The sequence below is a fragment of the Streptomyces pyxinae genome (assembly GCF_024756275.1).
In the GTDB taxonomy this organism is placed as follows: Bacteria; Actinomycetota; Actinomycetes; order Streptomycetales; family Streptomycetaceae; genus Streptomyces; species Streptomyces pyxinae.
Window position 1 is genome coordinate 57,672 of sequence record NZ_JANUGQ010000021.1, and the last position, 56,673, is coordinate 114,344.

50 protein-coding genes, 1 tRNA gene and 1 pseudogene (2 of these 52 running past the window's edge) are annotated in these 56,673 nt (G+C 74.1%); 35 read left to right on the forward strand and 17 right to left on the reverse strand.

The annotated features are described in order from the left end of the window. A protein-coding gene (locus NX801_RS22270) for a S1 family peptidase (RefSeq protein WP_258789670.1) crosses the window boundary here: on the forward strand, window positions 1-22 show its 3' end. It extends 1,064 nt beyond the left edge of the window; the window shows 22 of its 1,086 coding nt (coding positions 1,065-1,086); the start codon falls outside the window, past its left edge; its stop codon occupies window positions 20-22. A gap of 189 nt (window positions 23-211) precedes the next feature. Here NX801_RS22270 and NX801_RS22275 read toward each other — a convergent pair whose 3' ends face one another. Together NX801_RS22275 and NX801_RS22280 are read right to left on the reverse strand one after the other, a co-directional pair. After that, a complete protein-coding gene (locus tag NX801_RS22275; RefSeq protein WP_258789601.1) occupies window positions 212-1,084 on the reverse strand; it encodes a DUF1906 domain-containing protein in 873 nt (290 codons plus the stop codon). Between the two features lie 96 nt (window positions 1,085-1,180). Next, the gene (locus NX801_RS22280; RefSeq protein WP_258789602.1) at window positions 1,181-2,236 is read right to left on the reverse strand and encodes an ABC transporter permease; all 1,056 of its coding nucleotides are present in this window, start codon (window positions 2,234-2,236) and stop codon (window positions 1,181-1,183) included. Window positions 2,237-2,546: 310 nt separating this feature from the next. On the opposite strand from NX801_RS22280, the gene NX801_RS22285 reads away from it, so the two are divergent. Further along, the gene (locus NX801_RS22285) at window positions 2,547-6,434 is read left to right on the forward strand and encodes a DNA polymerase III subunit alpha (RefSeq protein WP_258789603.1); all 3,888 of its coding nucleotides are present in this window, start codon (window positions 2,547-2,549) and stop codon (window positions 6,432-6,434) included. Next, window positions 6,431-7,480, forward strand: coding sequence for a DNA polymerase Y family protein (locus NX801_RS22290; protein WP_258789604.1), 1,050 nt, complete (start codon window positions 6,431-6,433; stop codon window positions 7,478-7,480). Before NX801_RS22285 ends, NX801_RS22290 begins: the two co-directional genes overlap by 4 nt. Before the next feature lie 90 nt (window positions 7,481-7,570). Here NX801_RS22290 and NX801_RS22295 read toward each other — a convergent pair whose 3' ends face one another. Then, entirely contained in the window at window positions 7,571-8,101 is a 531-nt protein-coding gene (locus tag NX801_RS22295) for a DUF3291 domain-containing protein (protein ID WP_258789606.1), read from the reverse strand. Window positions 8,102-8,542: 441 nt separating this feature from the next. Next, window positions 8,543-9,748, reverse strand: coding sequence for an FAD-dependent monooxygenase (locus tag NX801_RS22300; protein ID WP_258789608.1), 1,206 nt, complete (start codon window positions 9,746-9,748; stop codon window positions 8,543-8,545). Between the two features lie 159 nt (window positions 9,749-9,907). Between NX801_RS22300 and NX801_RS22305 the strand changes: the two genes are divergently transcribed. Then, on the forward strand, window positions 9,908-10,459 hold the full coding sequence (locus NX801_RS22305) for a MarR family winged helix-turn-helix transcriptional regulator (RefSeq protein WP_428986200.1): 552 nt from the start codon (window positions 9,908-9,910) through the stop codon (window positions 10,457-10,459). 75 nt (window positions 10,460-10,534) lie between these two features. On the opposite strand, the gene fxsT is transcribed toward NX801_RS22305, so the two are convergent. From fxsT to NX801_RS22320, 3 genes are all read right to left on the reverse strand, one after another. Continuing rightward, entirely contained in the window at window positions 10,535-12,982 is a 2,448-nt protein-coding gene (fxsT, locus tag NX801_RS22310; protein ID WP_258789609.1) for an FxSxx-COOH system tetratricopeptide repeat protein, read from the reverse strand. A 172-nt stretch (window positions 12,983-13,154) separates the two neighbouring features. Further along, window positions 13,155-13,688, reverse strand: coding sequence for a hypothetical protein (locus NX801_RS22315; RefSeq protein WP_258789610.1), 534 nt, complete (start codon window positions 13,686-13,688; stop codon window positions 13,155-13,157). Further along, window positions 13,685-14,131 carry an ATP-binding protein gene (locus tag NX801_RS22320; protein WP_258789611.1) on the reverse strand — a complete coding sequence of 149 codons (447 nt, stop codon included), beginning with the start codon at window positions 14,129-14,131 and terminating at the stop codon, window positions 13,685-13,687. The genes NX801_RS22315 and NX801_RS22320 overlap by 4 nt, the downstream gene beginning before the upstream one ends. A gap of 307 nt (window positions 14,132-14,438) precedes the next feature. On the opposite strand from NX801_RS22320, the gene NX801_RS22325 reads away from it, so the two are divergent. Together NX801_RS22325 and NX801_RS22330 are read left to right on the forward strand one after the other, a co-directional pair. After that, on the forward strand, window positions 14,439-15,320 hold the full coding sequence (locus NX801_RS22325) for a helix-turn-helix domain-containing protein (protein WP_258789612.1): 882 nt from the start codon (window positions 14,439-14,441) through the stop codon (window positions 15,318-15,320). Continuing rightward, complete coding sequence (locus NX801_RS22330; protein WP_258789613.1) at window positions 15,320-15,541, forward strand: DUF397 domain-containing protein; 222 nt, start codon at window positions 15,320-15,322, stop codon at window positions 15,539-15,541. Before NX801_RS22325 ends, NX801_RS22330 begins: the two co-directional genes overlap by 1 nt. A 58-nt stretch (window positions 15,542-15,599) precedes the next feature. Here the strand turns inward: NX801_RS22330 and NX801_RS22335 are convergent, their stop codons facing one another. Further along, window positions 15,600-16,340, reverse strand: a complete 741-nt coding sequence (locus tag NX801_RS22335; RefSeq protein WP_258789614.1) for an SDR family oxidoreductase — start codon at window positions 16,338-16,340, stop codon at window positions 15,600-15,602. Window positions 16,341-16,437: 97 nt separating this feature from the next. Between NX801_RS22335 and NX801_RS22340 the strand changes: the two genes are divergently transcribed. Together NX801_RS22340 and NX801_RS22345 are read left to right on the forward strand one after the other, a co-directional pair. Then, entirely contained in the window at window positions 16,438-17,007 is a 570-nt protein-coding gene (locus tag NX801_RS22340) for a TetR/AcrR family transcriptional regulator (protein WP_258789615.1), read from the forward strand. Between the two features lie 142 nt (window positions 17,008-17,149). Further along, a complete protein-coding gene (locus NX801_RS22345; RefSeq protein WP_258789616.1) occupies window positions 17,150-17,356 on the forward strand; it encodes a DUF397 domain-containing protein in 207 nt (68 codons plus the stop codon). A 36-nt stretch (window positions 17,357-17,392) separates the two neighbouring features. On the opposite strand, the gene NX801_RS22350 is transcribed toward NX801_RS22345, so the two are convergent. Both NX801_RS22350 and NX801_RS22355 read right to left on the reverse strand, forming a co-directional pair. After that, window positions 17,393-18,202 carry a protein kinase gene (locus tag NX801_RS22350; protein ID WP_258789618.1) on the reverse strand — a complete coding sequence of 270 codons (810 nt, stop codon included), beginning with the start codon at window positions 18,200-18,202 and terminating at the stop codon, window positions 17,393-17,395. A gap of 134 nt (window positions 18,203-18,336) precedes the next feature. Next, window positions 18,337-18,576 carry a hypothetical protein gene (locus tag NX801_RS22355; RefSeq protein ID WP_258789620.1) on the reverse strand — a complete coding sequence of 80 codons (240 nt, stop codon included), beginning with the start codon at window positions 18,574-18,576 and terminating at the stop codon, window positions 18,337-18,339. 163 nt (window positions 18,577-18,739) lie between these two features. On the opposite strand from NX801_RS22355, the gene NX801_RS22360 reads away from it, so the two are divergent. Next, complete coding sequence (locus tag NX801_RS22360; protein ID WP_258789621.1) at window positions 18,740-19,255, forward strand: hypothetical protein; 516 nt, start codon at window positions 18,740-18,742, stop codon at window positions 19,253-19,255. A 532-nt stretch (window positions 19,256-19,787) separates the two neighbouring features. After that, window positions 19,788-21,341: pseudogene (locus tag NX801_RS22365) on the forward strand (MFS transporter); the annotation flags it as partial. A gap of 66 nt (window positions 21,342-21,407) precedes the next feature. Here NX801_RS22365 and NX801_RS22370 read toward each other — a convergent pair. Further along, complete coding sequence (locus tag NX801_RS22370) at window positions 21,408-22,445, reverse strand: hypothetical protein (RefSeq protein ID WP_258789622.1); 1,038 nt, start codon at window positions 22,443-22,445, stop codon at window positions 21,408-21,410. 297 nt (window positions 22,446-22,742) lie between these two features. On the opposite strand from NX801_RS22370, the gene NX801_RS22375 reads away from it, so the two are divergent. Continuing rightward, window positions 22,743-25,850, forward strand: a complete 3,108-nt coding sequence (locus NX801_RS22375) for a LuxR C-terminal-related transcriptional regulator (RefSeq protein ID WP_258789623.1) — start codon at window positions 22,743-22,745, stop codon at window positions 25,848-25,850. Between the two features lie 45 nt (window positions 25,851-25,895). Here the strand turns inward: NX801_RS22375 and NX801_RS22380 are convergent, their stop codons facing one another. Further along, on the reverse strand, window positions 25,896-26,603 hold the full coding sequence (locus tag NX801_RS22380) for a DUF4232 domain-containing protein (RefSeq protein ID WP_258789624.1): 708 nt from the start codon (window positions 26,601-26,603) through the stop codon (window positions 25,896-25,898). A gap of 321 nt (window positions 26,604-26,924) precedes the next feature. On the opposite strand from NX801_RS22380, the gene NX801_RS22385 reads away from it, so the two are divergent. From NX801_RS22385 to NX801_RS22405, 5 genes are all read left to right on the forward strand, one after another. Continuing rightward, on the forward strand, window positions 26,925-27,308 hold the full coding sequence (locus NX801_RS22385; RefSeq protein ID WP_258789672.1) for a winged helix-turn-helix transcriptional regulator: 384 nt from the start codon (window positions 26,925-26,927) through the stop codon (window positions 27,306-27,308). Between the two features lie 217 nt (window positions 27,309-27,525). Then, on the forward strand, window positions 27,526-27,696 hold the full coding sequence (locus NX801_RS22390) for a hypothetical protein (RefSeq protein ID WP_258789625.1): 171 nt from the start codon (window positions 27,526-27,528) through the stop codon (window positions 27,694-27,696). Between the two features lie 92 nt (window positions 27,697-27,788). After that, window positions 27,789-29,012 (forward strand): cupin domain-containing protein, encoded by a 1,224-nt coding sequence (locus NX801_RS22395; protein WP_258789626.1) that lies wholly within the window; start codon window positions 27,789-27,791, stop codon window positions 29,010-29,012. Continuing rightward, on the forward strand, window positions 28,976-29,788 hold the full coding sequence (locus NX801_RS22400; RefSeq protein ID WP_258789627.1) for an aldo/keto reductase: 813 nt from the start codon (window positions 28,976-28,978) through the stop codon (window positions 29,786-29,788). The genes NX801_RS22395 and NX801_RS22400 overlap by 37 nt, the downstream gene beginning before the upstream one ends. Further along, window positions 29,763-30,602 (forward strand): aminoglycoside phosphotransferase, encoded by an 840-nt coding sequence (locus NX801_RS22405; protein ID WP_258789628.1) that lies wholly within the window; start codon window positions 29,763-29,765, stop codon window positions 30,600-30,602. Before NX801_RS22400 ends, NX801_RS22405 begins: the two co-directional genes overlap by 26 nt. Window positions 30,603-31,225: 623 nt before the next feature. On the opposite strand, the gene NX801_RS22410 is transcribed toward NX801_RS22405, so the two are convergent. Continuing rightward, window positions 31,226-32,248, reverse strand: a complete 1,023-nt coding sequence (locus tag NX801_RS22410; RefSeq protein ID WP_258789629.1) for a bifunctional lysylphosphatidylglycerol flippase/synthetase MprF — start codon at window positions 32,246-32,248, stop codon at window positions 31,226-31,228. Between the two features lie 237 nt (window positions 32,249-32,485). Here NX801_RS22410 and NX801_RS22415 point away from each other — a divergent pair, with 237 nt between their 5' ends. The 8 genes from NX801_RS22415 (at window position 32,486) to NX801_RS22450 (ending at window position 40,171) form a co-directional block, all read left to right on the forward strand. Then, on the forward strand, window positions 32,486-34,183 hold the full coding sequence (locus tag NX801_RS22415) for an aldehyde dehydrogenase family protein (protein WP_309505874.1): 1,698 nt from the start codon (window positions 32,486-32,488) through the stop codon (window positions 34,181-34,183). 133 nt (window positions 34,184-34,316) lie between these two features. Further along, window positions 34,317-35,450, forward strand: a complete 1,134-nt coding sequence (locus NX801_RS22420) for an acyl-CoA dehydrogenase family protein (protein WP_258789630.1) — start codon at window positions 34,317-34,319, stop codon at window positions 35,448-35,450. 148 nt (window positions 35,451-35,598) lie between these two features. Beyond that, a complete protein-coding gene (locus NX801_RS22425) occupies window positions 35,599-36,825 on the forward strand; it encodes an aspartate aminotransferase family protein (RefSeq protein WP_258789674.1) in 1,227 nt (408 codons plus the stop codon). A gap of 175 nt (window positions 36,826-37,000) precedes the next feature. Beyond that, window positions 37,001-37,510: a type II toxin-antitoxin system RatA family toxin gene (locus NX801_RS22430; protein WP_258789631.1), complete on the forward strand. Its 510-nt coding sequence runs from the start codon at window positions 37,001-37,003 to the stop codon at window positions 37,508-37,510. Then, on the forward strand, window positions 37,510-38,085 hold the full coding sequence (locus NX801_RS22435; protein ID WP_258789632.1) for a hypothetical protein: 576 nt from the start codon (window positions 37,510-37,512) through the stop codon (window positions 38,083-38,085). Before NX801_RS22430 ends, NX801_RS22435 begins: the two co-directional genes overlap by 1 nt. Beyond that, window positions 38,082-38,321, forward strand: a complete 240-nt coding sequence (locus NX801_RS22440) for an acyl carrier protein (RefSeq protein ID WP_258789633.1) — start codon at window positions 38,082-38,084, stop codon at window positions 38,319-38,321. The genes NX801_RS22435 and NX801_RS22440 overlap by 4 nt, the downstream gene beginning before the upstream one ends. Window positions 38,322-38,404: 83 nt before the next feature. Next, a complete protein-coding gene (locus NX801_RS22445; protein ID WP_258789675.1) occupies window positions 38,405-39,595 on the forward strand; it encodes a beta-ketoacyl-[acyl-carrier-protein] synthase family protein in 1,191 nt (396 codons plus the stop codon). Between the two features lie 87 nt (window positions 39,596-39,682). After that, entirely contained in the window at window positions 39,683-40,171 is a 489-nt protein-coding gene (locus tag NX801_RS22450; protein WP_258789634.1) for an SRPBCC family protein, read from the forward strand. A gap of 370 nt (window positions 40,172-40,541) precedes the next feature. Here NX801_RS22450 and NX801_RS22455 read toward each other — a convergent pair whose 3' ends face one another. Next, a complete protein-coding gene (locus tag NX801_RS22455) occupies window positions 40,542-41,270 on the reverse strand; it encodes an SGNH/GDSL hydrolase family protein (RefSeq protein ID WP_258789635.1) in 729 nt (242 codons plus the stop codon). Window positions 41,271-41,619: 349 nt separating this feature from the next. Here NX801_RS22455 and NX801_RS22460 point away from each other — a divergent pair. The 8 genes from NX801_RS22460 (at window position 41,620) to NX801_RS22495 (ending at window position 50,721) form a co-directional block, all read left to right on the forward strand. After that, window positions 41,620-41,706 (forward strand) — tRNA-OTHER (locus NX801_RS22460). A gap of 299 nt (window positions 41,707-42,005) precedes the next feature. Next, a complete protein-coding gene (locus NX801_RS22465; protein ID WP_258789636.1) occupies window positions 42,006-42,686 on the forward strand; it encodes a class I SAM-dependent methyltransferase in 681 nt (226 codons plus the stop codon). 20 nt (window positions 42,687-42,706) lie between these two features. Further along, on the forward strand, window positions 42,707-44,206 hold the full coding sequence (locus NX801_RS22470) for a cytochrome P450 (protein ID WP_258789637.1): 1,500 nt from the start codon (window positions 42,707-42,709) through the stop codon (window positions 44,204-44,206). Between the two features lie 235 nt (window positions 44,207-44,441). Further along, on the forward strand, window positions 44,442-45,461 hold the full coding sequence (locus NX801_RS22475; RefSeq protein WP_258789638.1) for a hypothetical protein: 1,020 nt from the start codon (window positions 44,442-44,444) through the stop codon (window positions 45,459-45,461). Beyond that, entirely contained in the window at window positions 45,458-47,980 is a 2,523-nt protein-coding gene (locus tag NX801_RS22480) for an MMPL family transporter (protein WP_258789639.1), read from the forward strand. The genes NX801_RS22475 and NX801_RS22480 overlap by 4 nt, the downstream gene beginning before the upstream one ends. 151 nt (window positions 47,981-48,131) lie before the next feature. Further along, complete coding sequence (locus tag NX801_RS22485; RefSeq protein ID WP_258789640.1) at window positions 48,132-48,623, forward strand: SRPBCC family protein; 492 nt, start codon at window positions 48,132-48,134, stop codon at window positions 48,621-48,623. Between the two features lie 98 nt (window positions 48,624-48,721). Continuing rightward, entirely contained in the window at window positions 48,722-49,390 is a 669-nt protein-coding gene (locus NX801_RS22490; protein ID WP_258789641.1) for a flavin reductase family protein, read from the forward strand. After that, window positions 49,387-50,721 (forward strand): NAD(P)/FAD-dependent oxidoreductase, encoded by a 1,335-nt coding sequence (locus tag NX801_RS22495; protein ID WP_258789642.1) that lies wholly within the window; start codon window positions 49,387-49,389, stop codon window positions 50,719-50,721. Before NX801_RS22490 ends, NX801_RS22495 begins: the two co-directional genes overlap by 4 nt. A 280-nt stretch (window positions 50,722-51,001) precedes the next feature. Here the strand turns inward: NX801_RS22495 and NX801_RS22500 are convergent, their stop codons facing one another. Continuing rightward, window positions 51,002-51,391: a hypothetical protein gene (locus NX801_RS22500; RefSeq protein ID WP_258789643.1), complete on the reverse strand. Its 390-nt coding sequence runs from the start codon at window positions 51,389-51,391 to the stop codon at window positions 51,002-51,004. Window positions 51,392-51,699: 308 nt separating this feature from the next. Between NX801_RS22500 and NX801_RS22505 the strand changes: the two genes are divergently transcribed. From NX801_RS22505 to NX801_RS22515, 3 genes are all read left to right on the forward strand, one after another. Continuing rightward, window positions 51,700-52,416 carry a helix-turn-helix domain-containing protein gene (locus NX801_RS22505; RefSeq protein ID WP_258789644.1) on the forward strand — a complete coding sequence of 239 codons (717 nt, stop codon included), beginning with the start codon at window positions 51,700-51,702 and terminating at the stop codon, window positions 52,414-52,416. A 379-nt stretch (window positions 52,417-52,795) separates the two neighbouring features. Continuing rightward, complete coding sequence (locus tag NX801_RS22510; RefSeq protein WP_258789645.1) at window positions 52,796-53,557, forward strand: AfsR/SARP family transcriptional regulator; 762 nt, start codon at window positions 52,796-52,798, stop codon at window positions 53,555-53,557. Window positions 53,558-53,876: 319 nt separating this feature from the next. Then, complete coding sequence (locus NX801_RS22515; RefSeq protein ID WP_258789646.1) at window positions 53,877-54,731, forward strand: AfsR/SARP family transcriptional regulator; 855 nt, start codon at window positions 53,877-53,879, stop codon at window positions 54,729-54,731. 193 nt (window positions 54,732-54,924) lie between these two features. Here NX801_RS22515 and NX801_RS22520 read toward each other — a convergent pair whose 3' ends face one another. Together NX801_RS22520 and NX801_RS22525 are read right to left on the reverse strand one after the other, a co-directional pair. After that, window positions 54,925-56,076: a lytic polysaccharide monooxygenase gene (locus tag NX801_RS22520; protein ID WP_258789647.1), complete on the reverse strand. Its 1,152-nt coding sequence runs from the start codon at window positions 56,074-56,076 to the stop codon at window positions 54,925-54,927. Between the two features lie 382 nt (window positions 56,077-56,458). Further along, window positions 56,459-56,673, reverse strand: partial view of a TetR/AcrR family transcriptional regulator gene (locus tag NX801_RS22525; protein WP_258789648.1) — the final stretch only. 448 nt of this gene lie beyond the right edge of the window; only the last 215 of its 663 coding nucleotides appear in the window; the start codon falls outside the window, past its right edge; the stop codon is at window positions 56,459-56,461.

Genomic DNA, 56,673 nt, shown 5'->3' on the forward strand with positions numbered 1-56,673 from the left:
CTTCGGCGCGGAGATCGGCTGACCGATCGACCCGACCGGCCCGACCGGTGAACCGGTATGACTGAACGGCGCTGAGCAGGCGGCGCCACCGTTTCCGGACGGTGGTGCCGCCTTCGTCGTACGCCCGCCCCCGAATCCCGTGGCCTCGTGGCCTCGTGGTCGTGTGGTCGTGTGGCCTCGTGGTCCTGTGACGGGCCGCGCGGGTTCCGGCTCAGGGGGTGACGACCGCGACCGGGGCGTCCCAGTCGTCGCGGTCGACGGTGAGGGTGACGCCCCCGTGGGTCTCCTTGCTGTTCGCCAGGTACTGGTGGGCGCGGCGGTGGCCGGTCCACAGCGACGGCTGCCAGGGCCAGTCCGCCGTGGTGGTCCGCTGCCCGTTCCAGAGCGCGTACCAGAAGGCGTCCGGCATGTCGGCCGGGTTCCTGGCGGTGGCGGTGGCGACGGCGGCGGCGCTGGTGGAGGCGAAGCCGTAGTAACCGGCCCAGTAGCCCTTGGCGCGCACGGCACGGTTCCAGGCGCGGACATAGCCGAGCACCGCGCTGTCGCAGGCGGTGTCCTTGATGTCGTACGGCTCCATGTCGAAGTAGAGCGCGCTGCCGGGCCTCATGCCGAGGGCCGCCGCCCTGGCCACCACGTCGGCGCCGTCGGCGGTGCCCTGCTCGGTCGCCCGCGCGGGGTCGATCCGGTGCTTGCTGCCGCTCTTCTGGCACGGCGGCTGGAGGCCCACGTACAGCGGGGCGACCTTCCAGCCGGACGCCGAGACCGACTTCACCCAGGAGGGGGTCAGCTCGGGCTGGGCGCAGCCGCGGTTCCGGCCGCCGATGTAGACCGCGACCCCGCCGTAGGCGCCGGCGCCCTTCCACGCCTTCATGGCGGAGAGCGAGGGGGCGGTGCAGGTGTCGAAGAGGTGCCCGGTGAAGACCGCCGGCGCCGGCCGCTGCTTCTGCGCCACCTTGGCCGCCGCCCGGGTGACGGTGGCGGGCGAGAGGGCGCTGGCGGTGAACGCCCCGCCCCCTGCCAGTACGGCGCCCGCGCCCGTCCAGACGAGCAGTCGGCCGCGCCTGGTCATACGGTGCTTGGCCACGACGTGATCCCCCCTGTTTTCCCTTGTTCGCGGGTTCTCGCGTTTGGCCGCGTTGCCCGCGTTCGCCCGGCGCTCCCGCCGGAGTCTGCCAGGAACCTATCCGCCGGAGCCCGCCGCCCGGTCGGCGGGGCCGGTCTCGGCGCCGACCGGGCCCTCGTCCCGCCGCCGGAGCGAGGAGAGCACCAGGGTCAGCACCGTGCCGACCAGTGCCCAGACGGCCAGCACCTGCATGGCGCCCGCGAGCGCGTTGCCCCGGAAGTACGCGATGGAGCGCGCCGCCCAGGTGCCCGCGCCCGGCGGCAGGGCGGGGCCGATCGCCCGCCAGAAGTCCGGCAGCATCGGGCCGGGGAAGGCGCCGCCCGCGCTCGGGTTGCCGGCGATCACGATCAGCAGTACGGCCAGCCCGATGCCGACGATCCCGGTGAGCGCCTGGAGCGCCAGGGTGACCGCGCCGACCGCGAAGACCACCAGCGCGCCCAGCCACCAGAGCGCCACCACGCTGCCGGGCAGGGCGCCCAGGACCGGGCCCACGATGATCGCGCCGCCCAGTCCGCCGGCGATCGCGGAGAGCGCCAGCACGGTGAGCCGGATGATCGCCCGCTGCGGATTGGCGGGCCGGGAACCGGCGCTGATCGCCAGGATGGAGGCGAGCAGATAGCCGCCCACGCACCAGCCGACCACCAGATAGAACGACGAGAGGCCGTTGAAGTCCTCGCCGGCGGCCGGGCTCACGTCCACGGTCCGCACCGTCCGCCGCTGGGCCGCCTCGGCCTCGCCGGTGATCGTCTTCAGGGCGGTGGCGAGCGCGGTGCCGCCGCCGGAGGCGACCAGCAGGGTGTCGGTGGTGGAGCGGGGGTCCACCACCAGGGCGCCGTAGATCTCCCGGTCCATGATCTGCTCGCGCGCCTCGGCCTCGTCCCGGAGCACCCGGGGGTCGAGCGGGCCGCCCGGCAGACCGGCCAGCTGCCCGGCGGCGCGGTCGGCCGCCGCCCGGTCGGGCGCGGCCACGCCGAAGGGCACATCCGTCGGCCTCGGGTGGTGCAGGGCGCCCACATAGGAGGCGATGAACAGCAGCTGGAGCACGACCACGCCGACGACCAGCAGCGCGGCCCGTGGCGTGACGGCGGACTTGACCTCGGCGGCGAGCTTCATGCCCCCACGCTCCCGGCGGCCCCCCGCCCGCGCAGGCGGGACGGGTCCGAATGGCGGAGCCGGGGAGCGCCCGGGAGCCGGGAAGGCCGGGCGGAGCCCGGGAGCACCGGGATCCGGGACCGGGAGTGCCGGGGCCCGGATCCGGGAGTGCCGGGGGCCCCGGGGCCGGCTGGTTCACCGGACCCGGGTCACCCCGCCTCCGCTTATCGTACGAATGTTCGAAACGTGGTCTATGGTGGAGAACGGGGGAGGTGAGAACGGGTGCGGCCGGGTGATGCCGGCCCAGGAATCGGAGTCCAGGAGGTGTGCGATGCCGGGATGGCCGGGCTTCACGCATCTGCGCACGGTCTCCGGGTTCTCCCTGCGGTACGGGGCCTCGCACCCGGAGCGGCTGGCCGAGCGGGCCGCGGAGCGGGAGATGGACGCCGTCGCCCTCACCGACCGGGACACCCTCGCCGGGGCCGTACGGTTCGCCAAGGCGTGCGCCCGGGAGGGGGTCCGCCCGGTCTTCGGGGTGGACCTGGCCCTCGGCGAGCGGCCCCCGGGGGCCCCGGAGCGACGGACCGCCGGAACAGGAACAGGGGCAGGAACCGGGCCCGGCGACGGGACCCGGCTCGGGGCCCGGCGCGGAACCGGCGGCGAAGGCCCGGCCGGGTCCGGAGGCGAAGGATCGCGAGGGGCCGGCGGCGCGGGATCCCGGGCGAGCGCGGGATCACGGGGGACCGGTGGTCCGGGGCTCGCCCCGGCCACCGAGCGGCGGCGTACCCCCGTACGGGGCGGGGCCTTCATCGACGAGTCCGCGCCCCGCGCCGTCTTCCTGGCCCGCTCCCGGCGCGGCTGGGCCGCCCTGTGCCGGCTGGTCACCGCCGCGCACGCCGCCGGGGACGGCACCCCGCTGCTGCCCTGGGTCGACAACCACGGCGACGAACTCACCGTGCTGCTCGGCCCCGACTCCGAGGTCGGCCGCGCCCTCGCCGCCGGCCGTCCGGACCGCGCCGCCCGGCTGCTCGCGCCCTGGCGGGAGGTGTACGGCGACGCCCTGCGGCTGGAGGTCGTCCACCACGGCCGCACCGGCGCCGGCCCCGGTTCGCTGCGGCACGCCGCCCGCACCCTGGGGCTCGCCGCCGAGCAGGGCGTCCGGCCGGTGCTGAGCAACGCCGTCCGGTACGCCGATCCCGGTCAGGGCCCGGTCGCGGACGTGCTCGACGCGGCCCGCCGGCTGGTCCCGGTCGACCCCCGCAAGACGCTGGACACCGGTGAGCGCTGGCTCAAGGACCCGGCCGCCATGGCCGCGACCGCCGAACGGGTGGCGGAGGCCGCCGGGATGGGGCCGGCCGCCGCCCGCCGGCTGCTCGCGCTCACCGAGGAGACCGCCGCCGGGTGCCTGGTGGACCCGGAGGACGACCTCGGCATCGGCAGCGTCCACTTCCCCGAGCCGTGGCTGGTGGGCGCCGGCCGGCGCACCGCCGACCGGGTGCTCCGTTCCCGGTGCGCGGCCGGGATGGTGCTGCGCCGCCACGACCGGAAGCGGAAGTACTGGGACCGGCTGGAGGACGAGTTGCGCACCATCGAGCGGCTGGGCTTCGCCTCGTACTTCCTCACCGTCGCCCAGGTCGTGGACGACACCCGGGACCTCGGCATCCGGGTCGCCGCGCGCGGCTCCGGGGCCGGCTCGCTCGTCAACCACCTGCTCGGCATCGCCCATGCCGACCCGGTGGAGCAGGACCTGCTGATGGAACGGTTCCTCTCGGTCCGCCGCCCCGCCCTGCCGGACATCGACATCGATGTGGAGTCCGCTCGCCGCCTGGAGGTCTACCGGGCGATCCTGGACCGCTTCGGCCCCGAGCGGGTGGCCGCCGTCGCCATGCCCGAGACCTACCGGGTCCGCCACGCGGTACGGGACGTGGGCGCCGCCCTCTCCATGGACCCGGCCGAGATCGACCGGGTGGCCAAGGCGTTCCCGCACATCCGCGCCAAGGACGCCCGGACCGCGCTGGACGAACTGCCCGAGCTGCGGGCGCTCTCCGCCGACCGGGAGAAGTACGGCAGGCTCTGGGAACTGGTCGAGGCGCTGGACGCGCTGCCGCGCGGGGTCGCCATGCACCCGTGCGGGGTGCTGCTCTCCGACGCCTCCCTCCGCTCCCGTACACCGGTGGTTCCGACCAGTGGCGAGAGCTTCCCGATGGCCCAGTTCGACAAGGAGGACGTGGAGGACCTGGGCCTGCTCAAGCTCGATGTGCTGGGGGTGCGGATGCAGTCCGCGATGGCCTACGCGGTCGGGGAGATCGAGCGGGCCACCGGCGAGCGGGTGGACCTGGACGACCCCGGGCACGTACGGCCCGGTGATCCCGCGACGTACCGGCTCATCCGGTCCGCCGAGACCCTGGGCTGCTTCCAGATCGAGTCGCCGGGCCAGCGCGATCTGGTCGGCCGGCTCCAGCCGGCCACCTTCCACGACCTGGTGGTGGACATCTCGCTCTTCCGGCCGGGCCCGGTCGCCGCCGACATGGTCCGCCCCTTCATCGAGGCCCGGCACGGCCGCGCCCCGGTCCGCTACCCGCATCCCCGCCTGGCGGACGCGCTGGCGGAGACGTACGGCGTCGTGGTCTTCCACGAACAGATCATCAAGATCATCGACGTGCTGACCGGCTGCGGGCGGGAGGAGGGCGACGCCGTCCGGCGCGGGCTCTCCCACCCCGAGTCCCAGGGCCGGATCAAGGTCTGGTTCGCCCGGCGGGCGGAGGAGCGGGGGTACGACCCCGGGACGATCGACCGCACCTGGAAGATCGTGGAGGCGTTCGGCTCGTACGGCTTCTGCAAGGCGCACGCGGTCTCCTTCGCCGTGCCCACCTACCAGTCGGCCTGGCTCAAGGCGCACCACCCGGCCGCCTTCTACGCCGGGCTGCTCACCCACGACCCGGGCATGTACCCCAAGCGGCTGCTGCTCGCGGACGCCCGGCGGCGCGGGGTGCCGGTGCTGCCGCTGGATGTGAACCGGTCGTCGGTGACCCACCGTATCGAACTGGTGTCCGGTTCTGCCGCTCCCGGTTCCTCTTCCGGCTCCTCTTCCGGATCCGCTCCCGGTTCCTCTTCCGGATCCGCTCCCGGCTCCGGTGAGTCCGTCTGGGGGCTCCGGCTCGCCCTCTCCGACGTCCATGGCATCAGCGAGGCCGAGGCCGCCAGGGCCGAGGCCGGCCGCCCCTACGTCTCCCTGCTCGACTTCTGGCAGCGGGCCCGCCCCAGCCACCCGGTCGCGGAACGGCTCGCCCGGGTCGGCGCGCTCGACGCGTTCGGCGCCAACCGCCGTGACCTGCTGCTCCATCTCGCCGAGCTCCACCGCTCCGGGCGCGGCCCCGGGGCCGGTGGCGACCAGCTCCCGCTGGCGGGCGGGCGCGAGGCCGCGCCCGTCGGCCTGCCCGACCTCAATGACACCGAGCGGCTCAGCGCCGAGCTGGGCGTGCTCTCCATGGACGTCTCCCGAAACCTGATGGACGATCACCATGCCTTCCTGGACGAGCTGGGCGTGCTCACCGCCCGCCGGCTGAACACCGCCCGGGACGGCCAGACCGTGCTGGTCGCGGGCTCCAAGGTGGCCACCCAGACCCCGCCGGTCCGCTCCGGCCGCCGGGTCGTCTTCACCACCCTGGACGACGGCACCGGCCTGGTGGACCTGGCCTTCTTCGAGGACAGCCACGAGGCGTGCGCCCACACCGTCTTCCACTCCTGGCTGCTGCTGGTGCGCGGCACCCTCCAGCGCCGGGGCCCGCGCAGCTTCAGCGTGGTCGGCGCCGTCGCCTGGAACCTCGCCGAGCTGATCGACCTCCGCCGCGAGGGCGGCCTGGACGCCGTGGCCGCCCGCCTCGCGGCCCCGGCGGTCCCGACGCCTTCCGTGTCTCCGGGGTCTCCGGGGCGCCCGGTCTCCGGTGGTTCTTCGGCCTCCCCCGGATCGCCGACCTCCCCCGGATCGCCGGCCTCTGGTGGTTCTTCGGCCCCGCCGCCCCCGTCCGGTACGCCCGACGGCCGCCCGGCCCCCACCGGTTCGGCCGCCGCCGACCCCCTGACGGTCGCCGCCCCCGGCCGCCGGATCACCCTGCCGACCGGTTACCAGCTGAACCCCTGGGCCGACCTCCGCCCGCCCGGCGAGGGCCCGGCCGGCCCCCGGAAGCTGTGGCACCAGAGCCCGGGGAGCGCCGGATGATCCTCTGCGTACGCCTGCTGCCCCCGCGCCCGGGCGCCGGTCCCACCTTTATGGGCGCCGGCCCCGGTTCCGGTGCTGTTTCCACGGATGCCGGTGCTGTTTCCGTTCCTGCGGGCGCCGGCCCGGACTCCCTCCTCCCCGACCTCGTCGGCCTGCTCACCGACATCACCCCGCAGGTGCGGGCCGTCCCGCCGGACACCGTGCTGGCGGACGTCCGGGGGGCCCTGCGCTACTTCGACCGCGACCCGGCCGGGCTGGCCGCGCTGATCCGGGTGCGGGCGCTCGCCCGGTACGGCACCGAGTGCGTCATCGGCGCCGGGCCGAACCCGATGCTCGCCCGGATGGCCGCCCGGGAGGCCGCGCCCGGCCGTACCCGGGTCGTCGACGACCCGGACGCCTTCCTGGCCGGCAAACCGGTCGCCGCGCTGTACGGAGTCGGCCCGGCCACCGCGCGGACCCTCTGCTCCTACGGCCTGGACTCGGCCGGCCGGGTCGCCGCCGCCCCGCTCGCCGTGCTCCAGCGCCTTCTGGGCTCCCGCACCGGCCGCGAGGTGTGGGAGCGGGCGCGGGGCACCGACCGGACGGCCGTCGTCCCGGACGCCCCCGCCCGCTCGGCCGCCGCCGAACGGAGCTTCCCCCGCGACGAGGTGGACCAGGACCGGCAGCGCCGCGCCCTGCTGTCGCTCACCGTCGAACTGGGCACCCGGATGCGGGCCGGGGGCCAGGTGTGCCGGGCGCTCACCCTGACCGTTCGGTACGCCGACCGCTCCACCACCACCCGCACCCGCACCCTGCCCGAGCCGACCGCCCACTCCGCCGCGCTCACCACCGGCGCCTACGCCCTGCACGACGCCCTCGCCCTCCAGCGCGCCCGGGTCCGCGCCCTCGCCCTGCGCGCCGAGGACCTGCTCCCCGCCGACCGCGCCGCCCGCCAGCTCTCCCTGGACCCCGCCGACGACCGCGCCCGCCGCCTCGAAGCCGCCGCCGACCGGGCCCGCGCCCGCTTCGGCCCCACCGCCGTCCTGCCGGGGACCCTGGCGGCGTGAGCGGGGCGCGAGGCCCCGCCCGCCGCGCAGCCGGTTCAGCGGACGCGCACCGTCACCACGTCGGAGGCGTGCAGGCGCTTGGGGGTCTGGTCATGGCTTTCCCTCCCGGGGCCTCCCCTCCGGGGTGAAGGCGTGATGGAAGGTGAAGGCGTGCGGCGCGGGGCCGTGGTCGTGGAGGTGCTCCAGCCGGGAAACCCCGTCCTGCCAGGTGGGTGTCACGTCGTCGGAGATCCACCAGAACACGTAACCCGGGTGCCCTGTCCTCTCGAACCAGTCGTAACGCCTGTTCAGCGCCGTGCGATGCAGACCGGTGTAGAGGGCGTCGAGGGCGGGGCGCAGGTCGGTCCAGAGGGAGAGGGTCGCGGCCAGGGCGGTGGTATCCACCGTACGGCCCTTGTCGTACCAGGCCGGTACGGTGAACTCCCCCCACGCACCCCAGTCCGCCTCGAAGTGTGAGCCCCGGTCACCGCCCGCCGTTTCGGCATGCGCGAGGTACCCGGGGTGCCGGCTGATCTCCCGGTAGACGGCCTCACCGATGTCGTAGAACTCGTGCGTGAGAGGTGCGGGATCGGCGAGGGGCGACTTCAGAACGCCGAAGGTGTACAGCGCGAGGCGGGGCATGTGTCTCTCCCTGGTTGGGGCTGCCTGGTGCGGACCCGGTTCGGTGGCTTACGCGCCGGAGGCGAGGGGGCGAGGGGTCATGGAGTGTGACCGGCTCACCCCGTCGCGGGTGGCGCGGCCAGAAGGAACTCCCGCGCGACCGTGGGCGATCGCCGGAGACAGGTGGAAGGTAGCGGCCTCCGCGGGCCCTGTCGAAGTTGCGTTTTCCCCGCTCAAGTGGCCTCAGCCTGGCCCGCCGTACGGGCGGTGCTCGACCCCGCGGTGCGCGGCGGGGAGTCGGGGGGCCGCGTGCCGTCGGGCCGCGCGGCCGGCCGGGGCGCGAGCGGCTGTGGCGCGACCTCACCGACCGCGCGGTCGCCGCCCGACTGCGGGAGGACAGCCGCGTGTTGACGGGAGCCGACCCGTGGGTGCCCGGCCGGGCACCCGGGGTGCGGCGGGCCGTCAGGCCGGGCGGACCGGAGCCGGGTAGTCCGGCAGGGTCAGCGCGGTGTGGGCGGCGGAGTCCTGGGCGAGCGCCGGTCCGGCCGGGTCGCGCAGGGCCTTGTCGCGGGTGTCCAGCATCTCCTGGGTGGTGGGGGTGACGATGGTGCCGCCCGGGGTGGCGAGGGCCTGGTTGCGCTCGGCGAAGGGGCGGACCCTCCGCTCGTAGGCGGCGAAGGCGTCCGCGTGGTCGGCGTGGCTCGCCAGCTCCCCGGCCAGGACGTAGGCGCCTACCAGGGAGACGCTGGTGCCCTGGCCGGAGAGGAACGAGGTCGCGTGGGCGGCGTCCCCGGCGAGCGCGACGCGCCCGCGTGACCAGGTGGGCAGATGAATCTGGCTGACGATGTCGAAGAACAGGTCGTCGGCCTCGCGCGCCGCGGCCACCAGGCGCGGAAGGTGCCAGGTCCGCTCGGGGAACCGGGCGGCGACCAGCTCGTGCTGGGCCCGGGGGTCGCGGAAGGCGTCGAAGGGCGGCTCCTCCCGGGTGAAGGCGAGGAACCCGTGCACCCGGTCGTCCGGCTCATGGGCGTAGAGCGCGGCCGTCCGGCCCGGGGTGTTCCAGACGACGCCCTCGTGGGCGAGACCGAACTCGTTGGGGAGGGTGAACCCGGCGAAGACATGGCCGAGATAGTGGTGGAACGGCTCCTCGGGGCCGAGGACCAGCCGGCGGGTGTGGGAGTGCAGTCCGTCCGCCCCGATCACCAGGTCGAAGGTGCGGCGGTCGCCCCCGGCGAAGGTGACCTCCACCCGGTCCCCGTGGTCGTCCAGGGTGGCGATGGAGTCGTTGAACAGGAACTCCACCCGGTCGAAGAGGGGCGTGCAGAGCGCGTCCGCCAGGGCCCCGCGCGGCACTTCCAGGTCCAGGTCCTGGACGCCGCCGGTGACGGCCTCGGGCCGGATGGCGCCGATGAGTGCCCCGTCGGCGTCCACGAAGGAGATCCTGCGGGTGTCGACGTGCGCCTCGCGCAGCCGGGGCAGCAGCCCCGTGAGCCCGGCGACCTCGCGGGCCGTGCCGCGGATGTCGATGGCGTAGCCGCCGCCCCGGACGGCCGCCGCCTTCTCCACGACGGTGACCTCGAAGCCGTAGCGGTCGAGCCAGTGGGCGAGGACGGGGCCGGCGATGCTCGCGCCCGAGATGAGGACCTTGCGGCCTGTGGGGTGCTTCATGGGGGACTCCGTAAGCGTTGGGAAGGCCGCGATGCCAAGTTCCAGACCTGGATGCGTACCTTAGGTATCTTTACGGACGGTGTGACGTGCCGATCGGCGCGACCACGCCCCCGACTGTACAGATACCTAACTTAGGTATGCAAGTGGAGGTCTGCTCTGATGAACGCGGAGAACCCGGCCGCTCCCGGCCCCGGCCCTGACGCCGACTCCGGCTCCGACCGGTCGGCCATGGCCATGTCGGCGGTCCTGCCCCGGCTGACGCGGCTGAGCGCTGCCGTCACCCGGGGCCGGCTGATCGAGCGCGCCACCGAGGCGGCCGGGCTGACCCTGGACCGTCCCGCGATGGGGGTGCTCGTGACGCTCCACATGGCGGACCGGCCGCTGCGCGTCGGGGAGATCGCGGAGCGGATGCAGGTCGTCGGCCCCCATGCCACCCGCCAGGTGCAGGCGCTGGAGCGCCGGGAACTGGTACGCCGGGTCGGTGACCCGCACGACCGGCGCGCCAGCCTCATCGAGCTGACCGCCGAGGGGGCCGGAGCGGCCGACCGGTACGCGGCCTCCCTGGTCGGCTGGTTCTCGGACGTCGTCAGCGACTGGTCCGAGCAGGACCGCGCCGACCTGGGCCGGCTGCTCGGCCGGCTGGCCGACGACGTGACCGCGCGCCTGGACCTGCTGGAGGCGGGCGACGCACCCCCGCCGCACTCTCCCTGATCCCGTCTCGTGTCTTCCGAGGTGCTCGGCGCCCTGTTCGCCGCGACCACCTGCGCGGTGGCGGTGGCGGCGCCGCTACCGGCGGCGTCGCCGCCAGCGGCGGCGGTGGCGTTCTGCTATGGCCGCCTCTACAAGAGTCAGGTTGTCGCGGGTTCCCATGGTGTGGGGGTGGTCGGGTCCGAGGACGCGTTCCTGGGCGGCGAGGGTCTCACGCAGGAGGTCGGCGGCTTCTTGGTGGTGGCCCAGGTTGTACAGGGTGCTGGCGAGGTTGTTGCGGCTGGTGAGGGTGTCGGGGTGGTTGGGGCCGAGGACGTGTTCCCGGGTGGTGAGGGTCCGTCGGTGGAGCTCGGCGGCCTCCTGAAGATGGCCCAGTACGTACAGGGTGTCGGCGAGGTTGTTGCGGGTGGTGAGGGTGTCGGGGTGGTTGGGGCCGAGGACGTGTTCCCGGGTGGTGAGGGTCCGTCGGTGGAGCTCGGCGGCCTCTTGGTGATGACCCAGGTTGTGCAGGGTGCTGGCGAGGTTGTTGCGGCTGGTGAGGGTGTCGGGGTGGTTGGGGCCGAGGACGCGTTCGCGGGTGGTGAGGGTCCGTCGGTGGAGCTCGGCAGCCTCCTGATGGTGGCCCAGTTCGTTCAGGACTGCGGCGAGGTTGTTGCGGCTGTTGAGGGTGCCGGGGTGGTCGGGGCCGAGGATGCGTTCACTGGCAGTGAGGGTTTCGCGGTGGAGGTCGGCGGCTTCTTGGTGGTGGCCCAGGTGGTGCAGGGTGGTGGCGAGGTTGTTGCGGCTGTTGAGGGTGCCGGGGTGGTCGGGGCCGAGGATGCGTTCACTGGCAGTGAGGGTTTCGCGGTGGAGGTCGGCGGCTTCTTGGCGGTGGCCCAGTTCGCCCAGGGTGCCGGCGAGGTTGTTGCGGCTGGCGAGGGTGTCGGGGTGGTCGGGGCCGAGGTGAGCGGTCTCGGCGTCGAGAACGCGGCGGTGCAGAAGGAGTCGCTCGGCGCTGGCCCCGGCGGCGTCGAGGACATGGGCGAGATCGTCGAGGGGAGCCCGGGCCGTGACCACCTCCTCCGCGGGCGCCCGGTCCAGCAGCGCGGGCAGGTGCAGGGCCAGCAGCCGGGCGGTGGGCCAGCCGGCGCGGCCGGACCGGACGGTGTCCTCGACGGCCTGGATCAGGTGGCGGTCGAGTGCCGCGTACCAGGGGGTGAGGTCGGTCCCGGTGGCGGAGAGGGCCGTCACCTCGCGGACCAGCGGGTGCAGCACCAGCCGGCCCACGCCCTCGTCGGGGACGGCGGCCTGCGGGGCGCCGAGCAGTCCGTAGCGGTGCAGCCCGGCGAGCGCGGCGTCCACCCCGGCGGCGGTGGCGGGCTCGCCGGTGGCGTCGGTCAGCAGGGCCGGGGTGATGAGGGTACGGGGGAGGGGCGCGGGCTCCAGCAGGGCGAGCAGCCGCAGCAGGGGGCGGGCGAGCGGCAGGCCGTCCCGGGCCAGTTGGTCGAGCGACAGGTCCCAGGTGTGCCGGACCACCGTCCTGGCGGTCTCCGGGTCGGCCGCCCGGGGGTGCTCGGCGCCGAGCAGGTCACCGAACTCCGTACTCAGGGCGTCCCGGTAGGCGGTGAAGGTGCGGAAACGGCTGGTGGGCGCCGCGAGATACCGGCCCGCCGCCTCCAGCGCCAGCGGCAGTCCGCCCAGCCGCGCCCCCAGTGCCTCGGCCTCCTCGGGGGTGCCCGCCCCCGGCGCGGCGTCCAGCAGGACCTGGCCCGACGCCCGGTCGCCCAGCGGATCGAGGTGCAGCACGGTGGCGCGCGCTCCCCAGGTGACGGTGTCGCTGTCCCGGCTGGTCACCAGCAGCAGTCCGCCCCCGTCGGGCCGCAGCCAGCCCCGGTACGCGCTCACCGGCTCCGCCTCCGGGCCCACCCGCGCGGGCGTGTCCACGTTGTCCACGACGATCACCCACCCCCGCACCGAGGCGAGTTGCTCCCAGACGACATCGACCAGCGCCGCCCGGCCGGTCTGCGCGTCGATGAGACGGGCCTCGGACAACCCGAGATCCTGGGCGATCTGCGACAGTTCCTCGGCCAGCCGGGCGGGCTCGTCGCGCCAGCGGACGCAGAACACCGCCCGCCCGGCCCGCTGCGCCCGCCCGGCCACCTCCATGGCGAGGGTGGTCTTGCCCAGGCCCCCGGCCCCGCAGACGACCGCCATCCCGCCGTCCCTGGACCGCGACAGGGCGTCCAGCCGGGCGATTTCCCGCTCCCGGCCGCGTACCGGGGCCCCCGGCGCTGGTGGTCGCAGCGAGGGCCGGACGGCGGCGGAGGAGACCCACTCCCGCGCCGGAGCGGTCCCGCCCGGGGTGCCACCGCCCCCGCCTCCGGACCCGCCGCCGCGCAGGGCGTAGAGCGAGACGGCGAGCCCGAGCACGCCCGCCGTACCGCCCACCACGCTGGCGGTCTGGTCCGCGACCTCCAGCCCGAACCGGGCGACCGCCCAGACGATCCCGCCCACCAGAGCCGCCGACAGCGGTGCCCCCAGCAGCAACACCGGCCACCCGCCGCGCCTCGGCCCGTTTCCCGCCCGGTTCCGCACGCTCGCCCGCACCGCCCGTCTCTCCTCAACCTGTTGAGGCAAGGATGACCGCGGGGCAGGGGGCGCGAGGTGGCCGGAAGACCATCGGTACGAAGCCGTGACAGCCGGCCGGGTCCACCCGCTCTCACCGCGCGGCCAGTACGGCCAGCGCCAGCGCCTCGACCAGTGCCAGCACCGCGAACCAGGTGCAGAACACGTGCAGCACCGCCTGCTGCCGTCGACCCGGAGCGAACGCCCCGGCGGCCACGGCCAGTTCCCCGCTCACCAGCGGGAGCGGGACGGTCTCGACCCGGGGGACGACGGACAGGGTGACTCGGTGAGTGCCGTCCGAGGCGACGAACGAGAACGGCGTCCCCGCACCGAGCCGTTCCCGCACCTCGCGCTGGCGCCCCTCGTCCTCGCCCCAGGCCCGTAACTGCGAGGCGCAGTCCGGGCGGGCGGTCGCGTAACAGCGCCCCTCGGGCTGGAACCAGGCCGGCGACCGCCCGGGGTCGAGCCGGTTGGCGGTGCGCCGGGCGACCCCGCAGAGCCAACGGCGGGCCAGCTTGGGCGAGATGGTCCGGGTGGCAGTGTGCTCGTACGGCAGGGTCACCCCCGGCCCGATCCGCTCCTCCACCAATATCTCGCAGCGGTAGTACGTCAGGACGCCGGCGCTCATCGGACCGGCACCGTGCACCAGGTGCAGGAGCCGGTCCGGCCCCAGGCCAGCGCCAGCGTCTTGACCAGCAGCATCCCCCGGCCGCTCTCGGAGTCAGGACCGGGGTGCCGGACCACGGGCCGGCCGGTGGAGTGGTCGTCCACCTCGATCCGTACCTCGTCGGCCGCGTCGTACCGGAGGCAGAACCCCACGAGCCCGCCCTTGCCGTGCCGGACCGCGTTGGTGACCAGCTCGCTCACCAGCAGCTGCACCACATCGACCACACCCGGGTCGACCAGCCCGGCGCAGTCGAGCGTCGTGGCCGTCATCCGCCGCATCTCGGCCACCCGCCTGGGCTCGGGCAGAAAGGCGACCTGGATCCGCTGCTCCGTGATGGGAGCGAGCGGGCTCTCCGAGGGCCGGCCGACCGGCCCGTCCTCGTCGTCCAGAAAACAGGGAAGCATCGCGCGTCCTTCATGGCTGTCGAGCCCGGGGCGAGGGTGTCGGCGCACGCCGGAAGGCCTCCGAGCAGGGGTCACATACCGCCCACGGTGAATGACCATCCGTGAGTTCGGGGCTCAAGCCTGGCAGTGGAGCCGCTATTGTCGGAACGTCTTCCAGGGGAATTCCCCCGGCAAAATGCGCGATGAATTCCCGCCAGAAGACACCTAGTTCGCGCCTGGGCAGTTTCTTCTGCCGCAGCGCAGAACGTTCCTTGCGTCGGTGGAAGGTCGACCGACACACTGGTGACAAGCGCAGGGAGGAACCCGGATGCACACGGACGTCGAGTCGGCCTCGCCCGCTCTGTGTCGTTTACAGCTGGCCCGCGAGCTCAAGCAGCACCGCCTCGCGGCCGGTCTGAGGAACGGCCAGGTGGTCAAGCGGCTCCTCTGGAGCGCGTCGAAGATCACCCGGCTGGAGTCGGGAGACAACGTCACCGTGGAGCCCGCCGATGTCATCGCGCTGTGCGACATGTACGGCGTCGACGGCGACGCTCGCGCGCTTCTCGTCAACTACGCGGCGGTGACCAAGACCAAGCGCGACTGGTGGCAGTCGGCGGAGTACCGCCAGGTGATCACGCCCAGCTTCAGGGCGTACCTGGGGCTGGAAGCCGCCGCGAGTGCGATGCAGAACTACGAGAGTGAGTTCGTTCCCGGTCTGCTCCAGATCGAGCCGTACGTCCGTGTGATCCACCGGCGCGCTCATGAGGGGCTCTCCGAGGAGGAGATCGACAAGCTCGTCCAGGTACGAGTGACCAGGCAGGCGGCGTTGACCCGGACCAACGCTCCACTGAAGTTCTCTGCGATCATCAATGAGGCGGTCCTCCGCCGAAGGGTGGGTGACGCGGACGTGATGCGGGCGCAGATGAACCACATCGTGGAGATGGCTTCGCTGCCGTCCGTACGGGTCCAGGTCCTGCCGTACCGAGCCGGAGCGCACCCGGGTATGAACGGGGCGTTCATCCTCCTACGGTTCCGGGACAACGGTCCGAAGCCGATCATTTATCTGGAGAACCTGGCGGACGCCCTGGTCAACCGCCGGGAGGAGGACGTGGAGCGGTACGAGGACGCGTTCACCGACCTGCAAAGTCTTGCTCCGGGGCCCGAAGAGTCTCTGAGCATCATCAAGGAAGCGATCAAGGAGTGGCATTGATGACCGACAAGGCCGAGGCGCTGCGCGGTGCCGACTGGTTCACGTCGAGCTACAGCAACGACCAGGGCGGTGCGTGCGTCGCGGGCGCCCGCCTCGCGGACGGTCGGATGGCGGTGCGGGACTCCAAGAACCCGGCCGGTCCCGCGTTCGTGTTCGAGGCCGGAGTCTGGGGGTCCTTCGTGACCTCGCTCGGTGCGTCGGAGACCGGCAACCGGGCCTGACCAGAGGCCCGTTCGGCTGAGGGCCCGCCCCTCCCCCTGCCCGGGGAGGGGCGGGCCCTCAGCCCTGGGTGGTCGGGCGGATGGTGATCTCCCCGATCTCCACATCGTGGGGCTGCTCGACGGCGAAGGCGATGGCGCGGGCCACGGCCTCCGGCGCGATGGCCGACTCCGCCATGCTCCGGCGGATCTTCGCCCGGACCTCGGGGTTGTCGATGGAGTCGGCCAGTTCGGTGCGGACATAGCCGGGGGAGATCGACGTGGTGCGCAGCACCCCGTCGGTCGATTCCTGCCGCAGACCCTCCAGCAGGGTGCGGACGGCGTTCTTGGTGGCGGCGTACACCGCCTGATGGGGGACGATCTTCAGCCCGGCCGTCGAGACCGTGGTCACCAGGTGTCCTCGGCCCTGCCGCCGGAACACCGGGAGCGCCGCCGCGATGCCATGGAGCACGCCGCGCAGGTTGACGTCGATCATCGCGGACCAGCCCTCGGTGTCCAGGTCGCTCACGGGGCCGATCGTGGCGATGCCGGCATTGCTCACCAGCACGTCGAGTCGGCCGAACTCATCGACGGCCCCGGCGACCAGGCGTTCGAGGTCTGCGGGGCGGGTGACATCGGTGGTGCGGGTGGCGGCACGCCCGCCGCTCGCGCGGATGCTCTCCGCGAGTTCTTCGAGGCGTTCCGTGCGGCGGGCGCCGAGGACGACGGCCGCTCCGCGTCCGGCGAGCAGCCGGGCGGTGGCCTCCCCGATGCCGCTGCTCGCTCCGGTGATGGCGACGACCTTGCCGCTGATGTCCGACATCGGGATCTCCTCCGGCATAATGTGGACACGTGTCCGCTTACTGGATCCAGCGTACCGGACACGTGTCCGTTTAGCTCTGTCGTCGTGCCGAGGACCGATGAACCCACCACCCTCACCACCCGCACCACGCCGCCGTGCCGACGCGGCCGCCAACCGCGCCAGGATCGTCCAGGCCGCCCGGGAGGCCGTCGCGGAGTCCGGCGACATCGCGCTCAACGCGGTCGCCAAACAGGCCGGGGTCGGTCAGGGCACCCTCTACCGCCACTTCCCGACCCGGGAGGATCTGCTGGCCGAGGTCTACCGGCAGGAGGTGGACGAACTGGTCGCCGCCGCGCCCGCGTTGCTGATCGAGTACGAGCCGGCCGAGGCGCTGGCCCGCTGGTTCGACCGGGTGGCCGACTACGCGCGGGTCAAGCGCGGGGTGCTGGCCGCCGTCGAAGTGGCCGTGTGGCGCGACCTCACCACCCACAGCCTGGGCCCGATCGGGGACGCGGTGACCACCCTCCTCGAAGCGGGCCGGGCCGACGGAAGCCTCCGGCCCGACGTGGACGCCCGCGATGTCATCCTGCTCATCGGCTACTTGTCACGGCTGGACGACGCCGAGTGGGACACCCGCGCCCGCCATCTCCTCGATGTGGTCCTCGACGGCCTGCGCCCCCGCACCTGACGCCCGAGCCGGCCCGGCGGGTCCGCGAGGACTGGCGCGTAACAGCGTTCCCCCGCCCGCTCCACGTCCCGCAAGCTCCTTCCAGAGCACCCCCCTCGCCCCGGCACACCGGCCCGGGGCGACCACGCCAAGGAGCGCCGTCATGAACCACCCAGCCGAATCGCCGCGCGACGCCGACTGGTTCACCTCCAGCTACAGCAACAACCAGGGCGGCGCGTGCGTGCAGGGCGCCCGCCTCCCCGACGGCCGGATGGCCGTCCGCGACTCCAAGCACCCCTCCGGCCCCGCCTTCACCTTCAAGGCCGGGTCCTGGGGCCCCTTCCTCGCCTCCCTCTCCACGGACGGCTGAGGGGGCACGATCGATCGATCGCCGGGGCGGTGTGGGTCACCGGGCTGCCCCGGGGATGATGCCCCGGTGGTCCACCCACGCCTGCGCCGCCACCACCATGGCCGCCAGCCATCCCTCGTCGGGGCGCCTGGCGGCGACAGCACGGTGCATCCGCAGATCGGCCACAGCGAACGCGTCGACCGCCTTCGGATCCGCTGCCGCCCAGGCCGTGCAGTCGGCCGCCCAGGACTCGGCCGACTCCGGGCTGTGGCCGGCCGAGATCAGCTGCACGACGAAACAGGCCGGGTCGATGAACGCCGCCCCATGGGTGGGCCACGCCCAGTCGATGAGCCACGCGCCCGCGTTCCCCACCGTCATATTGGACGGGTTGATGTCGGTGTGCAGCAGCGCGTCGCCACGGAGGAGCGACAACTCGTCCTCGCTTCTCGCGAAGTCGTCCCACCGGTTCTCCGGCCAGTCCCGTGCGACATCGGGCAGCTCCAGGGCCGCAGCCCTGTTGAGGAGGTTCACGGCGAGGGGAAGATCCGGCGAGCCGGGTCGGAAGTCGAGGGGACGCTCCTCGACGGCCGCGAACCCGAGGATGATCCAGCCCTCCCCGTCAGCGCTCCACAGCAGTGGAGGAGACAGCGGCCGCACATGGGGGTTGATCAGCCGCTCCCGGACGATGGAGCCCCGGCGTCCTCCCGGCCGGTTGAACATGGCCTTGACGAAGAACGCTCCTTTCTCGCCGCTGATGATCGCGGCGAAATCCGAACCGAACCCCCGCTCCGGGATCTCGACCCTGATGACTTCTCCGGTGTGCGGGTGGATCAGGTCTTCGAAGTGGGCGTCGGGCAGATCAGCCACGCCGGTTCCCCTCAGGTCACGTCAGTTCTCCGGCCGACGCACGCCGGGGCCTGGGCGTGCGCTGCCATGACCCCTCCCGGCTCCGTGGCCTCCGGCTCACTCAAACAGGTGATCACGGAGCGCACGGGAACGGCTCAGAGGGTGTCGCGGACCTCCCCGCAGGAGGCGCAGACCCAGAGACCGCGCTGGCGCCACATGGTGTGGGCGCAGCGGGGGCAGCCGGTGGTCTGGATGCCGTCCGGGCCCATATGGGGCGGGTCGGGGGTGGCCGCAGCGTAGTCGATCAGGCGGGCACGGGTGCGTTCGTCGGTCGTCGCGGCCATGCGGAGGAGGCGGGCGGCCCGCGATCGGGCCTCGTCGGCGTAGTCGGTCACGGGTCCGACCTTAGGGCGCAAACCCGGCCGGGGCGGGGCAGGTTGCCCAGGGACCACCCATGCGAGGGGTATGGCCTTACGGAAAGTGACGCCGCCGGGCTCTTGGTCCCGGGCGTCCGGCTTTCCGGGAACCGGGCCGGGGTCACGGGAGTACGGTACGGGCATGAGCGCACCCGCGGAGGGGAACTGGTCCCACCGCCCCGACTACCCGCCGAAGACCCCGCCCCCGCCGAAGAAGCCGGTGGAGTTGCCCCGGCCGGACCCCAAGAACCCCAGAAGTCCCCGCCCGGACAAGGCGCGAGCGGTGATGCGGAACCGGCGCGGCGCCAACTGGCCTCTGGAGTCGGCCGATTGGGTCGTGGGACGGGCGCAGCGCCGGGTGGTGGAGCGGCTGCGGGAGTGGCGGCTGCCGTTCGACGCGCGGGCGGCCGGGCAGGTGCGGGAGGCCGTCGGCGTCCTGGTCCGGGCGGCCGTCGGGGACGGCGGCAGACGCATCAGCCTGCACCTCGCCGACGAGGACGGCCGGGCGGCGCTCATGGTCTCCAGCCACGAGGTGCCGCCCGGCGGCGAGCCGGGGGCCGAACATCTGCTCGCGCTCGTCCGGCACGGAGTCACCGACTGCGGGGTGGACGTCCTGCCGGACGGCCGCCGGCACTGGGCGGTCGTGGAACTGGAGTGAGCCGGGCCGCCGGGTGAGGCCGGTCGGCACCGGCCGCCCCGGCCGACTCGCGCGGCCGGTGCCGGGCGGGGACGGCCCGGTCGATCCGGCCGGCCGGTGTGAATCGCGCCGGGTGGTTCCGGTGCCGGTGATGTCTCGGGAGGCGCCTCGGAACGCCCGGGGGCGGTGCTCCGTGTGAGAACCGTGTGACGCTCGGACGGTGCTCCTGCGGTGGCGCCCCCCGGGGGGGCTTCCGCCTGACGGCAGATGGTACGGCAGATGGTGCTGCCGGGGGGTGCTCGGTGGTGCTGTCGAACGGCGCTCCGGTGGTGCTCCCGCGTGACGCCACGGGCGCGGGCGCGCGCCTGGGCCGGTGGGCGGGCCCGCCGCCGTACGATCGGCCGGTCCGGCAGGCAGGACCGGGGCAGCCGGGGCAGCCGGGACGGACGCGGCAGACGGACCGGACGGGGCAGGCGAAGGGCGGCAGACCCATGAACGCTGACCAGGGGAGAGCAGCGGGAGCACCGGGAGCACTCCGGGCACCCCGGACACCCCGGGGGAGGTCGCCTTCCGCTCGCCCACCGGGCGCTGGGTGCTCGCCGCGACGGTGCTCGGCTCGGCCATGGGGTTCCTGGACGCGACCGTGGTCAATGTCGCCCTCCCGGCGATGGGCCGGGACCTCCACGCCGACGTCTCCCAGCTGCAATGGGTGCTGGACGGCTATCTGCTGACCCTCGCCGCGCTGATCCTGCTCGGCGGCTCGCTGGCCGACCGCTACGGACGGCGCCGGATCTTCGTCGCCGGGATCGTCGCCTTCACCCTGCCCTCGGTGCTGTGCGCGGTGGCGCCCACCGCCGGAGTGCTGATCGTCGCCCGCGCCCTCCAGGGCGTCGGCTCCGCGCTGCTGACCCCGGCCAGCCTGGCGATCATCCAGGCCACCTACCGCTCCGACGACCGGGCGGCGGCCATCGGCGCCTGGTCCGCGCTGACCGGGGTGGCGTCGGCGCTGGGGCCGGTCGTCGGCGGCTGGCTCATCGATGTCTCCTCCTGGCGGTGGATCTTCCTGCTGAACGTGCCGATCGGGCTCGTCGTGCTCGCCGCCACCGCCCGCCGGGTGCCGGAGAGCCGGGACGCCACCGCGACCGGCCGGCTGGACGTGCTCGGCGGCGTACTGGCCACGGCCGGGCTCGCCGGGGTGACGTACGCGCTGATCGAGGGACCGCGCGGTGCCGCACCGCTGTGGCTGACCGGTGTGGTGCTGGCCGCCGGGCTCGCCGCGCTCGGGGCCTTCGCGGTGACCGAGCGCCGGGCGGCGAGCCCGATGCTGCCGCCCGGGCTGTTCGGGGCCACACAGTTCCTGAGCGCCAACGCGGTGACCTTCGTGGTGTACGCGGCCCTGGGCGGGGTCTTCTTCCTGCTGGTGGTCTTCCTCCAGACCTCGCTGGGCTACAGCCCGCTGTTCGCCGGGGCCGCCACCCTCCCGGTGACCCTGCTGATGCTGGTGCTCTCCTCCCGGGCGGGCGCGCTGGCCCAGCGGGTGGGGCCGCGCCTCCCGCTGACCGTGGGGCCGCTGCTGCTGGCCGGCGGGATGCTGCTGATGCTGCGGATCGGGGTGGGCGACGCCGGAGCGGAGGCGTACGCGACCCAGGTGCTGCCCGCCGTGCTGGTCTTCGGGCTCGGCCTGGCCACCACGGTCGCCCCGGTGACCGCCACCGCCCTGGCCGCCGCGCCCGCCCAGCACTCGGGGGTCGCCTCGGGCGTCAACAACGCGGTCTCCCGGGTCGCCCAACTCGCCTCGGTCGCCGCCCTCCCGCTCCTCGCGGGCCTCGGCGGCGACGACTTCCAGGACCCTCGGGCGCTCGCGGACGGCTTCCACACCGCGATGTTCATCACCGCCGGACTCGCCGTCGCCGGGGCGCTGATCGCCCTGACGAAGATCCGGAGCGATGTGCTGGAGGAGGAGCGGCGGCCCGAGGAGCCGCCCGCCGCCCCCGGGCGGAGCGGTTCCCGGGTGGCCGACTCCTGCCCGTACGAGTGCCCCATGGCAGGCACCCCCCTGCGCCCCGAGCGGCCGGGACGCCGCCCCGGCGGTGGCTCCGGCGCGTGAGAGGACCGGCGCCGCCGTGGTGTTCGGGGTCGCCACGGCGGCGCCGGCCGGCACCGGAGCGGTCCGTCAGCCGACGGCCGTCCAGTGGTCGTAGGCGTTGACCATGCGATAGGTGCGGGTCGGGCAGGAGAAGGCGCTGTTCGGCGCGTCGTACCCGGTGTCGGAGTTGGCGGGGGAGGCCGCCGACCAGACGCCGTTGGCGCGCACGGATATGTTCGAGGAATCGAAGGTGATGCCCGCCATGGCGTCACAGGAGCCTGCCCGGCCCGAGGAGCCGACCGAGGAGTAGATCTCGTAGATGTCCCAGCCGTCGTACCGGGCCTGGGTGGTGCCCGACTGGCTGTACAGCCGGTCCCAGGAGCGGGTGCGGTGGTTGTAGAGGTCGGCGGCCCAGGTGTTGCCCGACGCGGAGGTCCTGGTCACCCGGCCGGTGTAGGCGCTGGAGGATCCGTCGGTGTAGGTGCTCAGGAAGCTGCTGTCGATGGGCACCGACGCCTTGAAGATGATGCTGCGGCACCAGTCCCAGGCCGACACCGACGCCTCGCCCCGGTTGTAGACGGTGACCAGCTCGACGCAGGAGCCGCCCGCCGGGTAGAGGGTCGGGGTGTAGATGGTGGTGTCGGTGTCCCGGACCCGGACCTGGGTGGAGACGGACTGGGTGGCACAGGCCCCGTCGCTGCCCTGCAACCGCTTGAACGCGGTGCCCTGCGCGGGGTGGATGGTCGGAGCGGCGGCGACCGTGCCGCCGGCCGGGGCGGTGCGGGCGGTGGCACGGTCGCCGGGAGCGGCGAGGGCACCCTTGGCGCCCTTGCCGGGGACGTAGCCGCGCGCGGCCCGGTGCTCCTCGGTGAGCGAGCCGAGGTGCCGGGCGACCTGCTCCGGGGAGCGCGCCCCGGCCACGCTCCGGCCGGAGAGAGTCCCCGAGGTGCAGAGGTTGGCCGAAGTGGTGTTCACGGCAAGGTTGTTGGCGGAGGTGGCGGTGGCGGTGGCGGCACGGGCACCGGTGGCCGGGGCGGTGTCGCGGGCGTTCGCGGTGCCCGGGCTCAGGGACAGGGCGAACGCGGCACAGGTCAGGATCGCGGAGGTGACTCCGAGCGACTTCACGATGGGGATCCTTCCTCGGCGTGCGGGTGGCGCCCGGACACCGGGGTGGGGGAGGGAGTGGGGGCGCCCGCGGATGTGGGGGAGTGGGGCGGGGTGGGGAGGGGGGGTGCGCGGGACGGGTTCCGGCCGGGGGCGCATCCGGTGGGGGGCTGGAAACGGCCGCCCGGCGGCCCTTAGGCTGCTGCGCCGGCGTACGCCCGGGCAATGCGGGTGGCCGGAATACGGATACGCAAAGAAGTCCCGTACGGGCCGGCGGCGTTCGCCGGGCCCGGCCGACCGGATATCGGAGGGTCGCGGATGGTCGCCGCGCAGGAATCCGAGGTGGTGGCCCGGGTGCGGCGAGCCCTCGCCGCCGGGGACGGCGCTCCCCTGGTGCTGCTGGTCGAAGGCGCGGCGGGCACCGGCAAGTCGCGGCTCGCGGGGCGGATCCTCGCCGCCGCCCCGGACGGTGCGGAGTGCGCCGTGCTCTCCGCCGCCGCCGGGCCGTTGCTGTCTGTCTCGCCGTCCGGGGTGGCCGGGCTGCCCGGACCGTCGGGGGTGGCGCGGTTGTCCGGGGTGGCCGGCGTGGCTGGGCTGTCGTGGGTGCGTACGGCTCCGGGGGCCGCCCTGCTGGTCGTGGACGACGTCCAGGCAGCGGACCCGCCGGGCCGTGAGCTGCTGTGGGAGACCGTACGCACGGCCCGCCCGGGTCAGGTACTGGTGCTGGCCCACCGCCCGGAGGAACTCCCGGTGTCCGGACTGGTGCTGGGGCGCCCGCTGGTCCCGCCTCCCGGGGCCGTGGTGGTACGGCACCGGCTCGGGCCGCTCGATCCGGCGGCCGTACGGGAGCTGGCCACCGCCCGGCTCGGTGCCCCGCCGGCCGGGGACGGAGCCGTACAGCTGCACCGGATCACCGGCGGGGTGGCCCAGGTGGTGGTGGACGTGCTCGACGCGCTCGGCGGGGCGGGGCGCGCGGGCCGGGCGCTGACCGCCGGGGAGGTGGCGGCACTGGAGCCGCCGCCCCGCCTCGCCGAACTGGCCCTGGCCCGGACGGCCGCCGTCCCGGCCGCGTACCGGCCCCTGGTCTGGGCGGCGGCGGTGCTGGGCGGGCCGGTGGGCGCGGCCAGGGGGGAGCCTGCCGGTGGGTGCGCCGGTGAGCCTGCCGGTGTGTCCGCTTCGGCGGCCGAGCTGGCCGAGGTCGCCGGACTCCCTGAGGCGGCCGGGCGGGAGGGGCTCGTCCTCGCCCTTGAGACGGCCGCCCTCCAGGAACTCGGCCCCGACACCTACGGGTTCGCCGTCCCGCTGGCCGGACAGGCCGTCGCCGCCTCGCTGCCGGGGCCCCGGCGCGCCGCCCTGCACCGCGCGGCGGCCCGGGTGCTGGCCGGCCGCCGGGAGCCGCCCTGGCCGTCGGTGGCCGCGCAGCTGGAGGCCGGGGGCGAGGAGCGGGGCCGGCTCCGGGCCGTCGAGCGCGCCATCGGCACGTACCTGGAGGCCCGGTGCCACGACGAGGCCGACCGGTTGCTGCGCCGGACCCTGGCCGACCGGCGCCTGGCCGCGCACTCCCGCGCCCGGCTCGCCGCCACGGCCATGGGCCCGCTTGCGGCGGCGCTGCCGGTCGCCGCCGCCGAACGGCTGCTCGGCTCCATCGCCGGCGACCCGGCCCTGCCGGAGGCCGTACGGGGACAGGCGCGGATCTCACTGGCGCTGGCGCTGTGCACCCCGCTGCCGCCCGACCGGGAACGCTGGCTGCGCCTGGAGCGCGCGGCCCGTGAGCTGTCAGGGCAACCGGCTCTGGCGGCACGAGTGTTGTCCGGGATGGCGATACCGCACTGGCCCGGTGCCACGCTCGCGGAGCACCTCCACTGGCTGGAGCGGGCCGAGGCGACGGCGGCGACCGTCCGGGAGCCCGCGCTGCACGCGGCCGTCGCCGCCAACGGGGTCTCCTTGCTGCTGACCGTCGGTGAGCCCCGGGCCGGCCGCCACCTCGCCGCTCGGCCCGGGCCGGGCGAGGAACCGGAGCGGCTGCACCACTGGGTGCGGGGGCTCTCCAACGCCGCCGACGCCGCCACCTGGCTGGGGCGTTACCGGGAGGCCCGGGACTGGCTGGACCAGAGCCTGGCCCATCCGGCGCGCCGTCCCGCCGGCCGGGCCGACTCGACCGTCACGCTCGCCGGGCGCAGTGCCGCGCTGCTGCTCGACTGGTTCACCGGCCGCTGGACGGGCCTGGCCGACCGGGCCGAACAGCTGATGGCCCAGGTCTCCGGGCGGCCGGTACTCGGTACCGAGGCCCAATTGGTGCTGGCTTCCCTGGCGTTGGCCCGGGGAGACTGGCAGCAGGTGACCGAGCGCCTCCTCGGCCCCCAGGTACCCTCCCCGGACGCCCAGATGGTGCCGGTCGCGGCGGCCGCGTCCGCCGTGCTGATCCGCCTCGCCCTCGCCCGGGGCGAGCCCGAGGCGGCCCGCGCGGAGGCGGTGGCGGCCTGGGCCCGGCTGCGGCGGAAGGGCATCTGGGCATGGGCCGCCGAGCTGGCCCCCTGGGCGGTCGCCGCCGCACTGGCCACCGGGCGGACGGCGGAGGCCCGGCGCCTGACCGAGGAGTTCAGCTCGGGGCTGCGCCGGCTGTCGGCCGCTCGGCCGTACCCGGTGCCCGCGGGGGAGTCGGCCGCTCGGCCGTACCGGGCGTCTGCGGGGGACCCGGCGGGTGGGCCGCACTGCCTGTCGGTCGAGGACCCGGGCGGTCGGCCGTACCGGTTGCCTGTGGAGGATCCGGCCGGTCAGTCGTGCCCGCCGCCTGTGGAGGAGCCGGCCGACCGGGCGTACTTGCCGCCTGCGGAGGATCCGGCCGGCCGGCCGTGCCGGGCGGCTGTGGGGGAGTCGGCGGGTGGGCCGTACTGTGTGCCGCCCCCGGCCGCCGAGGCCGCCGCGCACTGGTGCCGTGCCGCGCTGGCCGAGGCGGCCGGCGACCATGCCGGGGCGCTGGCCGGTTACCGGGCCTCGGCCGCCGGGTACGCCGCGTTGCCCCGGCCGTACCTCGCCGCACTGGCCGCCGAGGCCGCCGCCCGGTGTGCGCTCGCCACCGGGGACCCGGCGGCCGGCCGCGCCGAACTGGAGGGCGCGGTACGGGTCCTGGCCGGTCTCGGGGCGGTCTGGGACGCCGCCCGGGTACGTGCCGCCCTCCGGCTCGCCGCGCCCCCTGCCGCCCCGCCCCGCCGGGGGCGCCCGCCCGGTGCTCCTGGGCTCTCGCCCCGGGAACGCGAGGTCGCGGAGCTGGCCGGGAGCGGCCTCACCAACCGCGAGATCGCCGACACCCTGCACCTCTCGCCCCGCACGGTGGAGCAGCACGTCAGCCGCGCGATGCGCAAACTCTCCGCGCCCTCCCGCCGCGCCCTGACCCCGCTCCCGGCGGATCCGGACGACCCCGGATAGCCCGCCGGGCGCCCCGCCCCGCCCCGGCGGCCGGAGGCGTGCGGGTCAGCCGCCCTGGCCGGCGCTGCCGATCGGGCCGACCGTGACCGGGGACCCGCTGCCGTCCGTGACCGGCAGCGTGGCGGCGCCCGGCCAGCCGAGGGTGACCGACTTCGTCTCGTTCGGCGGGGTCACCACCAGCCCCGTGATGCGGACGCCGGAGCCGCCCGAATCGTTGTTCGGGTAGTTGATACCGAAGTACACCGACTCGCCGCTCTTGAGGACGACCGGGTCGGCACCCTTGCCCTTGCGCTTCGCGGAGAGCGACCCCGCGCTGGTCTTGAGGTCGACCCCCGCGAACCCGGAAACGGTGCAGTCCCGGCCGCTGCCGTTCTTCAGCTGTACCGCGACCGTGCGGTCCGGGTCGCCGCCGATGGTGTTGTCCGTCGCCGTGATCTTCAGATCGTCGGTGCGGCACTTCCCGGTCTTGCCGCTCTCCTGTGAACCGGTCCCGGCGGCCGTCCCGGGCCCGCCGGAGCTCTTTCCGGCGGAGCTCGTCCCACCGGAACCCTTCCCGGCGGAGTCGTTCCCCGCGGAGTCCGTCCCGCCGCCCTGATCCGAGCCGGCCGAGCCGGAACCACCGCCCGTGGAGGAGGCGGTGGACGCGGCGGCCGGCTGGCTCTCTACCGCGCCGCCGTCGTCGTTCTGGCAGGCCGTGAGCGAGAGTCCCGCGACAACGGCCAGGGCCGTGAAGGTGAGCTTGTGAACGCGCATCGTTCTTCCTCGGTGTCGGAGGTATCGGTGGTATCGCTTGGGGTGCCGGCCGCTCGTCCCGTGTGGGTACGAACGGGTGTGTCCGATCACCAGGATTGCCCGCCCCGACCGCCCGTTCCGGCCAACCCCCCGCCGGTACATTCCTGTTACACGCAGCTGATCACCCGCACCACCCGCTCGCAGCCGCCACCCACCGGTACGGACCTCGGTACGGACTCCGGATGGTGCTCGCGGCGTCGTTGCTCTCTTGTGGTTACCGAGGAACCAGAGGAGAGTAGTGGCCGACCCGCAAGAACATGGATGTCGGTGACAGGGGACTCGATGGTGACCGAGCGGCTCCTCAAGGGCCTGCCCGAGGACGCGGATCTGCGACGCGCGGACTCCCTGGCGCGGGAGATCTTCTCCGATGTCGCCAACAAGTGGGCGTTCCTGATCATCGAGGCCCTGGGGGAACGAACCCTGCGCTTCAGCGAGGTGAGGAGCGAGGTCGAAGGCATCAGCCACAAGATGCTCACCCAGAACCTGCGCATGCTGGAGCGCAACGGTCTGGTCCACCGGAAGGTGCACCCCACCGTGCCGCCACGGGTCGAGTACACCCTCACCGAGCCGGGCCGCGCCCTGCGCGCCACGGTCGACGCCATGTGCGGCTGGACCCATCAGCACCTCGGCCACATCGAGGACGCCCGCCGCCGCTTCGACACCTGACGGATGCGCGGCATCAGGCTGACGCGGCAACGCGCAAGTCGCCCCTCGCGCGCTCCGGCACCGGCGAGTGCGTTGTGTCGCATGCGCGCGGACGCTGTGCCCCTGCCGCACTTCGGGCAGGCGCAATCACGCCCTTGCGCACCCACGTTCGGGCGGGCAGGGTCCCAGTACCGAGTACGTCACCAGCCCTCTTCACCGGAAGTGAGCGAAGACGACCATGGTCAAGCGCGAAAACCCCGATGGCACCGGCACGTCCGGCCTGCTGATCGCCGTCGAACACCTGACCCGCGTGCAGGACCGCTTTGACACTCAGGAGTCCGACCCCACCGGCACATCCGCCGGCGACGATGGAGAGAACCGCGACGGTCTGAACCATCCGGAGACGTAGCCGCGCCCCGCGTTCGAGCCCCGCGCTCTGGCCCCGCCCCGCCCCGCAGCGGGGCGGGCCCGGCCCGCTCTCTCCCGCCTCCGGAGGACGTCGTGCACCACCGACTCGTGGAAGCCCTTGAAGCCGCCTTCGGCTGGACCGGACCGGCTCCCCTGGGCGGTGAGTTCACCCGTGGCCGCCTCACCGACCCGGCTCTGCCGTCCCGGTTGCTGACTCCGGCCCGCCTTCTGGACACCGTCATGCGGCGCGGCCTGTCCCACCCGCAGTTCCGTGCCTTCCAGGACGGGCGTGAGCTCCACCCCGGTGAATACTTCACCGACACCGTCACCCGGCGCGGGCAGGGCATCCGCTTCGTGAACATGACCCGCCTGTCCGCGCTCATGCAGGACGGTGCGACGCTCGTCCTGGACGAGCTCGACTTCTTCGATCCCGCCCTGGAGGTCGCGTGCCGGGCCCTTCAGTGGTGGTCCCGCGAGCTCGTCCAGGTGAACGCCTACCTCACCACGCAGGACGCGGCCGGGTTCGCCCTGCACTGGGACGACCATGACGTGGTGATCGTCCAGATCGTGGGCGAGAAGTCGTGGGACGTGCGCGGTGCCTCGCGGCCGGTGCCGATGTACCGGGACGCCGAGCCGAACAACACCCCACCGGAGAGCACGATCTGGCGAGGCACCCTCCGCGCCGGCGACGTGGTGCACATCCCGCGCGGTCACTGGCACCAGGCCACCCGCACCGACCGGGGTGGTGGCTACTCTCTGCACCTGACCTTCGGGTTCGTCAAGCGCACGGGTGTGAACTGGCTGACATGGCTGACCGACCAGTGCCGCCGCGACGAGGTGTTCCGCGCCGATCTCGACCGCTGGGGCGCCCCCGCCGACCAGTCGCAGCAGGAGCAGCAGCTCACAGTCGCGCTCACGCGCCTGGCCGAGGACTACCCGCCTTCGGCGTTCCTCGCCGCCCGGGAGCGGGAACGCCCCGCGGCCCGGCACGTCCAGACCGCAGGCCTCTTCGGACCTCCGGCCGCGCTGGTCTGCGTGACGGACTTCCGGCCGCTCATCGAGGCCGACGACGAGCAGGTCCGCATCATCGCTTCCGGTAAGCAGATCACCGTGCACGCCAAGGCCGAGCCGGCGGTGCGGCTGATGCTGTCCGGGGAGCCCGTCGACATCGAGCGGGTGGGCATCGAGACCGGCATTGACGGCCGGGAGCTCGTCGGCATCTTCATCCGGGAGGGCCTGTGCGCGGAGCTGACCGACGAGTTGTCCTCGGCCTGTACCGCGTGGCTCCGACCCGCCCGCTCCTCGAACACGCCCTGACTGCCGGGGTCACCGCACTGGACACCGCCTTCAACTACGACGCCTACGCCGGACACCGCGTCCTGGCCCGCGCTGCCGCCGGGGGGCTGCTGGAGAAGTTCGAGGTGTCGACGAAGGTCGGCTACTTCCCCGACGGCCACACCCTCGAACCGGCCAGGCTGCGTGCTGCCGTCGAGCGCGCGGCCGCCGAACTGGGCCGGCCGCCTGACACGGTGCTCCTGCACAACCCCGAGCACGCCCCGGCCGGCCTGGCGGCGGCCTGCGACACGCTGGCCGCCTGCCGCGACGCCGGGTTGTGCGCGGCATGGGGGATCGCCGCCTGGAATCCGAGCCCGCTCCTCAGCGCGGCCGCCGGCATCGATGTGCGGCCGGACGTCCTGATGGTGCGCGCCGGCCTCGCCGTACGGGGCGACGTCCTGGACGCGGCCGAGCGGCTCACCCTCGCACTGGGCGCGGCCGACCGATGGGGTATGGCACCCTTTGCGGGCAACCCGAATGATCCGGTCTGGTCGAAGGTCGATGCCACGGTGTTCCTCGAACCTGGACAGCGGGCGTCGGCCTCTCGCGTACAGGCCGGTCTCGCCGCCGCGTTCGCTCTGCCCGCCGTCTCCCGGATCGCCGTGGGAACCTCCAGCCCGCAGCACCTCGACGAGCTCGCCGCCGCCGTCCGGTACGCGGCCGGCCCCGCCGTTGTCGACGAGTACCGGGAACTCCTGCGGGCCGGTGCCGGACGGAGGAAAGGAGACCAGCGTGCCGCCCACGCCCACCATGGATGATCTGCGAACCGTCCCGCACGACGACGTCCTCGCCGACGCGGAGAAGCGCACCGGGCACGCCCTGGACCGCGAGCACGCGCACTACAGCCGGTTCAATGGCACGGTCGGCTTCCCGACTGCCGTCGGCACGTGGGTCCGCCTCGCCTGGTGCCGTCCGGGGCAGCTCAGCTCCACGTCCTGGACAGGAATCGAGGCGTCCGTCGCCATCAAGGGCGTACCCCGTCCGCAGTGGTTCGCGGGCTCCCAGTGGCACGATCCCGAGCGCGGCGTCGTCTGGCGGGTCGACGAGATGAGCCGCGCCCCCGCGCCCGCCGTCTCCCCGGCCGGCACCGTCGACCAGGACCCGGACCTGCCCGCACTCTGGTGGAGGGAACTGGGCGGCGCGCTGGCGGTGTTGGCCCGGCACGACACGCACCGGGTATGCCTGCGGCAGGAACATCTGACCGCCCGGATCCGTGAAGCCTACGGCGACGCCGTCGACACCACCATCACCGAGTGGGCGTGCGCGCACGGTGACGTCGGCTGGGCCAACGTGACCGCACCGGAGCTCACCCTGCTGGACTGGGAGAGCTGGGGGAACGCGCCGGCTGGCTATGACGCCGCCTGTCTGTGGTCCGCGTCCCTGCCTGTACCGGCCCTGGCCGAGCGGGTGCTGGCCGAGTTCGACGACGTCCTCGGCACCCGGCCCGGGCGCCTCTCCCGGCTGATGCTGTGCGCGAACATCGAACGGGCCCACCGGCGATCGGGCAAGACCACGCGGCTGACCGCCCCGGCCCGGGTCGCGGCGCAGGGGCTGCTCGACCTGCTCGGCTGAATGAGCGCGGGTCGGTCCTCGGGTTGTCGGGCTGTCTCCAGTTCCTCCGGCGTATGGGCGCCGTCACCCTCAGGGGTGACCGCGCCGGCCGGAGCACGGCGGGAGTACGGCTCGGGCGCGGTACCTGCTCACCGGCTCGTCGTTAGCAGACGAGAGAGTGAGGTGAGCCGCATGGCGACCTTTCGGATCTACCGGCCGCTGTCCCGGACCGAGTCCGCGTTCTGTGAGGCGTGCTGGCGTGAGCCGTCGGCGTTCCGGAGGCAGCGTGACCGGGCGTTGCTGTGCGAGGGGTGCGCGGCGGCCGACCACCCCGTACGGACGGAGCAGTTTCCGCCGCTCGGGATCTACGGCCTGACGAGGCGCCGGGTCGGGGCCGGGGAGTCCGGGGCGTCGGCCGGGCCGGGGGCGGCGCCCGGCGACGGCGCCCGTCGGCCGAGGCCGGCGCCGGAAGCGCCGCCGGGGACCCCTCCGGTGTAGCCGGTCCGGACGCCGCCCGTGCCGGAGTCGCCGTCGCACTCGCCCGCACGCGGAAGGTGCGCTCCGGGTCACCGCCGGTGGGGAACGGGTCTTCACGGGCGGCGATCCGGAGGGCGGGCCCCGGTGGGGGCCGTCGGCGCCCGGGGTCAGATCGACTTGGTGACGCGGAGGATCTGCCAGATGGCGGGGAGGCTCGCGCGGCCGTGGAAGGCGAGGTACTCGGGGAGGATCAGCTCGGGGGCCCACTTCTCCTTGTAGGCGAGCTGACTGGCGGCCGGGTAGACCTTGTCGCCGCGCTCGGCGAGCAGGCGCATCAGGCGGGTGGTCATGGGACTGGCGCCGGGGACCTCGTGGCCGGGGGCGAGACCGGTGAACGGGGTGAAGCCGAAGTGCAGCCACTCGGCGCCCTCGTCGCGGAAGGTCTCCATGGCGTGCAGGTTGATGGCCTCCATCACCCCCGGCGGGGCGGTCGCGCGGCGGCGGCTCAGGTCGTGCAGCCAGCCGGGGTGCGAACCGTACGCGGGGGAGTAGGAGATGTAGCCGATGGGCTCGCCCGCCAGCCGGCCGAGCAGCAGCCGCCGGTGGGGCTGGGCCGGGCCGCCGCACTCACCGACCAGGAACTCGATCTCCTTGACGTGCCGGCCCTTGGACCTCAGCCACTCCTGGTCGATCGAGGCGAGTTCGCCGGTGTGCCGCTCGTACGGGACCTCGGTCACCTCCAGGCCGCTCCGCCGGGCCTTGGAGATCTTGTTGCGCAGCTTCATGAACTTGGTGCCGCGCAGGCTGTGGCCCGGCAGCCGGACGGCGTACGACGAGCCCACCTGGTTCACGGTGAAGCCGCACCGGGCGTACAACTCGGCGTCGGAGCGCTGGAGCTGGACCGCCACCACCTTGCGGCGCGTGGTACGGGCGAAGCCGAGGAAGGCGCGGAGCAGCCGCTCCCGGTCGGCCTCGGGCGCGAAGACCCCGCCGAACTGGATCAGGAACCGGCCCGCCTCGCGGTAGGCGATCAGCCCGGGCGAGCCGGACCCGGACGACCCGGGCGCGGCGGGGTCGGTGAAGTAGGCGTTGCCGGCGTTCAGGGCGAGGAAGGCGCTGGGATTGTCGGCGCTCTCCCGGAGGGCCGCGATCACGCCTTCATGGCCGATCTCCGGGTCGACCGTGGTCATCCGCAATCCCCTGTCGTCGTGGTCGGTGTGCACGGCGCCGTCGTGTGCGGGCGGCGGAACGTGGCGGAACGTGCTGGACCGCCATGGTCCGGGAGAGCGCTCTCATTGGCCTGATACCGCCGTCTCAGGTTCGTCTCCGGTGATTGTCAGGGCCCCCTGTGACAGTCGGGTGGCAAGGGCATCACTTTGGACATTCTTCCCGCCCCGAGGGCGGAGGCGGGGGAGCGGAGGATCTGCGTGAGCAGTGCCCGTACGGCGCCGGAGGCGTCGCATTCCCCTGACGGCGCGGGCGACGGCTCCGGTCTGCTGACCTACGCCTCGCTCGTCGACGGCAAGAGCGTGCCGAGCGACCAGTGGGTCTATGTGGTCGACTCGGACGCGCTCCTGGAGGACGCCTTCGCCAGCCTGACGCTGAAGCGGAAGCTGGAGAGCGGCCGGCTGGCCCCCGAGGACCTGCCCGGCGGCAGCATCGTCGGCCGGGTGGCGCGGGCCGACCGGGAGACCGTGGTCGGGGCCGTCGAGGCGGCGGCCCGGGCGACCCGCGAGTGGAACGCGTTCCCGCTGGACGAGCGGCTGGACCGGTTCGGCGCCCTGCTGCGCCGGCGGCTGGCCGAGAAGGCCGACCGCACCATCGAGATCCTGCTGCGGGAGGGCCATCCGCTGGCGCTGGCCCGCTGGCAGGTCTCCGGCGCCCTGGAGTGCTTCGGGCCCGAGTCGCTCGCCTTCTACCGCGGCCAGATGCTGCACGAGACCCGGCACGGGGCGCGGAACATATCCGTGCGCCGCCGGCCGGACGGCGTGGTCTGCCTCAACCCGCCGCAGAACGCCCCGCTGTCCAGCGCGCTGTTGGGCGTCACCGCGATGATGGCGGGCAACTCCCTGGTCGTACGGGCCCCGCGCAGCGCCCCGCTCGGGGTGATGTACGTCCTCCACGAGGTGGTCGCGCCGGTGCTCCAGGAGCTGGGCGCGCCCGGCGGCACCCTGAACGTGGTCTGCGGCGACCCGGCCCCGGTGCTCTCCGCCTGGCTGGACAGCCCGCTCGTCGACGACATCATGTACTTCGGCAGCAGCGAGGCCGGGATGCGCTTCCAGGACCGCTGTGTGGCGGCGGGCAAGAAGCCGATCCTCGAACTCGCGGGCAACGACTGCGTGGTGGTGTGGAAGGACGCCGACCTCGAGTACGCCGCCGAGGCGCTGACCGAGAGCTTCTACGGCTCCGGGCAGCTCTGCATGATCCCCAACCAGGTGCTCGCCCACCCCGACGTGGTGGACGACCTGACGGCGCTGCTCGCGGAGAAGGCGGGGCGGATCCGGGCCGGTTCGGTCCGGGACGAGGACGTCCTGCTCACCCCGGTGCTGCGCAACGAGAAGTTCTTCTCCTGCCTGGAGGACGCGCTCGCGCACGGCGCCGAACTCGTCTGCGGCGGCCACGCCATGCAGGCCGACGGCACCCGGGACACCGCGGGCATCTTCCTGGAGCCGACCGTGGTCCGGGTCCGGGGAATGGAACAGGCCCGCGCGATCCAGGCGGTGTGCCACGAGACCTTCTTCCCGCTGCTGCCGGTGATCGCGGCCGACCCGGCCCCCGAGGCCGTACTGCTCGACCGGTTCACGGACTTCGTGAACAGCAATCCGTACGGGCTGCGCAACTCGGTGTGGGCCCGCGACCCCGAGGTGGTGGACCACTTCGTCACCCGGATCACCAAGGGCGGGCTGCTCAAGGTGAACGACTCCCACATCGGCTTCCTGCCCGGCCTCCCCACGCACGGCGGCACCGGGCTGACCGGCGGGGTGTACGGCGAGGCCAACTACCCGATCCTGCGCACCTCGCACATCCAGGGGGTGAGCGTCTCCGACGGCTCCGTACGCCCCCGGGACGCGGTGTTCGGCGCCTGGCGGGCGATGCGCGAGCCGGGGGCCGACGGCGGGGCGTGAACCGCGCACACCCGGCGTGCTCGGGGTGCCCCGACCCGCCGGCCGGGCCGGTGGGTCGGGCAGATATGACGACAGACATGACAGACATGGCAGAGCTGAGATCGCGGAAAGAGCAGAGAGCGAAGAGGGATCCATGCGCCCACTCGAAGCGGCACGCGCCACCTGTGAATCGTTCCTCCCCGGGCTGCTCGACCGGCTGGCCGGCACCCCGCTGGCCGAGCTGGAGACCCCGGAGAGCCCGGCCATCGGCCACTTCCGGGAGTGCGGCGGTCCCGCGCTGGTGATCCCGAAGGCGTACGGCGGGCTGGGCGCCGACCCGCTCCAGGCGATGGCCGTCACCCGCGCCCTCGCCTCCCGGGCGCCGTCCCTGTCGGTGGCGACCACCATGCACCACTTCTCCGTGGCCACCCTGTTCAGCCTCGCGGACAGCGTCCGGAGCAGCGGCATGGAGTGGGCGCTGCTCGAAGGGGTGGCCGAACAACGGCTGCTGGTCGCCTCCGGGTTCGCGGAGGGGCGGCCGGGGCAGGGCATCCTGTCCCCGACCATGACCGCCCGGAAGGCGGAGGGCGGCTATCTGATCAACGGCGCCAAGAAGCCGTGCAGCCTGGCCCACTCGATGGACCTGCTGACCGCCAGTGTGGCGCTGCCCGCCGACGACGGCGGCACGATGATGGCGGTGCTGCTGATCCCCCGGGCCACCGAGGGGATCAGTGTCCACCCGTTCTGGGCGAGCCAGGCGCTGGCGGGCGCGGAGAGCGACGAGATCCGGCTGACCGACGTCTTCGTGGACGAGCAGCTGATGATGCCCAACACCGCCGAGCCCGGCGAGCTGGATGAGCTCCAGACCGTCGGCCTCATCTGGTTCGAACTGCTCATCTCCAGCTGCTACCTGGGCATGGTGAGCGGCCTGGTCGAGCGGGCCGTGGACGGACGGCGCGGCAGCGAGTCGGACCGCGCCCGGGCGCTGATCCGGGTGGAGACGGCCGCCCAGCTCCTGGAGGGCGTGGCCCGGCGGGTGCGGGACGGCGAGACCGGCAACGAGGCGCTGGCCTCGGCGCTGGTCGCCCGGTACGCGGCACAGGACGCGCTCGGTGAGGCCCGCGACCTCGCGGTGGAACTGCTGGGCGGGGGCGCGTACATGAGCTCCTCCGAGGTGGCCGTCTTCGCCGCCGCCTCGCACGGGATCGGCTTCCACCCGCCGTCCCGGTCCGGCTTCACCGGACCCTATCTGGAGCACGTGGCGGGCGAACCGCTGCGGCTGGCCTGAGGAGGCCCCCATGACGACCACACCCATCGCCGGGCAGTCCTCCGGCGCCGCGCACTCCTCCGGTGCCACGACGCGGCCGTCCGGTGCCGCGCACAGCTCCGCCGGCGGAGCCGTCCGCCGGATACCCGGCCGGGAGGAACTGGGCCGGATGTACCGGGAGCACATGAACCGGGGCCGGGCCACCCTCGGTGAGATGTTCGGCGGCCATGTCGAAGTGGCGTCCGAGGGGGCGTGGGTCACCACGGCCGAGGGCGAGCGCTTCCTCAACTGCGGCGGCTACGGCGTCTTTCTGATGGGCGCCCGGCACCCCACGGTGCTCCGGTACGTCAGGGAGCAGCTGGACAGCCACCCGATCGCCACCCGGGTCTTTCTGGAGCCGCAGGCCGCGCTGGCCGCCGAGGCGCTGGTCTCGGTCGCCCCGCCCGGGCTCTCCCGGGTGCACTTCGCGGGCTCGGGCGCGGAGGCCGCCGAGACCGCGCTCAAGCTGGCCCGTACCAAGGGACGGCACCGGCTGGTCGCCACGGTGAACGGCTACCACGGCAAGACGGCCGGCGCGCTCAGCCTCACCGGCAACGACATCTTCCGCACCCCGTTCCAGCCGCTGCTGCCGGGTACCACCCATGTGCCGTTCGGCGACGCGGCGGCGCTGGAGGCGGTGCTCGCGGAGTCGCCCGGCGAGTGCTGCGTCTTCGTGGAGCCGGTGCAGGGCGAGGCCGGGGTGGTCATCCCGCCCGAGGGGTACCTGGGCGAGGTGCGGGACGCCTGCGACCGGTACGGCGCGCTGCTCGTCACCGACGAGGTGCAGACCGGGATGGGCCGGCTCGGCACCTGGTGGGGCGCGGACGCGGAGGGCGTCAGCCCGGACATCATGCTGGTCGGCAAGGGACTGAGCGGCGGTGTGGTGCCGGTGTCGGCCGTGGTGGCGACCCGGGAGGCGTTCTCGGTCTTCGACCGCGACCCGTACCTCCACACCTCCACCTTCTCCGGCGCCCCGCTCGCCATGGCCGCCGCCCGGGGCGCCCTCGCGGCGATCCAGGAGGAGGAACTGGTCGACCGGGCCCGGAAGCTGGGCGACGAACTGCTGCCGGAACTGCGGCGGATCGCCGTGACCCACTACGGGGACGCGGTGCGCGAGGTACGCGGCCGGGGCCTGCTGCTGGGCATCGAGTTCGCCGAGCCGGGCCCGGCCGGGGACCTGCTCATCGAGCTGATCGCCAACGGGGTGATAGCCAACCACTCGCTCAACTCCCATCTGGTGCTGCGTCTGACGCCGCCCGCGATCCTGGAGCGCGCGGAAGTGGACTTCCTCTACGAGGCGTTCGACCGCGCCTGCCGGGCGCAGGCCCTCCGCTACCGCCCGGCCCCGTCCGCCTGACGCACCGGCCCGGCCGGCCGGCACAGCGCGTACCGGCCCGGCGGGCGTACCGGCCGGGGCCGACGTACCGGCTCCGGCGGACGTACCGGCCCGGGTCGACGTACCGGCCCGGGCGGGCCGCCGGGCAGTGACCACCGAGACCACACCGAGCCTCTCGCAGGAAGCAGCCGCAACCATGCGCAACGCAGAAGTACTTCTCCGTGTCGACGGCGTCGAACCCGAGGCGGCGTTCGACCGCATCCACGACTTCGCCCGCTACCCGGAATTCACCGACGTGGTGCGGAGTGTGACCGTCCACGAGATCTCCGACGAGGAGGAGACCAGCGACTGGGAGGTCTACTTCCGCAACGGCATCCTCCGGTGGACCGAGGCGGACCGCTTCGACCGGGGAACGCTGGTCATCTCCTTCGAACAGATCGACGGCGACTTCGCGGAGTTCTCCGGCACCTGGCGGATCAGCGCCGAAGGAGCGGACACCCTGGTCGCCTTCTCCGCCGACTTCGACTTCGGCATTCCCAGCCTGGCCGGCATCCTGGACCCGGTGGCTCAGCGGGTCTTCAAGGAGACCATCGCCCGGGTCGTCATCGGCCTCTTCGGCGGCGCGACCGTGGTGGGCGACGAGGCCGTGGCCCGGGCCGTCGCGGCGGTGGACGGCTCCGCCCCGAGTGCCCCGGCGCTCCGCTGATGGACGGCAAGAACCTCTTCGAGACGCCCACCACCTACCGGCTGATCCGGCTGGAGTACGGGCTCGGCCTGGTGGTGGCGGCCGTCCTCTTCTTCGCCCACCTGGACGAGGTGCGCTGGCTGCCGGCGATCGGGCTGTTCGTCTACATCGACCTGATCGGCTACCTCCCCGGGGCCTTCGCCCACCACCGCAGCCCGGACAAGCGGATCCCCCGGGTCTACTTCGTCCTCTACAACGTGATGCACAGCCTGGTCACCCAGGGCCTGGTGGTGCTCGCCTGGATCTGGCTGTTCGGGGCCGAGTGGGCGCTGCTGGCCGTCCCGATCCATCTCTTCGGGGACCGGGCGCTGTTCGGCAACTTCCTGAAGCCGTTCGCGCTGCGTTTCGAGCCCGAACCGCACCCGGCGTACACCGCCTTCCGTGAGCGCTACGAGCGTCCCGGGCCCGACGGGCTCTCCGGCTCCGGGGGCGAGGGCACCCGCGGCGGCGACCTCACCGGGACGGAGCGGACCCCGGCCACCGGGCCCGGCCCGATCCGGACCATCACCCATCCGAACGCAGGGAGACCGTCATGAGTGACGTCTACGACCGTCTGACCAAGCTGCTGGCCAACGGATTCGGCCTGGAGCCCGAGGAGTTGAAGCCCGAGGACACCTTCGGACACCTGGAGATGGACTCGCTGGCCCTGGTGGAGCTGACCGTCGCCGCCGAGGAGGAGTTCGGGGTCACGCTCACCGAGGCGGAGGTCGGCCCCGACTCCACACTGGCGCAGGCCGCGCGGGTCATCGAGGCCAAGGCGGGAGCCGCCTGATGTCCGGCCGGAGCGGCGCCGGCGGGCCGTCGGACGAGCGGGAGCACCCCGGGCGGTTCGACGCGGCGATCACCGGGCTCGGCATGGTGACCCCGGCCGGGATCGGCACGGCGGCCTCCTGGGCGCGTATCCGGGAAGGCGCCGGCACCGAGGCCGTCACGGTGCCCGACTTCGCCGGTATCGCGGTCGACTTCGCCTGCCAGGTGCCCGGCTTCGACCCGGCGGCGGTGGTCGGCAGGCGCCGGGTGCTCCAGTTCGACCGGTCCAGCCAACTGGCCCTGGCCGCGGCCGCCGAGGCGGTGGCCGACTCGGGGCTCGACCCGGAGAGCTGGGACGGCGCCCGGGTCGGTGTGGTGCTCGGCAACGGCATCGGCGGCGCGGCGACCTGGGAGACCCAGCACCGGCGGCTGCTCGACTCCGGTCCGCGCCGGGTCTCCCCCCGGCTCATCCCGATGCTGTCGGCCAATATGACCGCCGGCTATGTGTCGATGGAGTTCGGCGCCCGGGGGCCCTCGCTGGTGACGGCGACCGCCTGTGCCTCGGGCACCACCGCCATCGGCACGGCACGCGAGCTGCTGCGCTCGGGCGCCTGCGACGTGGTGATCACCGGGGGCGCCGAGGCCCCGCTGACCCCCTCGCTGGTCGCCGGGTTCAGCCAGATGGGGGCGCTCTCCCGGCGGAACGGTGACATCCGGGCCGCCTCCCGCCCCTTCGACGCCGGCCGGGACGGTTTCGTGGCCGCCGAGGGCGCCGCCGTCCTGATCCTGGAGCGGGCCGGGGACGCCCGGGCACGCGGCGCGAGGATCCGGGCGCTGGTCAGCGGCTACGGAGCCTCCGCCGACGCCTACCACGCCACCGCCCCGGACCCGGAGTGCACGGGCGCGGCACTCGCGCTGCGGGCGGCGCTGCGGGACGCCGGGGTCGGCCCGGACGAGGTGGACCACGTCAACGCGCACGGCACCGCGACGGTCATCAACGACGCCACCGAGGCCCGGCTGATCCGGGAGGTGCTCGGCGACCGGCCGCTGGTGACCTCCGTCAAGGGGGTGACCGGGCACTCGCTCTCGGCGGCCGGGGCGATCGAGGCGGCGGTGGCCGCGCTCACCCTGGAGGAGGGGTTCGTGCCGCCCACGGCCAACCTGGACAGCCCGGACCCGGAGATCGACCTCGACGTGGTGGCCAAGGCGGGCCGGGAGACCCCGGTCGAGGTGGTCGTCAGCAACTCCTTCGGGTTCGGCGGGCAGAACGCGGTACTGTTGCTCACCCGTTCGTGACCCATACATGACACGGTGTGTCCACCGCGGACACCGTGTCCGCCGCCGGCGAGGCCGCCGCGCGGGACCGACCCGGGAGGGGAGCCGATGAGTCCGGTGGAACGCCGCTGGGAGGTCGAGGAGAGCGTCTTCGTCGGGGCGGCTCCCGAGCGGGTGTACGCGGCCGTGGCCGACGTACGGTCGATGGGCCGCTGGAGCCCGGAGTGCGTGGCGGTACGCGGGGTGCCGCCCGGCCCGGCCCGGGCGGGCGCCCGGTTCATCGGGTTCAACCGCAAGGGGCCGTTCCTCTGGTTCACCGGCTGCCGGGTGGTCGCCGCCGAGCCGGGCGCCGCGTTCGCCTTCCGGGTCACCACCTTCGGCCTCCCGGTGGCCCTCTGGGGCTACCGGTTCGCCCCGGAGGCCGGCGGCACCCGGGTGACCGAGCACTGGACGGACCTCCGCACCGGCCGGCGCGGCGGGGTCGCCCAGCTGCTCGGCCGGATCTTCACCGGCACCCGCCCCGACCGGCGCCACCTCGCCAACCAGGCCGGTATGCGCGCCACCCTGGACCGGCTGAAGCAGGCACTGGAGAGCTGACCCCCGGCTCCGGCCCGCCCCGCCCCGTCCCGGACGCCCCTGCGGGGGCCGTCCGGGTGCGGGGGTGCGGGTGCCCCCGCACCCCCGTACCCGAACGACACGCTGTGCCACGGCCCCCCGGCGCCGTGGCACTTCCGTATGCCCGCGGCCGCTCGCACCCCGGTCCGGTCGCCCTGCGGCCCGGTTTCACCCCGGCCCGGTCGCACCGCGGTCCGGTTTCACCCCGGTCCGGTCGCCCTGCGGCCCGTTTCGCCCCGGTCCGGTCGCACCGTGTGCCGGGGCCCGCGCGCCCGGCGCCGTACGCCCCCGTGCCGTACGCCGTCCCCGCCGCCGGGTGCCGTCCTCCGCCGTGCGTCCTCGGGGAGGCCGCTCAGCGCCGGGGACCGCCGTCCGGCGGACCGTCCATCGGCTGTGGGCCCGGCGCGGGGCGGAGGCGGGCGGCGAGCGCCCGGATCACGGCGGCGGCCAGTACGGCGTGGCCCCGGCCGTTCGGCGCCAGACCGGTGCCGCTCCACACACCGGGCGCGGCCGGGGGAGCGGCCTCCGGGATGCCGAGCGGGTCCACATGGACCGCCCCGTGCAGCTGCGCCAGGGTGCGGGACCGCTCGGTCTGGGCGCGCTGCCGGGCCCGTACGAGCTCCGCGTCCAGCTCCCGCGCGGCGGCGGAACCGGTCAGGTCGAAGGGGTCCACCAGCAGCACGTCACAGCCGTGTTCGCGCAGCGGGGCGATGATCCGTACCAGCTCGGTCCGGAAGGCGCCGGCGTCGAAGGCGGGGCGCAGCAGCTCGTGACCGGCCAGCCGGAGCACCGCCAGGTCCCCGCCGAAGGCCAGCGCCTCGGGGAGTTGCCGGGAGCGTACGTCGGCGGCCCGCCGCACCCGCCCGCTCAGCAGATTGAGACAGGCGAGCCCCGGTTCCACCTCGCGCAGGGCGTCCGCGACCCGCCCGTACCAGGGCGCCCGGCCGTAGCCGTCCACCCGCTCGGGGCGCCGTTCCGTACCGCCGTCCCCCAGGATCACCACCCGGCGCCAGCGCGCCCCGGCCAGCAGCCGGTTCGCCTCCCCGGGGCCCAGGCAGCCGGGGTCGTGCTCCTCGGCCACCCCCTCCGGGGTGTCCGCCGCGCCGGCCGGGTGTTTCGCTCTTCGCGCCCGGGCAGTGCCCCCCGGGCCGGGGGCGGAGTCGGCCGGGGTCTTGTCCGGGGCCGTGACCGGGGAGTCCGCGCGCGTAGCGGGGCGGGTTGGTTCGGACACGAGGTGTCTCCCTTCCTCGGGCGCCCCGGCAGGCGGGGGCCGGCCGGTCGCCCGTTGCGGCTCTACCCCTGCCTGACGCGGATTCAACTGCTCCGGTGCTGAATCGCGTGTCTCAGAATCGTCTCAGCGGAATGTCAGAGGGCACCGGCAGAATCACTGTCACCGGCGAGCGGGACGGAACGGTCCCGCACCGCCGCCAGGAGAGGTACCCGAAGCGGCCCAACGGGGTTCCGGGGCAACTCGGATCGGGTGCAAGCCCTCGCAGGTTCGAATCCTGCCCTCTCCGCCGCAGGCTCTTCGTGGCGCCCGTCCGAGCGGGCCGGCGCCACGGAGGGCCCGGATGAGCCACGGGCCGAATCAGTCACGGAGGGCCGGACGAGCCGGGGAGGTCCGGACGGCGCCCCGGCCCGGCCGCCCCTCCGGCGCTTCGGCGCTTCGGACCAGCGTCTCCGGTGCCCCGAACCGGCCCGCTCCGGCCGGTCGTACGCGCCCGGTGCGGCGGCCACCGGCCGGGGGCGCCCGGGGCCCGCTGCCGCCGCCGGCCAGGTATGCCTCCCCACCCGCAAGCCGTGAAGGGAAACCCGGATGATCGGCACGCTGCTCAAGAAACCGCTGGAAGTGGTCGAGACGAACTTCCGCCGGCCCCATGGCACGGCCGGGCAGCTCGTCGGCCATCTGATGACGCTCCAGCACCGCTCGCTGACGGTGTGGGCGATCGAGCACATGGACGTACGCCGTTCCCAGCGCGTCCTGGACGTGGGCTGCGGCGGCGGCATGGCGGTCAAGCTGCTCGCCGAGCGGACCCCGCAGGGCTTCGTCGCGGGCGTCGACTACTCGCTGGACATGGTGAGCCAGGCGCTCCGCCGGAACGCCGACGCCGTCGCCCGGCGCCGGGTGGAGATCCGGCACGGCGACTCCGCCGAACTGCCGTACGAGGACGCCAGCTTCGACCAGGTCAGCGCCATCGAGACCTTCTACTTCTGGCCCGATCCGATGCGCGGGCTCGCGGAGGCGCACCGGGTGCTCCGGCCCGGCGGGCAGGTGGCGATCACGCTGGAGATGAGCCGGGAGGCGGCGGCCGACCCCTCGCTGGTGCAGCGCTTCTTCGGCAAGCGGTTCACCGAGCGCTCCGAGCGCGACGGGCTGAACATCCTGTCCGGCGCCGACCTCACCGAGATGCTCACCAAGGCCGGCTTCCGGGACGTCCGGTTCGTCGCCGAGCCGCGCCGCTCGCTGGGCTGGGTCTGCGCCCTCGGGCGCAAGTGACGGCGGGGAGGACACCGGAGATGGCAGTGGGCAACCCGTCAACACCACCGACGGCACCGATGGCGTCGCCGGGAGCGGCAGGATCGCCGGGAGCGGCGGCACCGGACACCCCGGCGGCACCGGCCGCGCACGGCGGGCCCGCCCCGGAGGCCGAGGGTCTGCCGGTGCTGGGCAACATCGTGGACTTCCGCAAGGACATCCTGGACGCCATGCACCGGGGCTGGCAGGCCCGGGGCGACCTGGTCCGCTACCGCCTCGGGCCGGTCGTGGTGCACGGGGTCTCCAGCCCCGAGCTGGCCGGCGAGGTGCTCACCGACAGCGGTACGTACGGAAAGCTCGGCCCGGACAACCCGCTCCGGCTCATCCTCGGCGAGGGGCTGCTCACCAGCGACGATCACGAGAGCTGGATGCGCAACCGGCGCATGATGCAGCCGATCTACTCCAAGCAGGCGCTCTCCGGAATGTTCCGCGCCATGGCGGACGCCACCGCCGACCAGCTCGCCCACATGGAGCGGAGCCACCCGCCGGGCGCCGAGGTCGATCTGCACGGCGAGATGATGCGGGTCACCCTGGACATCGTCAGCCGCTGCATGTTCAGCACCGATGTCAGCCGCACCCGGGACAAGCTCAGCCCGGAGGCGGTGGACGTGGCGGTCAACTACGCCTTCGACCGGCTGCAGAACCCCTTCAGCCCGCCCACCGGCTGGCCGACCCCGCGCAACCGCCGCTTCCAGCAGGTGATGGACGGCCTCGACGGGATGATGTACGGCATCATCGAGGAGCGCCGGGCCGCCGGGCCGCCGGAGGGCGGCGCCAACGACCTGCTCGACATGCTGCTCGCCGCCCGGGACGCCGACACCGGCGAGGGCATGAGCGACCGCGAGCTGCGGGACGAGATCATCACCACCTTCGCGGCCGGCCACGAGACCACCGCCGTCACCCTCACCTGGGCCTTCTATCTGCTCTCCCGCCACCGCGAGGTGCTGCGCCGGGCGCAGGAGGAGGTGGACCGGGAGCTGAGCGACGCCCTGCCGACCGTCGAGGACCTGGCCCGGATGCCGTACCTCCTCCAGATCTTCGAGGAGGCGCTGCGGATGTACCCCTCGGCGCCGATCGTCCCCCGGCTGACGCTCAAGGACACCGTTCTGGGTGGTCACCATGTGCCGGAGGGGTCACGCGTTCTGGTCAATCTCTTCAACATCCACCGCCATGAGCGCCATTGGGCCGACCCGGAGCGCTTCGACCCCGACCACTTCGCGGCAGCGAACAAGAAGGGCCGGTATCGCTTCGCGTACATGCCCTTCGGGGCCGGTCCGCACCTCTGCATCGGCAAACACTTCGCGCTCATGGAGGCGCATCTGCTGCTGGCGGCGCTGATCCGGCGGTACGAATTCCGGCATGTCCCGTCCCATCGGGTGGTCAATCACGCGACCATCACCCTGCGGCCCAAGTACGGAATGACCATGACGCTCCACGAGCGCCGCCGCGCCCCGCGGCCGGCGGCCACCACGGCCGGCTGACGGGCGGCGGCCGGCCGGGCGGCGGAACGGCATGACGGCGGGGCGGGCGACCGCCGGCGCCGACGGGACGTCGGTACGCCCGGCCGCCGGCGCGCCGGCCCGCGGGAAACGGCACTTCGGCGCACGGCACACCGGCACATCGGCACACCAGGGACACGCACACCGGGACAGCGAGAGCACCTCCGCCGGTCACGCGCTCGGCGCGGCGGCCGGCGGACCGGAGGAGACGGGATTCATGCACACCGACTACAGCACCGCCGACGTGTCGGCCCTCAACCGGACGCAGTACCGGCCGGGCCAGCGCGAGGGGCACTACGAGAGCTTCTACCAGCGCGGCAACCACCCCACCGAGCCCCGGGCGTTCTGGATCCGCTACACCATCTTCAGCCCGGCGGACATGCCCGACGCGGCCATCGGTGAGCTGTGGGCGGTCTACTTCGACGGGGTCACCGGGGAGCATGTGGTCGCCAAGGAGGAGTACCCGATCGCGGAGTGCGCCTTCGACCGCGAGGCGTTCGGCGCCCGGATCGCGGACCGGGTACTGGAGCCGGGGGCGCTGCGCGGCGAGGCGGTGGGCACCAACGGCCGGATCGGCTGGGACCTCACGTACAAGGGTGAGGAGCCGCCGCTCCTGCTGCTGCCGCCGAAGATGTACACCGGTGGCTTCCCCAAGGCGAAGAGCCTGGTCGGGGTGCCGCTGGCGGTGTACGACGGCACCCTCACGGTGGACGGCCGGACCGTCGACATCGACGGCTGGACCGGCAGCCAGAACCACAACTGGGGCAGTCGGCACACCGATTACTACGCCTTCGGCCAGGTCGCCGGCTTCGACGACGCGCCCGACAGCTTCCTGGAGATCGTCACCGGACGCACCCGGATCGCCGGCCCGGTGATGACGCCGATGGTGACCTTCCTGGTCCTGCGCCACCAGGACCGGGAGTACTCCCTGGTCGCGCCGCGCCGGGCGCTCACCGCCAAGGCCGACTTCGGCTACTTCTACTGGAACTTCGCCGGCGGCGACGACACCGTGTCCATCCGGGGCCGGTTCGACGCCCGGCCGGAACACTTCGTCGGGCTCAACTACTACAACCCGCCGGGTGGCATCAAGCACTGCCTCAACACCAAGATCGCCGCCTGTGAGGTGGAGATCGTCAACAAGGTCACCGGCCGCACCGACCGGCTCCGTACCGCCAACCGGGCGCTGATGGAGATCCTCACCGACGACCGCGACCACGGAATCGCGATCCGCGCATGACGGATCCGGGCACCACGGAACCGCGCACGACGGACCCGGGCGGGACCGGCTCCCGCCCGGCGGGCCCGCGTACGTTCGACCGGACACCCGAGACCGCCGCTGGGCTCCCGCCCGGCGGCGGTCCGGCCGTGTCGCCCGGCGGCCACGGCCCGGTGGCCCGGCTGGCCGACGGCACCGCCCGGTTCACCCGCCGCCGGCGCCGTCCGCTGGCGGCGCTCTGGGTGCTGCTGATCCTGATCGCCGGGTACGGGGCCACCCAGCTGGCCGACGCGCTGAGCGGCGGCGGCTGGTACGTCACCGGCTCGGACTCGGCCGCCGCGGCCCAGCGGGTGACCCGGGGCTTCGAGGGGCGCGGCGCCACCTCGCTCACCCTGGTGGTCGAGGACACCCGGAGCGAGCGCGGCGAGCCGGCCTTCGAGACCCGGGTCCGGGGCGTGGTGGACCGGGTCACCCGCGACCCCGGGCTCAAGGTCGCGGGCGCGTACGGCTACACCACCCTCGCCACCGAACAGGCCCGCGCCGCCTTCCTCGGCAAGGACGGCCGCACCGCGCTCGTCCGGCTCGGCTCCCGGCTGGACGACGGCACCGCCCGCCGCGTACTCCCCGGCATTCAGGAGAAGTTGAGCGGTGAGTACGAGTCCCGGGGGCTGCGGGTCTCGCTGGTCAGCCAGGCGGCGCTCTGGGGCGAGGTCAACCATCTGAGCGAACGCGGCCTGGTGCGGGCCGAGTTGATCACCCTGCCGCTGATCGCCCTGGTGCTGCTGCTGCTCTTCCGCAGTGTGGCCGCCGCACTGGCCTCGCTGCTGGTCGGCGTCACCTCGGTCGCCTTCACCCTCGGGCTGCTCGCCGTCCTCGCCCGGCACACCGAACTCTCCGTCTTCGTCCAGAACGCCGCCACCATGCTCGGTCTGGGCGTCGGGGTGGACTACTCGCTCTTCGTCATCATGCGGTTCAAGGAGGAGCTGCGGGCCGAGGGACCGGAGCCGTCGGCGGACGCGGTGGAACGGGCCGTCGCCCGCACCCTGCGCACCTCCGGCGAGACGGTGGTGGCCTCCGGGTTCACCATCGTCGCCGCCATGTCCACCCTCTTCCTGGTGGACCTGAACGTCATCTGGTCGATGGCGCTCGGCGCCGTCGTGGTGGTCGCCTTCTCCATTCTCACCAGCGTGCTGCTGCTGCCGGTGCTGCTCCAGCTGCTCGGCCCCCGGATCGAGTGGGGCGCCATCGGCCGCCGGGCCGGCAGGGGCGCGGTCGCTGCCGGGGCGGACGGCACCGGGGCGGACCGGGCCGGAGTGGACGGCGCCGGGGTGCCCGAGCGGCCGAGCCGGTGGGCGACCGTCAGCCGGGCGGTGATGCGCCGGCCGGTGGTCTTCCTGGTGGTGAGCCTGGTCGCCATGGGCGTGCTGGCGATCCCCTCCCTCGACCTGCGGACCTTCACCCCGGACGCCCGGGTGGTGCCCACCGGCGCCCCGGTGCGCGAGGGATACGACACCGCCAAGGAGCAGTTCGGGGTGGGCAGCGCGGCGCCGATCCAGGTGGTCGTGGAGTCCGCCGCCCCGCTCTGGGAGCGCTCGCCCGCCGACTCCGCCCGGCTGGTCCGGCTGCACGACCGGCTGGCCGCCCTGCCCGGCGCGGCTCGGGTGGACTCGGTCGTCGCCCCACTGCGCCAGGTGAGCCCCGCCCGCCCGTTCGCCGCGCTGGCGCCGCCGGCCGCCGCCGCGCTGCCGGCCGATCTGCGGAGCGCCGTACGGCACTTCGTGGCAGCGGACGGCCGGACGCTGGTACTGGAGGTGGTGGGGAAGGACACCGCCTCGTCCGAGCCGGTGCGGGAGCTGCTGGAATCGGTGCGCGCAGCCGCCGGCGGACTGGAGGCCGGAGGCGGCTGGCGGGTCTTCACGGGCGGCGAGACCGCCGAGGGCGTGGACGCCAACGAGGTGATCTCGGACAGCCTGCTCCCGGTCATCGGCACCATGCTCGCCGTCATCTATCTGTTGTTGCTCGTCACCTTCCGGTCGGTCTTCCTGCCGCTGGAGGCCATCCTGATGAACCTGGTCTCGATGGCCGCCACCTACGGCGTGCTGGTCCTGGTCTTCCAGGACGGCTGGGGCAGCGGGCTGCTGGGCTTCGACACCAGTGGGTATCTCACCAACTTCGTCCCGGTGCTGCTGGTGACCCTGCTCTTCAGCCTGAGCACCGACTACGAGGTGTTCCTGCTGAGCCGGATCCGGGAGGACCATGTCGCCACCGGGGACGACACCGGCAGTGTGGCGCGCGGCATGGCCGCCACCGCGCCGCTGATCTCGGGCGCGGCGGTGCTGATGGTGGCGGTCTTCACAGCGTTCGCGTTCACCGGCATCCTGCCCATTCAGCAGATCGGGATCGGCATGGCGGTGGCGATCGCGCTGGACGCGACCGTCATCCGGCTGCTGGTGGTGCCGGCCTCGATGCGGCTGATGACCCGCTGGAACTGGTGGATGCCGGGCCGGAAGCCGGCGCGCCGGGCCACCGGCGACCGGTGATTCGGCGGACCGGTGACGGGGCGGGAGCGCGGGTGCGGGTGCGACCGGCGCCCCCACCCGTCCCGGCCGGTGCCGGTGCCGGTGCCGGTCCCGGTCGGCGGGTGTTGTCCGAACGCTCCATTCCTACAGACGACTTGGGAGAGGTGACACGGTGAGCCAGCTGATGTCCGCACCGCGCGTGGCCGAACGGCTGACCCTCAAGGTGCCGTCCGAGACGGCCTGGGCCGCCATCAGTGACGTACGGCGCATGGGGGAGTGGAGCCCCGAGTGCCGGGGCGCCTGGATACTCGGGCGGGGCGGCCGGATCCAGACCGGCACCCGCTTCCTCGGCCGCAACCGCGCCTCCTGGCTGCCCTGGGTGACCCTCTGCCGGGTGGTGGAGGCCGTCCCGGGCGAGGTCTTCGCCTTCGACGTCAGCCTCTTCGGCATCCCGCTCTCCCGCTGGGTCTACCGCTTCACCCCGGTCCCCGGCGGCTGCGAGGTGACGGAGGAGTGGTACGACCGCCGGCGCGGCGCCCACGGCCATCTCATCACCGCCACCGCCCCGTTGCTCACCGGTGTGGTGCGGCGGCCCGCCCGCAACCGCACCACCACCCGCGCCACCCTGGTCGCCCTGCGCGACGCCCTCGAAGCGGGCCGGTGAGTCCGCACCCCTCGACACATGGCACGGACCGGGGCCGTGACCCGGCCGAGACGCACCACACCGAAGCCCCGCCACGGGCTTCAGAAAGGAGCCCGGTGATGCGCCAGGTCACCGCCGGAGCACCGCCCGGCGAGCCGCCCCGCGCCACGGACGCGCCCGGCCCCCCCGGCACAGTCGCCGGAACCGAGGAGCCCGGGGCGCCGCGCGCCGACCGGGCGGCCGACGGGGACGGTGACGCGGCCGGGCGGGCGGCCCCCCGGGACTTCTACGCGCGGCTGGCCTCCGGGGTCACGGTGATCACCGCGCAGGGGCAGGACGGACCGGCCGGCAGCACCGCGTCGGCCGTCACCTCGCTCTCGGCCGACCCGCCGCTGCTGCTCGTCTGTCTCGGCACCGCCTCGCGGACCCTGACCGTGATCGAGGAGCGGGGCCGGTTCGCCGTCAATCTGCTGGCCGAGTCGCAGCGGGCGCGGGCGGAGCTGTTCGCCGACCCCCGGGCGGGCTCCGCCGAGCGCTTCGCCGGGACGGACCACCGCCGGGTGCTCGCCGTGCCCGTACTGACGGACGCCCTGGGCTGGTCGGTCTGTGTCGCGGAGGACATACGCCGGTACGGGGACCACTGCCTGGTGGTCGGCCGGATCGCGGCCGCCCACACCGCCGCCGGGCGCCCGCTGCTCTGGCACGACCGCTCCTTCCACCACCTCGCCGGCCGGGGCGCGGCCCGCACCGCTCCGGCCGGCGCCCGACCGCCCCTGGAGGCACCATGACGCGGCCCCCGGCCGGCCGGCCCTGCTGGGCCGGTCCCGGTCCCGACCCCACCGCCCCGGCCGGTACCGAACCGGCGCCGCCGCCCCGCGTACGGGGGGTGCTGGAGGCCGACGTGACCGTGGTCGGTGCCGGTCTCGCCGGGCTCTCCACCGCCTACCACCTGGCCGAGCGCGACCCGTCGCTGGATGTGCTGGTGGTCGACGCCGAGGGCCCCGCCGCGGGTGCCAGCGGCCGCGGCACCGGACTGCTCGGCCCCCGGGTCGGGCCCCCGGTCGACCAGGCGGTCCGCCGCTTCGGCCCGGCGACCGCCCGGCGGATGTACCAGGCCAGCACCGAGGCGGTGGACCGGGTGCTGGAGCTGTGCGCCCGGCTGGGGGTGGCGACCGGCCCCCGTACCGGGGAGCAGGTGGTGGCCACCCGTACCGGCGACGGGCTGGCCTCGCTCGCCCGGCAGTCCGCCGCGTACCGCCGACTCGGCCTGGACGTACCGGTGCTCTCCGCCGCCGGCATCCGGGAGCGACTGGACGTGCCGTACCACGCCGGGCTGCTCTACCGCGCGGCCGGCCTCGACCCGGCGGCGCTCAGCGGCGCGCTCGCCCGGGCCTGCGCCGCTAAGGGGGTCCGCTTCCTCGGCAACAGTCCGCTGCGGGCGCTCCGGCCCGGCGAGACCGCCGACACCACCCTGCTGGTCTTCCCCGGCGGTACCGTGCGCACCCGGAAGGCCGTGCTCGCCGTCAACGCCGCGGCGGGCCCGCTCGGACTGCCGGTCGGCACCGTGCTGCCGCTGCTCGTGCACGCCGTCGCCACCGCGCCGCTGCCCGCCCCGGCCCGGGAGGCACTGGGCGACCGGACCGGCTGCGCGCTGATCGACGCCCACCCGCTGGCCCCGTACTTCCGGCTCACCCCCGACGGGCGGCTGGTGCTGGGCGGCGGCCGTCCGCTGCTCGCCCCGGTGTCCGACGACTCCGGGTCGGCGGCGGTCTGGGCGGGCCTGGAGGAGCGGCTGCGCCGGCTGCACCCGGCCCTCGCGGAGGCCGAGGTCACCCACCGCTGGGCCGGGCAGATCGGGATGACCTCCGACAGCCTGCCGGTGGTCGGCCCGCTGACCGGCCGGCCGGGCGTCTGGTACGTGGGCGGCTGCTGCGGCCATGGCCTCGCCCTGTCGGTGGCACACGGCGCCCATGTGGCCGAGGCGCTGACCGACGGCGCCCCGGAGCGGCTGCCCTGGCACCGGTCCAGCGCGCCGACACTGCCGCTGCCCGCCCCCGCCCGACCGCTGCTGCGCGCCGGACTCGGGCTGCTGGAGCGGGGCGCCCGGCGCACGGCGTGACCGTACGCGCCGTACGCGGTCCAGCGCGCGGGAGGCCGGGCCGCCAAGCCCGGGACGAGCGCGATCCACCCCGTACGCGGTCGTGCGCGCGGGAGGCCGGGGCGGGCAGCGCCCCGGCCTCCCAGCTTTTCCGGCGGAGCCCCGGGGCCCCGGCATCCACGGCGCTGGACAGGGGCCGTGGCATCCACGGTGGTGGTCAGGGGCCGTGGCATCCACGGTGGCGCTCACGGGCCCTGGCCATTTCCGGCGGCGCTCGGGGGTCTCGCTCTCCCCATGGCGCTCAGCGGGCCTTCCGCCAGACCAGTACCGCCGCCACGGCCAGCAGCGCCAGCGCCGCGATGTCGATCCGGGCCACCCGCATGGTGGCGCTGTTGAGCCCCGGGGTGGCGTAGGCGAAGAGCAGGAACGTCCCCATGCTGACCGCGCCCGCCACCATGGCCGGCACCCGCAGCGAAGGGATGAACGCCGCGCAGAGCAGGCCGATCCCGACCAGCCCCAGCAGCACCGCGCGGTGGCGCAGCAGCACCGTCAGATCGGCCGCGTCGGCTCCGTCGACGGTGATGCCGTACGCGGTGGTGATCCGGGACGGCGCCAGCGCGACAAAGCTTGGCAGCAGGTTCACCGCGCCGACGATGACCAGCAGGGCGGTGGTGAGACGGTCGATCCACATGGTGTCGTCTGTCCGTTCGCGGAGGCAGCGGATGCGCGGGGAAGGGCGGATGCCAGGGGAAGGCCGGCTTCCGGGGGACGGCAGTGGCAGTGGTAGGCCACTGGCCGGAGCGACGGCCCGGGCGGCGCGGGGTGTTCGCGGTGCTCCGGAGCGCAGCCCCCGGGGCGTACGCCGGAGCGGGACCCGGGCAGGACCGGCGGAACAGGGCTTAGCATGCCCGCATGCACCCGGCGCTGCTTTCAGAAACGTGTCGTGACCAGGCCGCGTTGTGGTTGTGGCCGGGTCAGGCGCTGTACGTGGGGCCCTCGTTGGAGCTCGGCTTTCACTCCGGGGCCGTCAGCTGTCTGGCGGTGGGTGTCGACGCGGAGTTCACGGTCGAGCTGGAACACGGGCCGCGCCACCGGGCCCGTACGGCTCTGGTGGCGGCCCGGGTCCGGCACCGGATCGTCGCGGACGGGGGCCGGATGGCCTTCTGCTACCTGGATCCGGCGTCGGCGCGGGAGCGGGCCTGCCGCCGGATGACCGACGGCGGCCCCGAGGTCGCCCTGCACCACGAGCGGGAGGCCGAGTTGGTCCGGCGGGCCGCCTCGCTGGAAGGGGACGTACCGCTTCCGGAGGTCCGGGGCTGGCTGGACCTCGCCGGACCGGACGGGCTCGCCGGCCGTCTGGACCCCCGGGTCAGGCGGGCGGCCGGCCGGCTGGCCGGGCCCTCGGGGCAGCGGCTGGCGGCCAAGGAGCTGGCGGCCGAGGCGGGCCTCTCCGTCTCGGGCTTCCTGCGGCTGTTCCGCGCCGAGACCGGCACCACCTTCCGGCGGTACCGGCTGTGGGCGCGGATGCTGCGGGTGGCCGCCCTCCTGGAGACCTGGCCCGATCTGAGCACGGCCGCCGTGGAGGCGGGATTCGCCAGTCCCTCGCACTTCAGCAGCTCCTTCCACGCGACGTTCGGGCTGCGCCCCAGCGCGCTGTTCTCCCGGCCCGTGGCGATCAGCGCGACCGAGTGGCCGGAAAGTGTTACTCGAAAGTAGGCATCCGGATAACCCTCCGGTGGGGTGCCGTGCGCCCGACGGCGACAAGTCGACGACAAGAAACGTGGGTCAGGATGCGAGTCAGGGGGACTTGACCATGAGTGACGGTTTCCGGGGGGACAGTCTGGTGCGCACGGCCTCGCAGGCACCGAGCGGACGTACGGGTGTTCGACGGCCGGCCGGAGTGCGCGCCATATGAGACACGGGGATCGGCAGCGGCCCGCCCGGCCTTCCGTCGCGGCCTCCGCTCACCGGTTTTCCGTGCACCGCCCCTGATTTTCGGCCCGTTGCTTTCATTCCATTTTGCCGAAAGCGTGCCTTTCTTGCCTCGTCATACCACATGGTTCGACCGCCGGAACTTCGTAAAGGTGGACGCTCGATGAAAGTAGACGTTCTCGGACCCCTGGAGGTCAGTGATGACGGCGTGCCCGTCAGAATTCCGGGGGAGAAGCTGAGGGCCATCGTCGCCGTCCTCGCCCTTTCGCCGGGGCGCCCGGTCTCCAGGAACGACCTGATCGACGAATTGTGGGGCGAGGAGCCGCCCCGCAACGCCGAGAACTCACTGCACGGCCATATCGCACGGCTTCGCCGGGTGCTCGCGACCCGCAGCGGAAAGCCCGATCTGCGGGAGATCATCGAGACCTCCCCCTCCGGATACGCGCTGACCTCCACCGGCATCGAGGTCGACGCCGCCCGTTTCGAAGAGCTCGTCCGGCGCGCCGACCTGCTCGGAGACGGAGCACTGGAGGAGGCCGCGGCGCTGCTCACCGAGGCGACCGGACTCTGGCGCGGTCCGGCGCTCGTCGACACCGGGCAGGGGGCCATCTGCCGGATGGCCTACACCCGGCTCCAGCAGACCCGGATAACCGCCTGCGAGAAATTATTCGATGTCCGGCTGAAGCTGAATCAGCACCGCTCGCTCATTTCCGATCTGGAGCAGATGCACGCCATGCATCCCTTCCACGAGCGGTTCTGTGCCCAGCTCATCACCGCCCTCTGCCGCTCCGGCCGGCAGGCGGACGCGCTGGACGCCTACAGCCAGATGTGCGAGCGTCTGTCGCACAGCCTGGGACTGGATCCGGGTCGCGAACTGCAGAGCAAGTTCTACGGAATATTGCGCCAGGACCCGGCGCTTCTCTGAGCCGCGGCGAAGCGCGCGCGGCCCGCGCCCGGCGTCCGCGCGGGCCGCATTCGGGGAACCTGATCCAGCCTGATCGGGGCGTGTACCATTCGGGCGGCCGATCAGGACCGGCCACGGCCTCCGCCGGCTGTTCGCCCCCGGAGCCCCCGTGTACGCCGCGTTCCCGCTCTCCTCCCATCCCGCCTTCCCCGCCCTTTCCGTCCCTGCCGCCTGCCGTCCCCCTCCGGCACCGCACGATCCGTCCCTGCCAGGTCCACTCGGGACCGTACGCGTCATGAGGTACGAGCCACGGGTGCCGAGAACGAAACTGAATGCGCCGATGAACTTGTTATCCGTGCAGGGCGAGCGGACCGCACCAACGCCTCCGCTGGAATTCGGGCTGCTGGGACCCCTGGTGGCGCGCTCCGGGGACGAGGTCCTGGACATCGGCCCCCCGAAGCGCCGTGTGCTGCTCATCCGGCTGCTGCTGGAGCGCGGGCACGCCATACCGCTGGAGTCGCTCTGCGACGATCTGTGGCCCGGCCGTCCGCCCAGGGGCGCCGTCTCCTCGGTGCACGCCCACATCAGCAGGCTGCGCGACGCGCTGGAGCCCCAGCGGGCCCGGCGCGGAAAGGCGGGCGTGCTGGTGCGGGAGCCCATGGGGTACGCCCTGCGGGTGCCCCCCGAGGCCCAGGACGCCGTGGGGTTCGAACGGGCCCTGGGGCGCGCCCGGCGGCTGCTCGGCGAGGGGCGTGTCGGTGCGGCGCGCCAGGAGATCGACACGGCGCTGGGCCTCTGGCGGGGCGCGGCGCTGGCCGATGCCGTGGACCATCCCTTCGCCGCCCAGGAGATCACCCGGCTCGAAGAAGCCCGCCTGTTGGGACGGGAGTTGCGGGTGACCATCCTGGTGCACGAGGGCAACCTGGAGGAGGCGGTGCTGTCCGCCGAGGAGCTGACCGCTCGCAACCCGCTCCGGGAGGTGACCTGGGAGCTGCTGATGCACGCGCTCTATCTGTCGGGCCGGCCGGCCGAGGCGCTCCAGCGGTACGCGAAGCTGCGCGGGCTGCTCTCGGAGGAACTCGGCATGGACCCCGGCCCCCGGCTGCGCCGGCTCCAGACCGCGATCCTGCGGCAGGACGACAGCCGGCTCTCCGTCCTGGGCGCCCCCGTGCCGCAGGCCCCGGCGAGCGGCTGAACCGGGGGCCTCTCCAGGGGGCACACGGGGACGGGGCGCGGGGGTACGGGCCCGGGGGTACGGGTGCGGGGAGACGGGGCGCGGGGGTACGGGTGCGGGGCGGGCCCGTCCGGACGCCTCCCGGACGGGCCCACCCCGTACCCCTGTTCCTGTGGTTCCTGCCGATGTACCTGCCGACCGCCGCCGGTTGGTGTCAGCGGCCGTCGCGCCCCGCCGCGCCGGCCCGGCGGCGGGTGGACGCGAAGAGCACCGCGGCCCCGGTCGCCAGCACGGCCGCGCCGCCCACCGCGAGGTACGGCGTGGTGGAGTCGCCGCCGGTCTGGGCGAGATTCTCGGTGGCGGGGGCGGTGGCGGGGGCGGCCACCGGCTCGGCGGCGCCCTGCGGCTGCGGGGCGTTGCCGCCGTCCCCGGCCAGGGACTGCCCGGCCGCCGTCTTCGCCGGGTCCCCGGCACCCTGGGCTGCCTGTGCCTCCTGGCCCGCCGGGGACTCCGCCGCCTTGAGCTCGCCCGCCTTCTCGCCTGTCTCCTCGCCCGCGTTCTTGGCCGGTGCCGGAGCGGCGGCCGGGGCCTGGTGCTGCCCGTGGGCGGAACCGTGCGCGGAGGCGTCGCCGCCGTGCCCGCCGTGGTCCACGGTGGAGTGCTCGGTGCCCGCCTCGATCTGCCGGTCGGACGGGGCCGCGGCGGCCGGAGCGCCCGGCTTGGCCCCGCCCTTGCCGCCGAACACCACGTCGGAGCAGGTGTAGAACGCCTCCGGCGAGTCCGAGCGCTGCCAGATCGAGTAGACCAGGTGGCGGCCGGAGCGCGCGGGCACGGTGCCGTCGAAGACGTACTCCCCGCCGACCAGCTTCGGGTTGGTGACCTTGACGAACGGCTTGGCCTCCAGATCGGACCACTTCAGCGGCTTCGAGGGGTCGTAACCGGCCTTGGTGAGGTACAGCTCGAAGGTGCCCTTGTGCGGGGCGGTCGCCTTGTAGTGGAAGGTGTGCTTCCCGGCCGTGAGCGAGGACGACGGCCAGTCCGTGCGCGGCAGGTCCAGCCCCCGGTACTTGGCCCGGTTGGCGCTGCACAGCTTGCCGTCCGGGATGATCCGCCGGTGGTTGCCGGCCGCGTCGCCGATGTTGACCTCGTTCCAGTCGTAGAGCGGCTGCGTCCCGCCCGCCGCCACCAGCGCCTTGCACGCCGCCGACCTCGGGTGCTCGGGGCCCTCCGCGAAGCAGGCGGACACCCGGCTGACCGGGTCGGTCATGGAACCGTGCGCGACGGCGGGCGTGGCGGTGAGCCCGGCCAGCGCCAGCGGCCCCACGGCGAGGAAGGCGGCGGTGGCGGCCGTGCGGCGAGCGGTCATGTGGGGGTCTCCTTCGAGCGGTGCCGACGACGGGCGCGGCGCGAACCGCGGCCGCCGGACGGGCGAAACGTACGGTGGGGCCGGAGGCACTGGGGGAACCGTCCGGCCCCCGGGGCCGACCGCACGGCGGCGCGGCCCCCCGTGGGCTGCGGCACCGACGCGCCGGAACCGGCCCCGGCGCAAGCAAGTTAGCCCGTCCGGACCGCCAAAACGCCTGCTAGGAGCCGTGGTTGGCGATCTTTATGGTGCTCTTAAGGGACCGCTAAGCGCCGCATCGGAAACGGCCCCGGCGGGCCGGTGCGGGCCCGAGCACGCGGCCCCCGCAGACGGTCACCGTCCCGTACGCCTTCCGGCGGTCACCGTCCCGTACGTCCTCCGGCGGTCACCGCCCGGGCGTGGCACGGTCCCGGGTGGCGGAGGTGGCCGGGGCCTCCGGCGGCCGGGCGCCCCGCTCCCAGAGGGCGGTCAGCTGGTGGTGCAGCACCTCCCGGGCCTCCGGCGCGGTGAGATGGCCGACCAGGACCTGGGCGGTCAGCCCGTCCGCCAGTGCCAGCAGGGCCCGGGCCTCCCGCTCCGGCCCCGGTGCCCCGTCGGCGC

Coding starts and splice junctions, on each gene's coding strand:
- NX801_RS22280 (WP_258789602.1), bottom strand. CDS start 2,236: ATGAAGCTCGCCGCCGAGGTCAAGTCCGCCGTCACGCCACGGGCCGCG.
- NX801_RS22285 (WP_258789603.1), top strand. CDS start 2,547: ATGCCGGGATGGCCGGGCTTCACGCATCTGCGCACGGTCTCCGGGTTC.
- NX801_RS22290 (WP_258789604.1), top strand. CDS start 6,431: ATGATCCTCTGCGTACGCCTGCTGCCCCCGCGCCCGGGCGCCGGTCCC.
- NX801_RS22295 (WP_258789606.1), bottom strand. CDS start 8,101: ATGCCCCGCCTCGCGCTGTACACCTTCGGCGTTCTGAAGTCGCCCCTC.
- NX801_RS22300 (WP_258789608.1), bottom strand. CDS start 9,748: ATGAAGCACCCCACAGGCCGCAAGGTCCTCATCTCGGGCGCGAGCATC.
- NX801_RS22305 (WP_428986200.1), top strand. CDS start 9,908: ATGAACGCGGAGAACCCGGCCGCTCCCGGCCCCGGCCCTGACGCCGAC.
- NX801_RS22315 (WP_258789610.1), bottom strand. CDS start 13,688: ATGAGCGCCGGCGTCCTGACGTACTACCGCTGCGAGATATTGGTGGAG.
- NX801_RS22320 (WP_258789611.1), bottom strand. CDS start 14,131: ATGCTTCCCTGTTTTCTGGACGACGAGGACGGGCCGGTCGGCCGGCCC.
- NX801_RS22325 (WP_258789612.1), top strand. CDS start 14,439: ATGCACACGGACGTCGAGTCGGCCTCGCCCGCTCTGTGTCGTTTACAG.
- NX801_RS22330 (WP_258789613.1), top strand. CDS start 15,320: ATGACCGACAAGGCCGAGGCGCTGCGCGGTGCCGACTGGTTCACGTCG.
- NX801_RS22335 (WP_258789614.1), bottom strand. CDS start 16,340: ATGTCGGACATCAGCGGCAAGGTCGTCGCCATCACCGGAGCGAGCAGC.
- NX801_RS22340 (WP_258789615.1), top strand. CDS start 16,438: ATGAACCCACCACCCTCACCACCCGCACCACGCCGCCGTGCCGACGCG.
- NX801_RS22345 (WP_258789616.1), top strand. CDS start 17,150: ATGAACCACCCAGCCGAATCGCCGCGCGACGCCGACTGGTTCACCTCC.
- NX801_RS22360 (WP_258789621.1), top strand. CDS start 18,740: ATGAGCGCACCCGCGGAGGGGAACTGGTCCCACCGCCCCGACTACCCG.
- NX801_RS22375 (WP_258789623.1), top strand. CDS start 22,743: ATGGTCGCCGCGCAGGAATCCGAGGTGGTGGCCCGGGTGCGGCGAGCC.
- NX801_RS22380 (WP_258789624.1), bottom strand. CDS start 26,603: ATGCGCGTTCACAAGCTCACCTTCACGGCCCTGGCCGTTGTCGCGGGA.
- NX801_RS22385 (WP_258789672.1), top strand. CDS start 26,925: ATGGTGACCGAGCGGCTCCTCAAGGGCCTGCCCGAGGACGCGGATCTG.
- NX801_RS22390 (WP_258789625.1), top strand. CDS start 27,526: ATGGTCAAGCGCGAAAACCCCGATGGCACCGGCACGTCCGGCCTGCTG.
- NX801_RS22410 (WP_258789629.1), bottom strand. CDS start 32,248: ATGACCACGGTCGACCCGGAGATCGGCCATGAAGGCGTGATCGCGGCC.
- NX801_RS22420 (WP_258789630.1), top strand. CDS start 34,317: ATGCGCCCACTCGAAGCGGCACGCGCCACCTGTGAATCGTTCCTCCCC.
- NX801_RS22425 (WP_258789674.1), top strand. CDS start 35,599: ATGTACCGGGAGCACATGAACCGGGGCCGGGCCACCCTCGGTGAGATG.
- NX801_RS22430 (WP_258789631.1), top strand. CDS start 37,001: ATGCGCAACGCAGAAGTACTTCTCCGTGTCGACGGCGTCGAACCCGAG.
- NX801_RS22435 (WP_258789632.1), top strand. CDS start 37,510: ATGGACGGCAAGAACCTCTTCGAGACGCCCACCACCTACCGGCTGATC.
- NX801_RS22440 (WP_258789633.1), top strand. CDS start 38,082: ATGAGTGACGTCTACGACCGTCTGACCAAGCTGCTGGCCAACGGATTC.
- NX801_RS22445 (WP_258789675.1), top strand. CDS start 38,405: ATGGTGACCCCGGCCGGGATCGGCACGGCGGCCTCCTGGGCGCGTATC.
- NX801_RS22450 (WP_258789634.1), top strand. CDS start 39,683: ATGAGTCCGGTGGAACGCCGCTGGGAGGTCGAGGAGAGCGTCTTCGTC.
- NX801_RS22465 (WP_258789636.1), top strand. CDS start 42,006: ATGATCGGCACGCTGCTCAAGAAACCGCTGGAAGTGGTCGAGACGAAC.
- NX801_RS22470 (WP_258789637.1), top strand. CDS start 42,707: ATGGCAGTGGGCAACCCGTCAACACCACCGACGGCACCGATGGCGTCG.
- NX801_RS22475 (WP_258789638.1), top strand. CDS start 44,442: ATGCACACCGACTACAGCACCGCCGACGTGTCGGCCCTCAACCGGACG.
- NX801_RS22480 (WP_258789639.1), top strand. CDS start 45,458: ATGACGGATCCGGGCACCACGGAACCGCGCACGACGGACCCGGGCGGG.
- NX801_RS22490 (WP_258789641.1), top strand. CDS start 48,722: ATGCGCCAGGTCACCGCCGGAGCACCGCCCGGCGAGCCGCCCCGCGCC.
- NX801_RS22495 (WP_258789642.1), top strand. CDS start 49,387: ATGACGCGGCCCCCGGCCGGCCGGCCCTGCTGGGCCGGTCCCGGTCCC.
- NX801_RS22500 (WP_258789643.1), bottom strand. CDS start 51,391: ATGTGGATCGACCGTCTCACCACCGCCCTGCTGGTCATCGTCGGCGCG.
- NX801_RS22510 (WP_258789645.1), top strand. CDS start 52,796: ATGAAAGTAGACGTTCTCGGACCCCTGGAGGTCAGTGATGACGGCGTG.
- NX801_RS22515 (WP_258789646.1), top strand. CDS start 53,877: ATGAACTTGTTATCCGTGCAGGGCGAGCGGACCGCACCAACGCCTCCG.
- NX801_RS22520 (WP_258789647.1), bottom strand. CDS start 56,076: ATGACCGCTCGCCGCACGGCCGCCACCGCCGCCTTCCTCGCCGTGGGG.